This window comes from Bifidobacterium platyrrhinorum, assembly GCF_010667645.1.
Taxonomy (GTDB): domain Bacteria; phylum Actinomycetota; class Actinomycetes; order Actinomycetales; family Bifidobacteriaceae; genus Bifidobacterium; species Bifidobacterium platyrrhinorum.
Genome location: NZ_WHZV01000001.1, coordinates 265,254 through 322,924 on the forward strand (window position 1 = coordinate 265,254; position 57,671 = coordinate 322,924).

At 68.7% G+C, this 57,671-nt stretch carries 44 protein-coding genes (1 of these 44 only partly in view); 24 read left to right on the forward strand and 20 right to left on the reverse strand.

What is annotated here, in order from left to right; all coding sequences use genetic code 11:
• The first annotated feature begins 133 nt into the window (after positions 1-133).
• The 7 genes from GFD21_RS01040 to GFD21_RS01070 all read left to right on the forward strand — a co-directional run bounded on the left by GFD21_RS01040 (position 134) and on the right by GFD21_RS01070 (position 11,793).
• Positions 134-3,286, forward strand: a complete 3,153-nt coding sequence (locus GFD21_RS01040) for an alpha-mannosidase (RefSeq protein ID WP_163196062.1) — start codon at positions 134-136, stop codon at positions 3,284-3,286.
• Between the two features lie 342 nt (positions 3,287-3,628).
• Positions 3,629-4,918 (forward strand): ABC transporter substrate-binding protein, encoded by a 1,290-nt coding sequence (locus GFD21_RS01045; protein WP_163196063.1) that lies wholly within the window; start codon positions 3,629-3,631, stop codon positions 4,916-4,918.
• On the forward strand, positions 4,915-5,886 hold the full coding sequence (locus tag GFD21_RS01050) for a carbohydrate ABC transporter permease (RefSeq protein WP_163196064.1): 972 nt from the start codon (positions 4,915-4,917) through the stop codon (positions 5,884-5,886). Before GFD21_RS01045 ends, GFD21_RS01050 begins: the two co-directional genes overlap by 4 nt.
• Positions 5,886-6,743: a carbohydrate ABC transporter permease gene (locus GFD21_RS01055; protein ID WP_163196065.1), complete on the forward strand. Its 858-nt coding sequence runs from the start codon at positions 5,886-5,888 to the stop codon at positions 6,741-6,743. Before GFD21_RS01050 ends, GFD21_RS01055 begins: the two co-directional genes overlap by 1 nt.
• Positions 6,744-6,762: 19 nt before the next feature.
• Positions 6,763-8,040 (forward strand): glycoside hydrolase 5 family protein, encoded by a 1,278-nt coding sequence (locus GFD21_RS01060; protein ID WP_163196512.1) that lies wholly within the window; start codon positions 6,763-6,765, stop codon positions 8,038-8,040.
• Between the two features lie 172 nt (positions 8,041-8,212).
• The gene (locus tag GFD21_RS01065; RefSeq protein ID WP_163196066.1) at positions 8,213-10,567 is read left to right on the forward strand and encodes a glycoside hydrolase family 3 protein; all 2,355 of its coding nucleotides are present in this window, start codon (positions 8,213-8,215) and stop codon (positions 10,565-10,567) included.
• A 125-nt stretch (positions 10,568-10,692) separates the two neighbouring features.
• On the forward strand, positions 10,693-11,793 hold the full coding sequence (locus GFD21_RS01070) for a LacI family DNA-binding transcriptional regulator (protein WP_163196067.1): 1,101 nt from the start codon (positions 10,693-10,695) through the stop codon (positions 11,791-11,793).
• A 96-nt stretch (positions 11,794-11,889) separates the two neighbouring features.
• Here the strand turns inward: GFD21_RS01070 and GFD21_RS01075 are convergent, their stop codons facing one another.
• From GFD21_RS01075 to GFD21_RS01100, 6 genes are all read right to left on the reverse strand, one after another.
• Positions 11,890-13,125: an AGE family epimerase/isomerase gene (locus tag GFD21_RS01075; protein ID WP_163196068.1), complete on the reverse strand. Its 1,236-nt coding sequence runs from the start codon at positions 13,123-13,125 to the stop codon at positions 11,890-11,892.
• A gap of 97 nt (positions 13,126-13,222) precedes the next feature.
• Entirely contained in the window at positions 13,223-14,533 is a 1,311-nt protein-coding gene (locus GFD21_RS01080) for a glycoside hydrolase family 125 protein (protein WP_163196069.1), read from the reverse strand.
• Positions 14,534-14,739: 206 nt separating this feature from the next.
• Positions 14,740-16,116 (reverse strand): L-fucose:H+ symporter permease, encoded by a 1,377-nt coding sequence (gene fucP / locus GFD21_RS01085; protein ID WP_163196070.1) that lies wholly within the window; start codon positions 16,114-16,116, stop codon positions 14,740-14,742.
• An 84-nt stretch (positions 16,117-16,200) separates the two neighbouring features.
• Entirely contained in the window at positions 16,201-16,590 is a 390-nt protein-coding gene (locus GFD21_RS01090) for a VOC family protein (RefSeq protein WP_163196071.1), read from the reverse strand.
• A gap of 281 nt (positions 16,591-16,871) precedes the next feature.
• Positions 16,872-17,768 (reverse strand): carbohydrate kinase family protein, encoded by an 897-nt coding sequence (locus GFD21_RS01095; RefSeq protein WP_163196072.1) that lies wholly within the window; start codon positions 17,766-17,768, stop codon positions 16,872-16,874.
• A gap of 64 nt (positions 17,769-17,832) precedes the next feature.
• On the reverse strand, positions 17,833-19,053 hold the full coding sequence (locus tag GFD21_RS01100) for an ROK family transcriptional regulator (protein ID WP_163196073.1): 1,221 nt from the start codon (positions 19,051-19,053) through the stop codon (positions 17,833-17,835).
• A 182-nt stretch (positions 19,054-19,235) separates the two neighbouring features.
• Between GFD21_RS01100 and GFD21_RS01105 the strand changes: the two genes are divergently transcribed.
• A complete protein-coding gene (locus GFD21_RS01105; protein WP_163196074.1) occupies positions 19,236-19,976 on the forward strand; it encodes a copper homeostasis protein CutC in 741 nt (246 codons plus the stop codon).
• 40 nt (positions 19,977-20,016) lie between these two features.
• On the opposite strand, the gene GFD21_RS01110 is transcribed toward GFD21_RS01105, so the two are convergent.
• Positions 20,017-21,180, reverse strand: coding sequence for an ROK family transcriptional regulator (locus GFD21_RS01110; protein ID WP_163196075.1), 1,164 nt, complete (start codon positions 21,178-21,180; stop codon positions 20,017-20,019).
• A gap of 298 nt (positions 21,181-21,478) precedes the next feature.
• Between GFD21_RS01110 and nagB the strand changes: the two genes are divergently transcribed.
• Entirely contained in the window at positions 21,479-22,291 is an 813-nt protein-coding gene (nagB, locus tag GFD21_RS01115; RefSeq protein ID WP_163196076.1) for a glucosamine-6-phosphate deaminase, read from the forward strand.
• Positions 22,292-22,345: 54 nt separating this feature from the next.
• Entirely contained in the window at positions 22,346-23,632 is a 1,287-nt protein-coding gene (nagA, locus tag GFD21_RS01120; RefSeq protein ID WP_163196077.1) for an N-acetylglucosamine-6-phosphate deacetylase, read from the forward strand.
• Between the two features lie 130 nt (positions 23,633-23,762).
• Here the strand turns inward: nagA and GFD21_RS01125 are convergent, their stop codons facing one another.
• The 3 genes from GFD21_RS01125 to GFD21_RS01135 form a co-directional block, all read right to left on the reverse strand.
• Positions 23,763-24,281 carry an NUDIX hydrolase gene (locus GFD21_RS01125; protein WP_163196078.1) on the reverse strand — a complete coding sequence of 173 codons (519 nt, stop codon included), beginning with the start codon at positions 24,279-24,281 and terminating at the stop codon, positions 23,763-23,765.
• A gap of 78 nt (positions 24,282-24,359) precedes the next feature.
• Positions 24,360-25,961 carry an aminopeptidase P family protein gene (locus GFD21_RS01130; protein ID WP_163196079.1) on the reverse strand — a complete coding sequence of 534 codons (1,602 nt, stop codon included), beginning with the start codon at positions 25,959-25,961 and terminating at the stop codon, positions 24,360-24,362.
• Between the two features lie 84 nt (positions 25,962-26,045).
• Positions 26,046-26,894 (reverse strand): aldo/keto reductase, encoded by an 849-nt coding sequence (locus GFD21_RS01135; RefSeq protein WP_191996824.1) that lies wholly within the window; start codon positions 26,892-26,894, stop codon positions 26,046-26,048.
• Between the two features lie 195 nt (positions 26,895-27,089).
• Here GFD21_RS01135 and GFD21_RS01140 point away from each other — a divergent pair, with 195 nt between their 5' ends.
• Together GFD21_RS01140 and GFD21_RS01145 are read left to right on the forward strand one after the other, a co-directional pair.
• Positions 27,090-28,280, forward strand: coding sequence for an SWIM zinc finger family protein (locus GFD21_RS01140; protein WP_163196081.1), 1,191 nt, complete (start codon positions 27,090-27,092; stop codon positions 28,278-28,280).
• Between the two features lie 91 nt (positions 28,281-28,371).
• On the forward strand, positions 28,372-29,205 hold the full coding sequence (locus tag GFD21_RS01145; RefSeq protein ID WP_318643710.1) for a nitrilase-related carbon-nitrogen hydrolase: 834 nt from the start codon (positions 28,372-28,374) through the stop codon (positions 29,203-29,205).
• Between the two features lie 127 nt (positions 29,206-29,332).
• On the opposite strand, the gene GFD21_RS01150 is transcribed toward GFD21_RS01145, so the two are convergent.
• Entirely contained in the window at positions 29,333-29,578 is a 246-nt protein-coding gene (locus tag GFD21_RS01150; protein WP_404801540.1) for a hypothetical protein, read from the reverse strand.
• Between the two features lie 513 nt (positions 29,579-30,091).
• Here GFD21_RS01150 and GFD21_RS01155 point away from each other — a divergent pair.
• Both GFD21_RS01155 and smc read left to right on the forward strand, forming a co-directional pair.
• Complete coding sequence (locus tag GFD21_RS01155) at positions 30,092-31,648, forward strand: bifunctional folylpolyglutamate synthase/dihydrofolate synthase (RefSeq protein ID WP_163196083.1); 1,557 nt, start codon at positions 30,092-30,094, stop codon at positions 31,646-31,648.
• Between the two features lie 14 nt (positions 31,649-31,662).
• Entirely contained in the window at positions 31,663-35,364 is a 3,702-nt protein-coding gene (gene smc, locus GFD21_RS01160) for a chromosome segregation protein SMC (protein WP_163196084.1), read from the forward strand.
• Positions 35,365-35,500: 136 nt separating this feature from the next.
• Here the strand turns inward: smc and GFD21_RS01165 are convergent, their stop codons facing one another.
• The 4 genes from GFD21_RS01165 to GFD21_RS01180 form a co-directional block, all read right to left on the reverse strand.
• Positions 35,501-36,238, reverse strand: a complete 738-nt coding sequence (locus GFD21_RS01165) for an aspartate/glutamate racemase family protein (RefSeq protein ID WP_163196085.1) — start codon at positions 36,236-36,238, stop codon at positions 35,501-35,503.
• Positions 36,235-37,479, reverse strand: a complete 1,245-nt coding sequence (locus tag GFD21_RS01170) for a carboxylate--amine ligase (protein WP_163196086.1) — start codon at positions 37,477-37,479, stop codon at positions 36,235-36,237. Before GFD21_RS01170 ends, GFD21_RS01165 begins: the two co-directional genes overlap by 4 nt.
• Positions 37,480-37,594: 115 nt before the next feature.
• Positions 37,595-39,169 carry a UDP-N-acetylmuramoyl-L-alanyl-D-glutamate--2,6-diaminopimelate ligase gene (locus GFD21_RS01175; protein ID WP_163196087.1) on the reverse strand — a complete coding sequence of 525 codons (1,575 nt, stop codon included), beginning with the start codon at positions 39,167-39,169 and terminating at the stop codon, positions 37,595-37,597.
• Positions 39,170-39,303: 134 nt separating this feature from the next.
• Positions 39,304-40,884, reverse strand: coding sequence for a UDP-N-acetylmuramoyl-L-alanyl-D-glutamate--2,6-diaminopimelate ligase (locus GFD21_RS01180; RefSeq protein WP_163196088.1), 1,581 nt, complete (start codon positions 40,882-40,884; stop codon positions 39,304-39,306).
• A gap of 276 nt (positions 40,885-41,160) precedes the next feature.
• Between GFD21_RS01180 and GFD21_RS01185 the strand changes: the two genes are divergently transcribed.
• Together GFD21_RS01185 and GFD21_RS01190 are read left to right on the forward strand one after the other, a co-directional pair.
• On the forward strand, positions 41,161-41,883 hold the full coding sequence (locus tag GFD21_RS01185; protein ID WP_163196513.1) for a sigma-70 family RNA polymerase sigma factor: 723 nt from the start codon (positions 41,161-41,163) through the stop codon (positions 41,881-41,883).
• Positions 41,880-42,176, forward strand: a complete 297-nt coding sequence (locus tag GFD21_RS01190) for a hypothetical protein (protein ID WP_163196089.1) — start codon at positions 41,880-41,882, stop codon at positions 42,174-42,176. Before GFD21_RS01185 ends, GFD21_RS01190 begins: the two co-directional genes overlap by 4 nt.
• 129 nt (positions 42,177-42,305) lie before the next feature.
• Here the strand turns inward: GFD21_RS01190 and GFD21_RS11375 are convergent, their stop codons facing one another.
• The gene (locus tag GFD21_RS11375) at positions 42,306-42,380 is read right to left on the reverse strand and encodes a 50S ribosomal protein bL37 (RefSeq protein ID WP_003817083.1); all 75 of its coding nucleotides are present in this window, start codon (positions 42,378-42,380) and stop codon (positions 42,306-42,308) included.
• A 128-nt stretch (positions 42,381-42,508) separates the two neighbouring features.
• The gene (locus GFD21_RS01195; protein WP_163196090.1) at positions 42,509-43,459 is read right to left on the reverse strand and encodes an aldose 1-epimerase family protein; all 951 of its coding nucleotides are present in this window, start codon (positions 43,457-43,459) and stop codon (positions 42,509-42,511) included.
• Positions 43,460-43,660: 201 nt separating this feature from the next.
• Here GFD21_RS01195 and GFD21_RS01200 point away from each other — a divergent pair, with 201 nt between their 5' ends.
• The 5 genes from GFD21_RS01200 (at position 43,661) to GFD21_RS01220 (ending at position 49,725) form a co-directional block, all read left to right on the forward strand.
• Positions 43,661-44,662 carry a 4-hydroxy-3-methylbut-2-enyl diphosphate reductase gene (locus tag GFD21_RS01200; protein WP_163196091.1) on the forward strand — a complete coding sequence of 334 codons (1,002 nt, stop codon included), beginning with the start codon at positions 43,661-43,663 and terminating at the stop codon, positions 44,660-44,662.
• 246 nt (positions 44,663-44,908) lie between these two features.
• Positions 44,909-46,837, forward strand: a complete 1,929-nt coding sequence (gene typA / locus GFD21_RS01205) for a translational GTPase TypA (protein ID WP_163196092.1) — start codon at positions 44,909-44,911, stop codon at positions 46,835-46,837.
• A 131-nt stretch (positions 46,838-46,968) separates the two neighbouring features.
• Positions 46,969-47,502: an alcohol dehydrogenase gene (locus tag GFD21_RS01210; protein ID WP_404801541.1), complete on the forward strand. Its 534-nt coding sequence runs from the start codon at positions 46,969-46,971 to the stop codon at positions 47,500-47,502.
• 91 nt (positions 47,503-47,593) lie between these two features.
• Positions 47,594-48,610 carry a prephenate dehydratase gene (locus GFD21_RS01215; RefSeq protein WP_163196093.1) on the forward strand — a complete coding sequence of 339 codons (1,017 nt, stop codon included), beginning with the start codon at positions 47,594-47,596 and terminating at the stop codon, positions 48,608-48,610.
• Entirely contained in the window at positions 48,604-49,725 is a 1,122-nt protein-coding gene (locus tag GFD21_RS01220) for a prephenate dehydrogenase (protein ID WP_163196094.1), read from the forward strand. The genes GFD21_RS01215 and GFD21_RS01220 overlap by 7 nt, the downstream gene beginning before the upstream one ends.
• Positions 49,726-49,781: 56 nt before the next feature.
• Here GFD21_RS01220 and GFD21_RS01225 read toward each other — a convergent pair whose 3' ends face one another.
• The 3 genes from GFD21_RS01225 to GFD21_RS01235 all read right to left on the reverse strand — a co-directional run bounded on the left by GFD21_RS01225 (position 49,782) and on the right by GFD21_RS01235 (position 53,859).
• Positions 49,782-50,033, reverse strand: a complete 252-nt coding sequence (locus tag GFD21_RS01225) for a DUF6725 family protein (protein ID WP_163196095.1) — start codon at positions 50,031-50,033, stop codon at positions 49,782-49,784.
• A gap of 83 nt (positions 50,034-50,116) precedes the next feature.
• Positions 50,117-53,008 carry an ABC transporter permease gene (locus tag GFD21_RS01230; protein ID WP_163196096.1) on the reverse strand — a complete coding sequence of 964 codons (2,892 nt, stop codon included), beginning with the start codon at positions 53,006-53,008 and terminating at the stop codon, positions 50,117-50,119.
• Positions 53,005-53,859 (reverse strand): ABC transporter ATP-binding protein, encoded by an 855-nt coding sequence (locus tag GFD21_RS01235; RefSeq protein ID WP_163196097.1) that lies wholly within the window; start codon positions 53,857-53,859, stop codon positions 53,005-53,007. The genes GFD21_RS01230 and GFD21_RS01235 overlap by 4 nt, the downstream gene beginning before the upstream one ends.
• A 104-nt stretch (positions 53,860-53,963) precedes the next feature.
• On the opposite strand from GFD21_RS01235, the gene GFD21_RS01240 reads away from it, so the two are divergent.
• From GFD21_RS01240 to GFD21_RS01250, 3 genes are all read left to right on the forward strand, one after another.
• A complete protein-coding gene (locus tag GFD21_RS01240; protein WP_163196098.1) occupies positions 53,964-54,974 on the forward strand; it encodes a tyrosine recombinase XerC in 1,011 nt (336 codons plus the stop codon).
• Between the two features lie 307 nt (positions 54,975-55,281).
• On the forward strand, positions 55,282-56,913 hold the full coding sequence (locus GFD21_RS01245) for a peptide ABC transporter substrate-binding protein (RefSeq protein ID WP_163196099.1): 1,632 nt from the start codon (positions 55,282-55,284) through the stop codon (positions 56,911-56,913).
• A 290-nt stretch (positions 56,914-57,203) separates the two neighbouring features.
• A protein-coding gene (locus tag GFD21_RS01250; protein ID WP_163196100.1) for an ABC transporter permease crosses the window boundary here: on the forward strand, positions 57,204-57,671 show its 5' portion. Its footprint extends 459 nt past the window's final position; 468 of the gene's 927 nt are visible here — the first part of the coding sequence; its start codon is at positions 57,204-57,206; the stop codon falls past the right edge of the window.

The following is a 57,671-nucleotide window of genomic DNA, read 5'->3' on the forward strand; positions in this document are numbered from 1 at the left end:
CCATCAAGACCGCGAACCCGCGCAACCACTGGATCCCGCTCGTGTACCCCGACGGCACGCCACGGCCATACGCACGACATACCCACATCCATACATAGGACACCATCGTCCAGCAAAGGAGACCACAACCCGCATGTTCCTTCTGCCAGACCAGCAGCTGAGCCGCTGCGACCGCGTCATGCAGCAGCGCATCGAGCCGCACATCCACACCACGCTCTCGGCATGCACGCTGCGGGCGTTCGCCAACCCCGGCGAGCCCGTGCCCTCCGGCGAGTTCCTCGCCAAGGTGCGTGCCGGCGACATCGACTTCACCCCGTTCGAGGTGCCCGGCGTCTGGGGCACCACCTGGGGCACCACCTGGTTCGAGGTGACCGGCCGCATCGACCTCGAGGCCGTCAGGGGGCGCAAGGTCGAACTCGAGGTGAACCTCGGCTGGCTCGACCACCGCGGGCCGGGATTCCAGGCCGAAGGCCTCGTCTACCGCGCCGACGGCACCGCCATCAAGACCGCGAACCCGCGCAACCACTGGATCCCGCTCGTGTACCCCGACGGCACGGCCACGGTCGACCTCGACGCCGACGGCTCCTTCACCGTGTACATCGAGGCCGCCGCCAACCCGTTCGTCGAAGGGCCCACGCCGTTCTCGCCCACCGAACTGGGCGAGGGGCCGACCGGCAGGCCCGACTTCCCGTACACGCTCAGCCGCATGGACGTCACCGTGTTCGACCGGGAGCTGTTCGCCTACTACATGGACCTCGAGACCGTCTCGTCGCTCATGCGTGAGCTCAAGGACGACGACCCGCGCTACTGGCAGCTCGCCAAGGCCCTGCAGCGCTCGCTCAACGTGTACGACGAGCGCGACATCGCCGGCACGCTCGCCGGCGCCCGCGCCGAACTGGCCGGCGTGCTCGCCGAGCCGGCGGCCTCCAGCGCCATCGAGCACATCGCCATCGGCCACGCGCACATCGACTCGGCGTGGCTGTGGCCGGTGCGCGAGACCCGCCGCAAGGTGGCCCGCACCGTCGCCAACGTCCTCGCCCTGATGGACGAGGACCCCGACTTCACGTACGCGATGAGCTCCGCCCAGCAGTACGAATGGCTCGAGGCCGAGCATCCGGACCTGTTCGCCCGCATGCGCAGGCGCATCGACGAGGGCCGGTTCATCCCCGTGGGCGGCATGTGGGTCGAATCCGACAACATGGTGCCCGCCGGCGAATCGCTCGTGCGCCAGATCACCTTCGGCAGGCGCTACTTCAAGGAGCATCTCGGCGTGACCCCGCGCGGCGTGTGGCTGCCGGACAGCTTCGGCTACACCGGGTCGTGGCCGCAGATCGCCCGTCGCGCCGGGTTCGACTGGTTCCTCACGCAGAAGATCTCGTGGAACGACACCACGAAGTTCCCGCACCACTCGTTCATGTGGGAGGGCGTCGACGGCACCCGCATCCTCACGCACTTCCCGCCGTCCGACACGTACTGCTCGTCGATGAGCATGCACGAGCTCGTGTACTCGCAGCGCAACTTCCTCGACAAGGACCTGTCGCGCAACGCGATCCTGCTGTACGGCTACGGTGACGGCGGCGGCGGCCCCACCCGCGAGATGACCGCGCGCATCCGCCGCGACCACGACCTCGCCGGCGCGCCGAAGATCGGCTTCGGCACGCCCGACCAGCTGTTCGACCGCGTCCGCAGGGACATCGTCGACGACGCCCGCGGCGAGACCCCCGTGTTCCACGGCGAGCTGTACCTCGAACTGCACCGCGGCACGCTCACCGCGCAGCAGGACATGAAGCGCGGTTGCCGCGACGAGGAGTCCATGCTGCGCATGGCCGAATACCTGTGCGCCGCGGCATGCGTCAAGGACCCGTCGTACGTCTATCCGCGCGAGGAGATGGACCGCATCTGGAAGACGCTGTTGCTCAACCAGTTCCACGACATCCTGCCCGGCTCCGCCATCGCCTGGGTGCACCGCCAGGCCCGCGAGGAATACGCGCGCGACATCGCCAGGCTGCGCGAGATCGCCTGCGAGGCCGGCCGCGCCATCGCCGCCGCCGACCCGGGCCTCGGCGGCGTCGCCGACGCGGCGATCACGCCGTACGCCGCCGATCCGGGCGACGCGTGGACCGTGCGCCCCGCCGCCACGCTCGGCATGACGTCCGGCGCCGCGCCGGTCGCGACGACGCGCGACGGCGACGCCGTGACGCTCGACAACGGCCTGCTGCGCGTGCGCGTCGAGGCCGATGGCACCGTGTCCTCGCTGCGCGACCTGCGCGCCGGGCGCGAACTCGTGCCCGCCGGCACGCGACTGGGCCGCTACGAGCTGCTCAGGGACGAACCGTTCCACTGGGACGCCTGGGACATCCAGCGCGACGCCTTCCTCACGGCCGCCGGACTCGACGACGCGCGCATCGAGAAGGTCGAGGCCGCCGAGGGCGGCGCCGCGGTCGTGCACGTGTCCACCACGGCGCGGGGCGTCGGCATCGCCACGCGCATCACGCTGCGCCCCGGCGCCTCCTCGCTCGACTTCGACGCCGACGTGGACTGGCACGCCGTCGAGAAGTTCCTCAAGGTGGACCTGCCGCTCGGCGTGCAGACGGTCGACGCGCAGTACGAATGCCAGTACGGCATGGTCGAACGCCCCGTCAACAAGAACACCAGGTCCGACGACGCCAAGTTCGAAAGCTGCACGCACCGCTTCGTGCGCATCGCCGACGCCGGCTACGCGGCCGCCGTCGTCAACGCGTCCACCTACGGCTCCGACGTGAGCCCCATCCACACCGACACCGCGCAGGGCAAGGCGCGCGGCACGATGGTGCGCCTGTCGCTGCTGTCAGCGCCGCTGTACCCCGACCCGCGCACCGACCAGGGGCGCCACCGCTTCGCCTGGTCCGTGGTGGCCGGCGCCGACATGGACTCCACGCTCGCCGAGGCGTCGCGCCTCAACGCGCCGGTCGTGGGGGAGCTGCCCGCGTTCGCGCCGCTGGTCTCGCTCGCGGACCGACGCGGATCCATCGTGCTCGACTGGGTGAAGACGGCCGACGACGGCTCCGGCGACCTCGTCGTGCGCCTGTACGAGGCCGCCGGCGGCGAGGCGTCCGCCACGCTCGTGCCCGACGCGGCGCTCGCCGGCGCCGAGGTGCGTGAGGTGAGCCTCATGGAGGAGCCGGACCTGCCCGACGACCTGCCCCGGGCGCTCGCCGGTGACGGTCCGATGTCCGCCGACGGCGCCGTGATCTCGCTCGCGCCGTTCCAGCTGGCCACGCTGCGCATCTCGCGTCGCCGGGCGTGACGGCGCCGGCCCGCGGGCCGTGCGACGAGGGGTCTCTCCCGATGGGGGAGGCCCCTCGTCGTATGCGGGGCGGGGCCGGCGTGCGGACGTTCCCGGCCGCGACACGCGCGGGGGATCGGTGTTGCGGCATCCTCGGGCGGGTGTTATTCTCTAACTAAATCGCTTTAGTAACCAGCCAAGCAGTGCGACGGGTTACTAAATCGCTTTAGTCTCAGCGGAGAGAGTAAGGAGTTCGCCCGCCGGCCAGCACCGGACGGGGCCGCCGGGGCTCGAAGAAGTCACTTCTCCCGTCCATCGCCGGACGGGGTGGGGAACAAAGGAAAAGAAAGAAAGGAAAACATCATGTTTTCTCTGAAGAAGGCCGTCGCCATCGTCGGTGCCGGCGCCATGCTCGTCTCGGTGGCCGCCTGCGGTTCGAGCACCTCGAGCGACAGCGGCAAGAAGGAGATCTCCTTCCAGACCTGGAACCTCAAGAACGACAAGTACACCCCGTACTTCAAGAGCCTCATCGCCGCCTATGAGAAGGACCACCCGGACGTGAGCATCAAGTGGCTCGACGCCCCGTCCGACGGCTACGAGGACAAGCTGTCCACCCAGGCGGCGGCCGGCGAGCTGCCCGACATCGTCGACGGCGGCAACTCCATCCTCTACGGCCTGGCCAAGGCCGGCGCCCTGCTGGACATCTCCAAGCAGGCCCCGGACGCGCAGAAGGACTACTACGAGGGCGCGTGGAAGGCCGTGACCATGACCGGCAACGGCATCGAGGAAGGCGCCTACGGCCTGCCGTGGTACGTCAACGACGGCCCGACCTACTGGAACACCGAGCTCATGCAGCAGTGCGGCCTCGACCCGAACAAGATCCCGACCACCTGGGACGAGTACTTCGCCGCCGGCGACACCATCGTGCAGAACTGCAAGGACGTCTACCTGGGCACCACGATGGGCTACAACGCCGAGGACCTGCTGACCGCCGGCGTCAAGTCCTTCATGAACAAGGACCACAGCAAGTACACGTTCAACGACGCGGCCGGCGTCAAGCAGCTCACCCGCTTCGTCGAGCTGTACAAGAAGGGCGGCATCCCGCCGGAGGCCCTCGACTCCTCCTGGAGCCAGGCCGCCGATCTCTTCCAGCGCGGCAACCTGGTCTCCATGGCCGGCTCCGCCTACTCCGCCGACGGCTTCAAGCAGAACGCCCCCGACCTGTACAAGAAGCTGGCCGTGGGTCCGCGCATCACCAACGACGGCCGTTCCGCCTCCGTCGCCTACGAGATGCTCGGCATCTCCGCCCAGTCCAAGAACCCGGACGTCGCCATCGACTTCGCCCGCTACGTGACCAACGAGAAGAACCAGATCGAGTTCGACAAGAAGGCCGCCGTCTTCCCGTCCGCCAAGGGAGGCCTTGACGACGACTACTACAAGAACCTCGACGAGTCCACCCTCGAGGGCAAGGCCCTGAAGATCACGCTCGACCAGGTCAAGGACGGCTACGGCTCCCGCCCGGCCGAGTTCACCGACAACAACGGCTACAAGAACTTCCAGCAGCAGATCGCGCTCGCCATGCAGGGCAAGCAGACGCCGAAGGAAGCCCTGGACAAGGCCGTCGAGTTCGCCAACGAGAAGCTGGCCCAGTGAGCAACGCGGCATTCGCCGCCGACAGGTCGGAGGCCCGCAAGGCCTCCGACCGGCCTGAACCGATGAATCGCACCCACGGCAAGAAGCAGGACCGCAGCCTCGGCACCATCCTCGCCCCCTATCTGTTCGTCCTGCCGGCGTTCGTGATCGTGTTCGTCTTCATCGTCCTCGCGGCACTCAACACCTTCAGGCTCGCCTTCACCGACTCCACCCTGCTCCGCCCGGGCAAGTTCGTCGGCATCGACAACTTCGTCAAGCTGTTCCATGACGAATACTTCCTCACGGCGCTGCTCAACTCCACGCTCTACGTGATCTGCGTCGTCCCGTTCATGGTCATCCTGCCGCTCATCCTGGCCTACCTGGTCAAGGGCAACTCGAGGATCATGGGCTTCTTCCGCACCGCCTTCTACATGCCGGTGGTCATGTCCGCCGTCGTCGTGGGCATGATCTGGACCAACCTGCTCGACTCCGCCGGCCTGGTCAACTCCGTGCTCAAGGCGATGAAGGTCATCTCCAAGCCGATCCCGTTCCTCACCGACCGCTGGGGCGTGCTGTTCAGCTCGATGTTCGTCACCATCTGGCTCGGCCTGGGCTACTACATGGTCATCTACCTGACCGCCCTCGCCAACATCGACGAATCCCTCTACGAGGCCGCCGCACTCGACGGCGCCGGCCCCGTGCGCCAGTTCTTCTACGTGACCATGCCCGGCGTGCGCTCCACGATGATGCTCATCATGATGCTGTCCACCATCGCCGCGTTCCGAGTCTTCAACGAGATCTACGTGTTGACCAACGGCTCCGCCGGCCCGGGCGGCATGGACATGACCATGTCGATGCTCATCAAGCGCGAAGGCACCGGCATCATGGCACGCACCGGCTACGCGAGCGCCATCTCGCTCGTCGTGCTCGTCATCGTCGGCACGCTGCTCATCATCCAGCAGATCGTCCAGAAGCGAGGTGAGGACTGATGTCCGCCGAAACCGTGAGCCCCAACCGCAGGCGGAAGGTCACCGTCGGCAAGGTGGTCCAGTACCTCATCCTGATGCTGGTCTTCCTGCTGCTCGTCGGCCCGTTCGTCTGGGAACTGTCCCTGTCGTTCAAGGGCAAGGGCGACAACGTGTACGCCATCCCGCCGTACCTCATCCCCAAGACCCCGACGCTCGACAACTACATCTCGGTGTTCAGGCAGGTCCCGGTGTTCCACTACATGTTCAACACCCTGATCGTGTGCCTGATCTCCATCGCCGGCAACGTCATCTTCTCCACGATGGCCGGATACGCGCTGGGACGCCTCAAGTGGCGCGGACGCAGCCTGCTGTTCGCGCTGTTCATGGGCACCATGGTCATCCCGCTCGAAGGCGTCATGATCTCCCAGTTCCTCATCATCCGCTCCATCCACCTGCAGAACACGCTGCTCGCGGTCGCCCTGCCCGGTCTGTGCGGCGCCATCAACATCCTGCTGATGACCAACGCCTTCAAATCCATCCCGATGGAGCTCGAGGAGGCCGCCATGGTCGACGGCGCCAGCCTGTGGCAGCGCTTCTTCCACATCTGCGTGCCCCAGGTCAAGGGCACGATGACCGTGGTGGGCATCTTCTCCTTCGTGGGCGCGTGGAACGACTTCCTGTGGCCGCTCATCGCGATCTCCGACGAGGAGAAGTACACGCTGACCCTCGGCATGAACCGCCTCAAGGGCATGTTCATCCAGGATCCGCGACTCATCGCCGCCGGCGCCCTCGTCTCGCTCATCCCCATCATCGTCTTCTTCTGCTGCTTCCAGCGCTACTTCTTCCGCGGCCTGGAACAGGGCGGCCTGAAGGGATGACGACCAGAAAGGCTCAATGATGAAATTCGGTGTGGACTACACGCCATCCCACGGATGGTTCCATTCGTGGCTCGACCCCGATTGGACGAGCATCGACCGCGACCTGAAGCAGATCGCCGACCTCGGTCTGGACCACGTGCGCATCTTCCCGGTCTGGCCCTACCTGCAGCCGAACCGCACGTGGATCAACCGCAAGGGCGTCGACGACGTGCGCCGCATGGTGCGCCTCGCCGGCGACCACGGCCTGGACGCCTACGTGGACGTCTTCCAGGGGCACCTGTCGAGCTTCGACTTCATCCCCTCCTGGCTGGTCACCTGGCACGCGGGCAACATGTTCACCGACCCGGACGCCGTCGCCGCCGAACGCGAGCTCGTCTCCGTCATGAACGACGCGCTGTCCGGCGAGGCGAACTTCAGGGGGATCACGCTCGGCAACGAGGTCAACCAGCTGTCCGACCGCCCCCACCCGACGAAGATGACCGCCACCCCCGCCCAGATCGACGCATGGCTCGACGAGCTGCTCCCGGCCGCGGGCGGCGACGGCCGCAGCGCCCTGTACAGCGTGAACGACGGCGTCTGGTTCATCGACGGCCACCCGTTCACCCCGGTGCAGTCCGCCACCAAGGGCGACATGACCACTATCCACTCGTGGGTGTTCAACGGCATCGCCCAGGGGTACGGCGCCCGCAGCGAGGAATGCCACTCCTACGCGCTCTACCTCGCCGAGCTCTCCAAGGCGTTCGGCCCGCAGGACCGCCCCGTGTGGCTGCAGGAGGTCGGCGCCCCCGAGAACGTGCTCGACGTGGCCGACACCCCCGAGTTCTGCCGCCGCACCGTCGAGAAGGCCCTCGACTGCACGAACCTGTGGGGCGTGACCTGGTGGTGCTCGCATGACGTGCCGGCCTCGATGAGCGATTTCCCGTTCTTCGAGCATTCCCTCGGCCTGTTCGACGAACGCGGCGAACTCAAGCCTATCGGCCGCGTGTACGGTGAACTCGCGCGGCGCTACCGCGACATGGAACGCCCGGCCGCGAAGCACGTGGCCGTGGTGGTCGACGTGGACGCGGACGGCAACCCGCGCGACCGCGCGACGCTCGGCCCCGGCGGTTCGGTGTGCGACCTGTGGATGGATCTCGAGACGGCGGGCAAACGCCCGACCATCGTCACCTCCGCCGTCGCGGCCGATCCGGCGGAGCTCGCCCGACGCGGCGTGACCGAGCTGCACGTCGACGAGCATCCGCATCCGGCCCGCTTCTACACGGCGGTGTCCGACCCGTCGTTCGACACGGCGGACTGACGAATGCGCGCATCCGGTCGCGGACCCGCCTCACGGGCCCGCGACCGGATGTTTCATATCCGCGCGTTTCGTATATACACATATATACACATATCTACACATATCTACACATATCTTTTCTTTCTTTCGTATCGATCCGCGCCGCGGCGCGTGAAGGGAACGGCGAACGACAATGACGGGCAATGACGCGACGACCGCGACGACGCGGTCCGACGCGATCGGGAAGCTGATCGCCTCGATGAGCCTGACCGAGAAGATCGGCCAGCTCAACCAGCGGCTGCTGGGCTGGAAGGCCGTGGAGCACGACGGTTCGGGGCGCCTCGTGGCCACGGACGAGCTCAAGCGCGAGATCGACCGTTGGGGCGGGCTGGGCGTGCTGTACGGCCTGCTGCGCGCCGACCCCTGGTCCGGCCGGCATTGGGGCAACGGCATCCGCCCCGAGGAACGGTCCGAGGCCGTCGCGCTGGTGCAGCGCACCGTCATCGAACGCGGGGCGCACGGCATCGGCGCGCTGCTGAGCGAGGAGGCCCCGCACGGCCATCAGGCGCTCGGGGGCAGCGTATTGCCGACGAACCTCGCGCTCGGGGCCACCTTCGACCCCGACGCCGTACGCGAGGCCGAGGCCGCCGTGGCCGGCGAACTGGCGGCCAGCGGCGTGCACATCGCCCTCGTGTCCGGGCTGGACATCGCCCGCGACCCCAGGTGGGGCCGTTGCGAGGAATGCTTCGGCGAGGACCCGCTCATGGCCGCGCGCATGTGCGAGGCCGTCGTCCTCGGCATGCAGGGCGAGCACCGGAGCAAGGTGGGCCGCGGGGGAGTGGCCGTCGTGCTCAAGCACCTCGCCGCGCAGGGCGAGGCGGTCGGCGGGCGCAACGGCCAGTCCGCCGTGATCGGCCCGCACGACCTCGCCGACATCCATCTGCCCCCGGTCGCCGCCGGGGTGCGCGCCGGCGCATGGGGGTTCATGGCCGCATACAACGACATCGATTCGATCCCCTGCTGCGCGAACCCGTGGCTGCTGAAGGACCATCTGCGCGCCCGGCTCGGCTTCGACGGCATCGTCATGGCCGACGGCCTGGCCGTCGACCGCCTCGAGGGCATGGCCGGGTCCATCCCCGCCGCCGGACGCGCGGCCCTGCTCGCCGGCGTCGACGTCTCGCTGTGGGACGAGGGGTTCACGCGCCTGGGCGAATACGCCGACGACGAGGCCGTGGTCGCGGCCGTGGACGCCTCGCTGCGCCGCGTGCTCGAGCTCAAGGCCGCGTTCGGCCTGCTGCCGGGCGTCGACGGGACGCCCGCCGAGGTGCCCGCGCCCGCCGCCGGACGCATCGCGCGGGCGATGGACGAGGGGCGCCGCCACGCCGATCGCCTGGCCCGCGCCTCGCTGACGCTGCTCGACGAGGGGGGCGACGATCCCGCATCCGATGGGGCCGCCGGCGGGCGCGCCGCGTCCCGCCGCCCCGTTTCGCTCGCCGACGTGCGCGGCATCCTCGCCGGCGTGCGGGACGGCGCCCGCGGCGGCGAGGTGGTCGTCACCGGTCCGTTCGCCGACGATTTCGGATGCTTCCTGGGCGACTACACCGCGCCGCTGCCCGCCGGCGAACGCACCGGCGTGGCCGGCGAACTGGCCGCCCGGCTGGGGGAGGGCCGCGTCCTTGCGGCCGCGGACCCGGCCGACGTGCCGTCCGACGTCTGGCGGCGCGCGGCGCTGGTCGTGTTCGTCTGCGGCGGCACCAGCGAACGCAGCTACGACAGCTCGTTCGACGACAACGGCGCCGCCAAGGCCGTCGACGAGTACGGCGCCACCTGCGGCGAGGGCGTGGATCTGTCCGACATCCGTCTGCCGTGGGGGCAGGACGGCATGCTCGACGCCGTCGGGGACCGCACCGACGCCCCGGTGGTCTCGGTGGTGGTCTCCGGCCGCGCGCACGTGCTCACGCATGTGCTGGACGCCTCCGACGTGACGATATGGGCCGGATATGCCGGCCAGTATGGCCCGGCCGCCGTGGCCGACGCCCTGACGGACGCTTCGGCGGCGCTGCCCGGCCGCCTTCCGGTGACGCTGCCCGCGTACCCCGCGGCCATCCCGGTGCGCTACAACGACCGTCAGGACGCCGCGCACGTCTACAAGGACGCGCCCGAACCGGTGCTGCGCGGGTTCGGGTACGGCCTCGGCGCCCTGCGTGGCGTCACGGTGGGGGAGGTGCGCGTCTCGGCCCCGGCCGGCGACGGCCCGGTGACGGTGACGGCGCGCGTCTCGGCCCCGGCCGCGGCGGACGCCGTCGGGGCGCTCGACCTGTTCGCCCACCGCACGGGCGGCCGGCGCATCCCGCGCCTGAGCGTGCTGGTCGGCTCCGTGCCCCTGCGGCTCGCCGCGGGGGAGAGCCGCAGGGTCTCGTTCGCCGTGCCGCGGGATTCGCTCATGGACGCCGGCGACGAAACGGTCCGCATCGACTGGACGTTCGGCGGAGACGGGGCCGGACCGGTCTCGGCCATCCCCCCGACCGTCCTGAAGCGTCGCGGATGACGGCGGAATATGCCCCGTCGGGACGGGCCGCGGGGCATTATCATGGGAACAACGAACGCCGATGATGCGATGCGGCTGTGTCCGCCCTCGTATTGTGAACGTTCACGAAGTGGTAAGGAGTGACGATGAAGCCCGCACGTGAAACGACGACGACGTCGGCCCCGGGCCAGACACGGGTGAGTCTCAAGGACATCGCCGACGAGCTCGGCATCTCGCAGACCGCCGTGTCGTTCGCCATCAACGACCGTCCCGGCGTCTCCGCCGAGACGAAACGGCGCGTCAAGCAGGCCGCCGCCAAACTCGGCTGGCAGCCCGTCTACGCCGCCCAGGCCCTGGGCTCGTCGAAGACGATGACGGTCGGCTTCGCCCCCGCCCGCTCGGCGGAGGGGCTCAAGGACGAGACCTTCATGCTGCATTTCATGGCCGGAGTGCACACCTCGCTGAGCCACAAGGGCTACGGCCTGCTGTACCGGCCGTGCCAGTCGCTGCGCGAGGAATGCGCCGTCTACAAGGACTGGGCAGCCCGCAAACGCGTGGACGGCGTGATTCTCGTCGACCTGCGCGACGGCGACCCGCGCCCCGGGATGCTCAAGGACCTCGGCGTGCCCACCGTGCTCGCCGGAGGCCCGGACCCGGAGAACCTCGTGCCGTCCCTGTCCATCGACGACTCGCGCACCATGGGGACCATCCTCGAGCATCTCGCCGCGCAGGGGCACCGCCGCATCGCCTACCTTTCGGGCGACCCCAGCCTCGACTACTCGCGCGGGCGCGAGGCCGCGTTCCGCGCCTTCGCCCGGCGCAACGCGCTCGAATCCATCCGCATCGAATTCACGGACTTCGACGCCGAGCGCGCCGCCCGCCTGACGATGGAGATGCTCGACGGCGACCTGCCGCCCACCGCGTTCATCTACGAGACCGAACTGCTCGCCGCCTCCAGCCTGCACGCCATGGCCGCGCGCATGCTCGGCGACGGCCCCGGCGACGGGGGCGGCCCGCCGCGCGGGGTCTACCCGGACGATCTCCCCGCCATCGTCAGCTTCGAGGACAGCTTCGTGTGTGAGGTGTCCTATCCGTCGATCACCTCGGTGCACCGCGACGCCGGCGAATACGGCGCGAAGGTGGCCAAACTGCTGCTCAAGGCGCTCGCCGGCGAGAAGGTGGGCGGCAACCGCAGGATCCTCACGCCCAGGCTCGTCGTTAGGGACAGCACCGGGCGGCGCGTGTGACGACGCCGTCCGGCCATGATGAAGGCCGCCCCCGGATGTTCTCCGGCGGCGGCCTTCATCATGCGGTCCGCGGCACGTCGGTCCGCGACGTGCCCGTCAGGCCTCGTTCCTCACGGCGGTGGCGATGGACACGGACGGGTCCAGGAACGGGATCAGCGTGGACTGGAACGCGTGGTACAGGTCGGACTTGCCCGGCCACACGGTGCCGATCACGTGGTTGTCCTTGTCGAGCTGGTGGAACCACGAGCCGCCCTTGTGGTCGATGACGTGCTCGTCGACGTACTGCGCGAACGTGGCGTACCACTGCGCGTACTCCTCCTTGCCGGTCGCCGCGTACAGCGAGGCGGAGGTGTTGAGCGACTCGGCCAGCGTCCAGTGCATGCGGTCGGTGACCACCGGGTGGCCCTCCCAGTCGGTGGTGTACGCGAGGCCCACGGTGCCGTCGGCGTTCCAGGCGTCGGCCACGGCGCGCGCGAACAGGTTCTCGGCGGCCTCGATGTACGGCGCGGCGTTGTCGCCGTTCGTGAACGAGCTCAGCGCCCACTGGGTGATCAGGCGCGCCCACTCGATGCCGTGGCCCGGGGTGGCGCCGTACGGCTTGAACTGGTCGTCCTTCTTGTCCGCGTTGAACTCGAGCTCGACGGTCCAGTCGGAGGCGAAGTGCTCGGGGATGCGCCACTCGTTGTCCTTCGCCCAGCCGATGACATGGTCGATGACGCGGCCGGCGCGCACGCGGTACGAGTTGTCGCCGGTGGCGTCGGCCACGGCGAGGAACGCCTCGACGGAGTGCATGTTGGCGTTGAGGCCGCGGTACGGGTCGAGCTCGGTGAATTCGGTGTTCCATGTGTCCACCGCGAGACCGGTCCTCTCGTCCCAGAAGTGCTCGTCGTAGGTCTTCAGCGCCTCGTCGAGCAGTTCCTTGGCGCCCGGGCGTCCGGCGAGCAGCGCGGAGGAGGCGGCGAGGATGACGAAGGCGTGCGCGTAGCAGACCTTGCCGGGCTCGTGGCTGCCGTCCTCGTGGACCTGCGGGTACCAGCCGCCGTTCACGTCGTCGTGCAGCACGCCGGTCAGGCCCTTGAGCGCGGCGTCGGCCAGCTCGCCCGCGCCGGGGTAGCCGAGCATCGAACCGATGGAGTAGACGTGCGCCATGCGGCTGGTGATCCAGGTCTCCTCGCCGTGCGACGGGTCGATGGTGCCGTCGGCGTTCAGCCAGCCGGAGCCTCCGACCGGGGCCGGGAATCCCTTGCCGAAATCGAGCAGCTCATAGGTCTCGGACGCCATGAAGATGCGGTTGGCCTCGGTGCCGAGCGTGTACTTGGGGTTGGTGGTCATTGTCGTTCCTGTATTCCTTCCTTGGATGCGGTGGATGGCCGCACTGTCATGGAAAACGCTTTCCATCATAGCGCGGCCGGTGGTCGGCTGCGTCCGGTCAGCGCTTGACCCGGATGCCGAAATAGTCCATGACCAGTTCGCAGAACATCATATTGGACCAGCTGAACCATTCGCGCGTGTACTTGGTCGGGTCGTCCACGTCGATGCCCTCGTGCATGAGGTGCGTGCCGGCGTCGGTGGCGACCAGGCGGTCGAGGATGCGTTCCTTGGTCTCCCGGTCGCCGCTGGTCATGGCCTCGATGGCGAGGGCGATCGGCCACACGTAGCGCGGCGGCGTGTGCGGCGAGCCGATGCCCTTGAGGTATTCGCCCTCGTAGTAGTACGGGTTCTCGTCGCTCAGCAGCGTGCGGCGCGTGGCGAGGTAGGTCGGGTCGTCCGGCTCGCAGTAGCCGAGGTAGGGGGCGGCCATGAGGCTCGGCACGTTGCTGTCGTCCATGACGTTGTAGTGCCCCAGGCCGTCGGTCTCGAAGGCGTAGATGGTCTCGCCGTCGCGGTTGACGGTCTTCGCGTGGGTCTCGATGCCCTCCGTGATGGATTCGCGCAGCGCCTTCGCGCGTGCGGCGACGGACGGGTCGTCGAGGATGTCGCCGCCGAAGATGCGCTCGAGATAGCCCATCACCACCGAGGCGAACATGTTCGACGGCACCAGGTAGTGGTAGGTGCAGGCGTCGTCGCTCGGGCGGAAGCCGGACCAGGTCATGCCGGTGTGGGCCACGGGCGATCCCTTGCCGTCGTTCGCGAGCGTCTCCGTGGGGATGTCCGTGTCGCGGATGAAGAAGTAGGGGGAGTCCTCATGGTGCTGTTCGGTCTCGAACACGTCGAGGATGCGGTGCGTTCCGGAGACGAATTCGTCGTCGAAGTGGTCGGTGCGTCCGGTGTTCGCGTACAGCAGCCAGGCGAGCTGGATCGGGAAGCACAGCGAATCCACCTCGTACTTGCGCTCCCACAGCCAGGGGCTGGAGGAGTCCGAGCGGTCGTCCTTGTCCCAGGAGGCGCCGCTTGGGGTCTCGTTGAACGCGTTCGCGTACGGGTCGATGGTGATGTAGCGGAACTGCTGGCGCACGAGACCGGCGATCAGGTCGGACAGTCCGTCGTCCTCGCCGGCGAGCGCCAGGTAGGGGCGCAGCTGGGTGGTCGAGTCGCGCAGCCACATCGCCGGGATGTCGCCGGTGAGCAGGAACGTGGTGCCGTCGTCGTGCCGGCGGACGGTGGTGAGCAGCGTGTCGGCGAAGCAGGCGCGGAAGTTCTCGGCCCAGCCGGCGTGCTCCTCGCCGCACAGGTCCGCGATGCGCTCGATGAACGTCGCGACCGATTCGGGGATCGCGTTGGCGGTGTCGGTGGTGGTCATATGGCAACTTCTTCGTTGGTGGTGGCGGTCATTGTCTGTCACCGGGTATTCTAAACCGCTTTAGTGACCGACACGCGAAAAGCCGTGCGTCGCGTCCCGTCGTGGGGTGCGGCGCACGGCCGGATACGGCGATGGCGCCCGGGCGGACAATCCGGACGGGCGCCATCGTGGGGTTCGCGCGGGGTTTCATCCCCATGCGTGTCGCATCACGCCTCGGAGCCCTCGGCCATGGCCTTGAGCTGCTTCGGCGTGTACTTGTCGCGCTTGAACTCGCTCATGAAGTAGAGGCCCACGATGAGCAGTTCGATGGCGGGCAGGATGAAGGAGAACTGCATCGTGGTCGCGTCGGAGAGCGCGCCCTGCGCCATCGGCAGGAGGGCGCCGCCGACCAGGGCCATCACGATGATGGCGCCGGCGGTCTCGGTGTGGCGGCGGTCCTCGACGGTCTTGAGCGTGCGCGAGTAGATCGTCGGCCAGCCGGGGCCGAGGAACAGGCTGGCGATGACGGCGAGCCAGACCGCGGTCATGCCCGGGATGAACGCCGTGCCGACCAGGATGAGGAAGCCGATGACCATGTAGGCCGCCAGCACTCGCGTCTCGCGGAACTTCGACAGCAGGTAGCTGGCGGAGATACGTCCGACGAAGAAGATGATGTAGCTGATGATCATGTAGTTCGCGGCCGCGCGGTCGGAGATCGGGGCCCCCGCCTTCTCCGAGATGTTCAGCGCCAGGCGGATGGTGAACGACCAGATGCCGGTCTGCGCGCCGATGTAGATGAACTGGATGGCGATGCCCCTCCAGAAGCGGCCGTTGTGCGCCAGATAGGTCATGGTCTCGCCGAGCGTGGCCTTGGCGACGTCGCCCTCCTTGGTCTGCGGGCGGCACTTCGGGAACTTCACGATGGCGAACAGCACGATGAACAGCAGCATGATGGCCATGACCACCATGTACGGCTGCAGCGTGCGGCTCAGCTGCTCGGAGCCGAACTCGATGGCCTTCTGCGGGTCGGTGGCGCGCAGCTTCTGCATCTCCGTGTGCAGGTTGGAGTCCTGGAACACGAGGTACTTGCCGAGCATGATGCCGGTGAGCAGGCCGAGGGCGTTCATGGTCTGCGCCACGTTGAGGCGCAGCGTGCTCAGTCGCTTGGGGCCGAGCAGCGTGGCGTAGGTGTCCGCCGAGGTCTCGAGGAAGCTCAGGCCGATGGCCTCCACGAAGATGGCGAACAGGAAGATCTCATAGGTCACCAGCCTGGAGGCGGGGAAGAAGATGAAGCAGCCGAGCGCGAAGAACGCGAGGCCGGTCATGATGCCCACCTTGTAGCTGGTCTTCTTGATGAACAGCGAGGCCGGGATGGCCACGATGAAGTATCCCGCGTAGAACGCGCTCTGCACGAACGCGGTCTGCATGTCGCTCAGGTCGAAGACGGCCTTGAACTGTGTGATGAGGATGTCGTTGAGGCTGGAGGCGATGGCCCAGAACGCGAAGAGCACGGAGGTCATCGCGAACTGGAGCACGGGCGTACGATCCAGGTACCCGTCCGGGCTTTCCACCCAGGGCAGCTTCTTGGCTGCGGTCTTGTCCATTGTTGTTTTCCCCTTTTTGCGTTTCGTTGTTCGGGTCGGCGCGACCGGCGCGGCGCCGGAGCCGTGCCGGTCGCATCGGCTCGGTCACATGATCTGGCAGAACTCGATGACCTCGTGGTTCGGTCCGAGCACGTTGAAGTAGCGGATGCCGTTGTCCCAGAAGGTGTCGATGTGCTGGATGGAGCCCTCCACGAAGTTCAGGCCCAGCTTCTGCGCCTCCTCGAAGGACTTCTCGATGTCCACGGAGTCGAGCGCCACGTGGTTGATGGCGCCGTTCTCCATCGGGGTGGGATCCATCGTCCACACCTCGAGCGTGAGGTTGTTCAGGCGCAGGAAGGTGCAGCGGTCCTCGCCGTTGGGGTAGATGCCGAGGCATTCGAAGCCGAGCTTCTCGTAGTAGGCGATCGTGCCCTCCAGGTCGGTGGTCGGGATGCCGACGTGCTGGACCCCGGTGACGGTGTCGCGGATGCTCATGGTTTTGCTCCTTTGCGGTTGGTGTTGGTTGTGTTGTGTTTGGTTGTGCGCCTGCCCGGCCGCGGCAGGGCGTCGCGGCCGGGCATGGCGAAAGGCACGGCTCCGCGTCGTCGGGGGCGTGGGGCTTGGATGTCTTCGGCCGCGGCGCGTCGCCGGCTTGCGTCGCCGTGCGCGCGGAACGCGGTCGTTGCGGGGGAGGGGAGGAATGAACCGCCGGGCGGGGAGTCGTCGTTGACGGCCCGCCCGGGTTCGGTTGCGGGTGCGGCCGGGGCCGCGCCGGATCACTTGCCGATGGCGGCCAGGTAGTCCGGGATCTGGGCCGGGTAGGTCGGCCACGCGCCGTTCTGCGTGCACACGAACGCCGCGGTGTTCACGGCCTTGCGGTGCGCCTCGGCGAGCGTGTCGCCGAGCAGGATGCGCGCGGTGAACGTGCCGGAGAAGGAATCGCCGGCGCCGACGGTGTCGACGACCTCGACGCGCGGGGTGTCGACGGTGGAGATCTCGCCGTTCTTCGACATGATCGTGGAGTAGGCGGAGCCGGCGGTCAGGATCACGTAGTCGAGGTCGAACTGGTCGAGGAACCAGCGGGAGGCGTCCTCGCCGGAGGTGCCGCGGATGTCGAACATGTCGCGCAGGAGCAGCAGCTCCTCGTCGTTGATCTTGAACACGGTGGCCGCCTTGAGCAGCTCCTCGATGAGCTCCTTGGAGTAGTGGTCGCCGCGCAGGTTGATGTCGAAGAACTTCATCGCGCCCGGCTTGGTGTGCTTGAGCAGCTCGGTGATGGTGGCGTGGGATTCGGGGGAGCGCAGGGCCAGGGTGCCGTAGCACACGGCGTCGGCCTGCTCGACGACCTCGATGAGCTGCTTGGTGTACAGGATGTGGTCCCAGGCGACGTTCTTGACGATGGTGTACTCGGGGATGCCGTTGCGCAGCTCGACCTCGACGGTGGAGGTCGGCCAGGCGTTGCGCTGGATGACGGCGTGGATGCCGGCCTTGGCGGTTTCGGCGAGCAGCTCGTCGCCGAGCTCGTCCTCGCCGACGGCGGAGATGGAGTAGCCGTCGGCGCCGTTCATCATCGAGTGGTACGCGAAGTTCACCGGGGCGCCGCCGGCGCGCTTGCCGGTGGGCAGCATATCCCACAGGAGCTCGCCGAGGGAGAGAACGATGGGCTTGGACATGGTGGTTCCTTTCACTGGTTGGTTGGTTCGGTTTTCCGTTTGGAAATCTTGGGGGTCGGACGGTCTAGCTCAGGTCGAAGAACATGGACGGCCGGTCGAGGAACTGGGTGACCGCCACCGCCGCCGCGCCGCAGACGATGGCGTCCGTGGGCATGGTGGACAGGGTGATCTCGGTGGAGTCGTAGATCTCGGCGATGGACCGGCTGCGCACGGTGGCGCGCACCTCGTCGAGCAGGGCCTCGCCGGCCTCGGAGACGATGTCGCCGATGATGATGCGATGCGGGTTGAACGTGTTGAAGACGTTGACGCAGCCGTAGCCGACGTACCGGGCGATGCACCGCACGAGTTCGACGGCGCGCTCCTCGCCGTGCGAGGCGAGGGAGAACAGGCGCCGCGTCGCGCAGGTGTTGCTCATGCCCGCGGCCCCGGGGACGGCTTCGCCCTCCTCGATGAGCATCGAGCGGATGGCGGGGGTGGAGCAGTAGCGTTCGAGGCAGCCGAAGTTGCCGCAGTCGCAGGGCCTGCCGTTGACGTCGATGGAGACGTGGCCGATCTCCGCCGCGGCGCCGAGCGCCCCGTTGACGAGACGGCCGTTGTCGATGACCCCGAGGCCGACGCCTTCGCCGACCAGATAGTAGGCCAGGTTGTCCTCGCCGTGGGAGTCGGGGTCGAACAGGTAGTGGGAGAGCGCCCCGGCGCGGGCGTCCTGCTCGATGAACACGGGCACGCTGAAGGCGTGCGAGAACTCGTCGATGAAGTTGATGTCGCGCCAGCCCTGCATCGACGAGACCACGGCCGTGCGCCCCTTGGCGTGCATGTACGGGCCGGGGACGGCCATGCCGACGGCGACGATGGAGGAATCCGCCTTGATGAGCCGGGCGATGCGCTCATGGATGGCGGAGACGGTGGAGGCGATGGTGTCGTTGGTGACGGGCGGGAGCTCCTCGAGGCCCAGCGTCTCGCCGCACAGGTCGAACAGGCCGATCTGCACGAGGGAGCGGGCGAACTTCACGCCGACGACGTGGAAGCGGGAGGTATCGAGTTTGAGGCCGATGGAGCGGCGGTTCTTCTCGCCCTCCATATCGCCGGTCTCCTCGATGGCGCCCGCCTCGATGAGCTGGGCGGTGATCTTGGAGATGGCCGCGGGGGTGAGGTTCAGGGCCTTGGCGATCTGCGCGCGGGAGCTGACGCCCTCGTGGTACAGGTGCTGCAGGATGCGGGAGCGGTTCGACTCGGCCACGGTCGCCTGGGTCGCCGTGGTGTTGGCTGCGATGCTGCCGTTCATCTCGACACCTCCTTGCGCCGCGGTTGTCCGCTCCTCGTTGAATCTGAACTTGGTTGAGATATTAACGCGGTTAATCAATCAACGCAATTACGACATGTCGGCGTGTCGTGCGGCGTCCCCGCGCATGCGGCGGCCGGCGCTAGGATGGGTCGCGACATCGCAACGCCGTCGAGGAGGACGACATGACCATGATCGAAATCGCCGTGCAGGACGTCGCCGGGGCGCGTATCGCCGCCCGGGAGGGCGCCGACCGCATCGAACTGTGCGCGGCGCTGGGGGCCACCGGCGGGCTCACCCCCAGCGCGGGGATGATCGCCGCGTGCGCCGCCGTCGGCGTGCCCCGCGGCGTGCAGGCGCTCGTCAGGCCGCGCGCCGGATCCTTCGTGTTCGACGACGACGAGAAGGCGGTGCAGCTCGCCGACGTGCGCGGCGCCGTGCTCGCCGGGGCCTCGGGCGTCGTCGTCGGCGGTCTCGACGCCGACGGGAACGTCGACGCGCCGTTCGCCGCCGCGCTCGCCGACGCGGCGCGCCGCGTCGGCCTGGAGTCCGGGCGGGACGTCGAGGTCACGTTCCACCGCGCCTTCGACATGGTGCCGGACCGTACGGCCGCGTTGGAGACGCTGATCGGATTGGGGTACACGCGCGTGCTCACCTCGGGCGGCGCGCCTGACGTGATCGCCGGCCTGCCCGAACTGCGCGCGCTCGTCGCGCTTGCCGGCGGGCGCATCCAGATCGAGGCGGGAGGCGGGCTGACGGTGGCCGCCATCCCGTCCGTGGCCGGCGTCGGGGTGGACGCGCTGCACATGTCGGCCCGGCGACTCGTGCCGTCGCATGGAGGGCCGGGCGGCGGCGGGGACGCGCCCGTGGAACGCACCGATGCGGATGTGGTGCGCGCGGCCGTGGCCGCCGCCCACGGCGTGTGAGGGAAGGGGCGGCGTGCGTCGGGCGCACGCCCCGCGCTCGTCACTCTTCGGGGCGGGCCCCGGGTCGGTCCTCCAGATGGCGCAGCACCGCCGCGATCGCGGCGCCGCGCATCACCAGGCCCGGTCCGCATTGGCAGCGGCGGATGCGGGTGCGGCCGCGGAACGTCGAGGCGGTCATGGCGTCGAACCGCTCCTGCGCCGCGTCCAGGAAGGTGCTGTTGACGATGTCCGCGGGGCCGTACACGCAGACGTCCTCCAGGTCGAGCAGTCCCACCGGCATGGCCAGGGCCGAGGCCAGGTACGAGCCCGCCTCGGCGATGAGCGGTCGTCTGTCGCGCAGGCCGGAGGCCTTCATGCGCGCGCGCAGGGCCGGGGCGGCGATGATCGTCTCCATGCAGCCGCGCTTGCCGCACGGGCACGGCTCGCCCCGGTCCGGATCGAGCGAGATGTGGCCTATCTCGCCGCCGGCGTGATGCACGCCGACCACCGGCACGTCGTCGATGAGCGTGGCCGAGGCGATGCCCCTGTCGAGCTTGACGAACAGCAGATTCGGGCCGGCCTCGCCGAAGAAGCGTTCCGTGAACATCGATCCGACCACGTCGTTGACCACGGTGACGGGAATGGTGAACCGGGATTCGATGGCGCCCTTCAGGTCGACGTCGTGCCAGTCCAGGGCCGTGGACGTGCGGACCACCCCGTCGCTGATGACGCCGGGCGCGGCCACGCCGATGCCGATGACGGTCCCGTCGTCCACGTCGGCGCGCAGCTGGTCGACGAGCTGCACGATGGCGTCGGCGTCGATGCGCCGGCCGGGTTCAAGGGTGACCTCCATGTGATCCTGCGGGATGCCCAGCAGGTCGGTGACGGCGCCCTGGATGAGGTTGTCCTGCGACAGGTCGACGACGATGACGTGCAGGCGCATCGGATCGATGGTGAGCAGCGTGGCGCGCTTGCCCTTGCCGCTCGGATTCATCTCATGGCCGCTTTCGCGGATGAGCCCCTCGTCGAGCATGTCGTTGACCACGTCGGAGACGGCGACGCGCGACAGCCCGGTCAGACGGCTCAGTTCGGCGCGGGAGCGCGGCGTCGAGGGGAACAGCAGGTCGAAGATGAGCGAGCGGTTCATGCGGCGCACGTCCGAGGGGCTCGCCTTCGTCTGCCTGCCGGTCGCCTGCCGCGGTCCGAGGTGGGTCAATGGGGCCATGTCGGTTCCTGCTTCCTTCCGGTTGCCGTGTTCGTCGTGTGACATGATGGGCGAATGACGCCCCGGTGACGGGGCGGTGAATAAGCAACGTTCTTTTCATTATATCGGCGACAATGTGCCCATACTACGAAGAAACCCGAAGAACTGGCGCTTTTTGAATTATGTAACTATCATTAACAAATGACGGCTTCACGCTGTCATACAACATCGGATAATGCAGGGTCGGCCAGCGGGTCCATCCCGGCGCACGGAGGCGTCGGGGGCTGGCGCGACCGGGTTCCCCGGAAAGGTGGTTGTGATGGTTGAGGTGATCGTGGTCCGCGACGAGGACGAGGCCGGCGAGATCTATGCGGGATGCGTGGCCTCGCTGATCCGGCGCAAGCCGGACGCGGTGCTGGGTCTGGCGACGGGGTCGAGCCCGTTGGCGGCGTACCGCCATCTGGCGGCGCGCGTGCGCGCCGAGTCGATCGACGTGTCGCAGGTGCGCGGGTTCGCGCTGGACGAGTACATCGGCCTGCCGCTGGACCATCCGGAGTCGTACCATTCGGTGATCCACCGCACGGTGGTTGAGCCGCTGGGGCTGGACCCGGCCAAGGTGCATGTGCCGGGTGACGTGCTGGACGGCGCGCCCCTGTCCGACGGGGAGCGTGTGGCCAAGGCCGGCGCGGCGTACGACGAGGCGATCGCCGAGGCGGGAGGCATCGACGTGCAGATCCTGGGCATCGGCACGGACGGCCACGTCGGGTTCAACGAGCCCGGCTCGTCCCTGGCGTCGGGCACGCGCGTGAAGACGCTGGCGCAGCAGACGCGCATCGACAACGCGCGCTTCTTCGACGGCGACGTGGACAAGGTGCCGACGCACTGCATCACGCAGGGCATCGGCACGATCATGCGCGCCCGCCACCTGGTGCTGCTGGCGTTCGGTTCGGGCAAGGCCGAGGCCGTCGCCGAGACGGTGGAGGGCGGCGTGAGCGCGTTCTGCCCCGCCTCGGCGCTGCAGCTGCACCCGCACGCGACGATCATCGTGGACGAGGAGGCCGCCTCCCGCCTGCGCCACAAGGACTACTACCGGTACGCGTACACGCACAAGCCCGCCTGGCAGGGCATCTGAGGCCCTCGGGGAACGGTGATCGGCGGAATCGGCGAATCGACAAGGAGCGGACACATGGTCGAATCGGATAGGAACACGGTCGCGGCGCGCGTGACTGCCGCGATGGAGGGGCCGGCGGCCCCGGTCGCGGTGCGCGGCGCCCGCAAGGTGGACGCCGCCGGCGTGCGCGACGGCTGGTGGACGGTGTCGGACGCGCGCGGCGTGATCGTCGCGTCGGGCACCGGCGACGAGGCGTTCGAACACGCCTGCCGCACCGTCGGCATCGACCCCGCCTCGCGCGGGTCGGTCATCGACGCGGACGGGATGATCCTCACGCCCGGCTACGTGGACATCCACGCGCACGGCGCATGGCAGGCCAGCTTCGACGACGGGCCCGAGGGGATCGACATGGCGCGCGCCGGGCACGCGGTGCACGGTACCACCCGCCAGGTGCTGTCCCTGATCACGAACCCCCTGGACGTGATGTGCCGCAACATCCGCGTGGTGCGTGAACGGATGAAGAGCCGTCCGGACATCCTCGGATGCCATCTGGAGGGGCCGTTCCTCGCGCTCAAGCGCAAGGGCGCGCACGACCCGAACTGCCTCAGGGACCCGGTGGACGAGATCGTGGACGACATGCTCGACGCGTCCGGCGCCGACCCGGCGACGGGGCGGCCCGGATGCATCCGCCAGATCACCATCGCCCCGGAGCTGGAGCACGGCGTGTCCGCCATCCGCCGGTTCGCGGCCGCGGGCGTCGTGCCGGCTGTGGGCCACTGCGACGCCGACTACGCGACGGCGCGCGCCGGTTTCGACGCGGGCGCCGGCATCATGACGCACATGTTCAACGCGATGAACGGCCTGCACCACCGCGAGCCCGGCCCGATCCCCGCCGCCGTGGAGGACCCGCGCGTCACCATCGAACTCATCAACGACGGGTTCCATGTGCAGGACCCGATGGTCAGGCTCGGCTTCAACCTGGCGCCGCACCGCATCGCGTTCGTCACGGACGCGATGGCCGCGACCGGTTGCCCGGACGGTCCGTACAAGCTGGGCGAGCTGGACGTGAACGTGGTCGACGGCCACGCGCGCCTCGTGTCGAACGGGGCGATTGCCGGATCCACGCTCACCCTCGAGACCGCGGTGCGCCGCGCCGTGCTCGACCTGGGATTCGCCCCGGCCGACGCGGTCGAGGCCGCCACCCTGGTCCCGGCCCGCGCGCTCGGCCTCGACCGGCCGAACCCGGTCACCGGCGCGCCGTTGGGCCTCATCGCCCCGGGCCGCGCTGCCGATCTCAACCTCATCGCCCCGGCCGACTGGACCGTCGCGCACTCCTGGTGCGCCGGCCGCCGCATCCGGTAGGAGGTTCGCCCCGGCCGCGCGCAAGGCCGGGGCGATACGCGAAGGACCGTATGTCCCGTGATCCGAATCACGGGACATACGGTCCTTTTTCGCACCCGGCCGGAAGACCGCCCCTCCGGCGGGAGCCGGCTCAGCGGCGCTCGCCGTCGAAGACGAACAGCGCGTGGGCGTCCCCCTTCGCCTTGTTCGCCATATACGTGCGGAACAAGGCCAGACGCTCCACGGTGCTCCGCGCCAGCGGCTCGGGCAGGTCGTCCAGGCCGAACCAGCCGACGGCCAGGCTTTCGTCGTCGCCGACGAACGGTTCGGCGTTGCCTCCCGGCTTCAACGCGCACAGGAACGAATGGTCCATGTACTGCGCGTTGTCGCCGTTCGCGTAGGTGATGACGCGCGTGTCCGAGGTGACCGCCACCAGATCGGTGACGACCGCGTCCACGCCCGTCTCCTCCTTGATCTCGCGCACCACCGTGTCGGCCGGCTGCTCGCCCGGTTCGTTGATGCCGTACACCATCGCCCATTCGCCGGTGTCCGAGCGGCGGCCGAGCAGCACGCGGCCATCGCCGTCCAGCAAGCAACCGGTCACGCCGATCAGCCACAGCGGATCGTGGCCGATCTTCTTCCTCAGGTCGAGGATGAACTGCGGGGTCATATGTGCTCCTTCACTAACTGAGCGCTTCGCGCGCTGCCATGTCTCCTCACGGCTGTCGCCGTTCGGCGTCGCCTACGGTCAGTCCACCGGACTGGCCGCTTCACGGCTCCGCATCCATTCCTCGACGTCGTCGATCTGCTTCGGGATGCCGGCGGAGATCCATTCGGGGCCGTCCTCGGTCATGAGCACGTCGTCCTCGATGCGGATGCCGATGCCGCGGTACTCCGGCGGGATGAGCAGGTCGTCCTCGCGGAAGTACAGGCCCGGCTCGATCGTGAAGATCATGCCCGGGCGGATCGGCGCTCCCTGGTAGGACTCGAAACGGGCCTGCGCGCAGTCGTGCACGTCGAGGCCCAGATGGTGCGCCACGCCGCAGGCGAGCCAGCGGCGGTGCTGCTGGCCTTCGGGGGAGAGGGACTCCTCCACGTCCACCGGCAGCAGCCCCCACTCATGCAAGCGCTCGGCGATCACGCGCATGCAGGCGTGGTGGATGTCCGAATACGTGGCGCCCGGCTTCGCCGCCTCGAACCCGGCCTGCTGGGAGTCCAGCACCGCCTGGTAGAGGCGCTTCTGCAGGTCGGTGAACCTGCCGTTCGTCGGGAAGGTGCGGGTGATGTCCGCCGTGTACAGCGAATCGACCTCGACGCCGGCGTCGACGAGCAGCATGTCGCCGCTCCTCACCACGCCCGTGTTGCGCATCCAATGCAGGATCGGGGCGTGCGGGCCGGAGGCGACGATCGAGTCGTAGCCGACCGTGTTGCCCAGTTCGCGCGACACCGCGTTGAACGCGCCTTCGAGGATGCGCTCCGAACGCGGCTTGTCGAGCGCCTTCGGCAGCGAGGAGAGCAGACGGTCGAAGCCCGCCTTCGTGGCCGCCACCGCCTTGCGCATCTCGCCGATCTCGTACGCGTCCTTGACCATGCGCGCCTCGGACGTGAACTCGTAAAGCTTGTCGTCCGCGGCGGCGTCGCGGTCCGGGTCGGCCGCGCCGTTCGCCTCGCGCACGGATTCGACGAGCGCGGTGACCTGCGGGTCGGTCCCGCGCATGACGCGCACGCGCACCGCGCCCGCCTCGCCGCCGACGTCCTTGGATAGGGCGTCGGCCAGCTGGGCGATGTCATGGGTCTCGATGCCGGTCATCGCCGCCATCTCCTTGAGGCCGGCGCGCGGCCCCACCCAGTATTCGCCGTAATGGGCGTTCATGAAGAAATCGGTGGTGGAGTTGTCGGCGCGCGGGGCGACGAACAGCTCCGGCACGTGCGTCTCGCCGGCCTTCGCCTCCGGCGAATCCGGGTCGACCGGGTTGAGCACGAGCACCGCGCCCGCCTCGTAGTCCACGCCGAGGCCCGTGTAGTAGGCGAACGCCGTGTCCGGGCGGAACATGTAGTCGCAGTCGTTGTTGCGCACCTTGGGCTGCCCGGCCGGGATCACCAGACGTTCGCCGGGGAACGCCGCGCCCAGGGCCTTCAGGCGCGCGGGCGTGAACTTCGAGGATTCCAGCGGCTCGATGTCGGGCTCGTCGCCCGCCCAGCCGGAGCGCATGAACTCCTTGAACGCCTCGGACCGCGGGCGCAGCGAACGGTTGTTCACACGGTCGCTCATCGCCTGGTCCGGGCCCGGCGCGCTCGCGCGTTCCTCGGCCTCGTACTCCCTGTCCTTGTCGGTGACCACTTCACCCATGTATGCACTCCTTGACGGATGGTCCTGTTACCGCTCCCATCCTAGTCGCCCCCCCGGCGTGAACCCGGGGGGCGACGGATCGGGTCAGTCCTCCTCGTGCCAGCGCGGGTTCTGGCCGAACGTGTAGCCTTCCGGATTGTCCATCGCGGCGATGTCGCGCATGTCCTGCTCGTCGAGCGCGAATCCGGTCAGGTCGAGGTTCGCGCGCTGGCGTTCGCGGTGCATCGACTTCGGGATCGCCACGTCGCCCAGCTGGATGTGCCAGCGCAGGATCGCGGCGACGGGGGAGACGCCGTGCTTGGCGGCGATGCGTGTGACCGTCGGGTCCTTGAGCATCTGGTTGGCGCGTCCCAGCGGGCTCCACGCCTCGGTGATGATGCCGTGCGCCTCGTCGTAGGCGCGCTGCTCGTCCTGCTGGAAGAACGGGTGCAGCTCCACTTGGTTGACCGCGGGCGTCACGCCGGTGGCGCGGATGAGCAGGTCGATGTGGCCCGGCAGGAAGTTGCTCACGCCGATGTGCCTGACGACGCCCTGCTTCTGTGCGTCGACGAGCGCCTGCCATGCTTCGACGAACTGCCCCTGCGACGGGTTCGGCCAGTGGATGAGATAGAGGTCGATGTAGTCGAGGCCCATGCGCGCCACCGACTCCTCGATGGTCGCGCGCGCCTGGTCGTACCGGTGGTGGCGCCCGGGCAGCTTCGAGGCGACGATGATGTCCTCGCGGGGCACGTCGGATTCGCGGATCGCCTTGCCGACCACGCCCTCGTTCTCGTAGTTGAACGCCGAATCGACGAGACGGTAGCCGACCTCGAGCGCCGACCTGATCGCCTCCACGCCGGCGAAGCCGTTCACCTTGTACGTGCCGAAGCCGATGGCCGGCAGTTCCAGCCCGTCATGCGCGCGGCGCACGGGGATGGCCGGAGGATCGAGCAATGTTGCCATGATGGTTCCCTTCGTTGGTCATATGGTCGTATGGTGCGGGCGGATCCGCCGCATCCCCACCAACTCTACGCGCGTCCGGCCGTCCGCGCCCCGGGATTCACGACACGCCCAATCGCTGCGATTTCCGGTAGATATCTACCGGTTCCCGTCGCCTGCGGTGATGATGGTCGCCAAGGAGGTGCCGCGATGTGCCATATGGATGATGATTTCCACTCCCTGTTCGAGCCCAGGATGCTTGATCGGGGCGAAGCGTATTACGATGCCGGCAGGGTCGACCGGCCCGAGGAGGTCGCGGGCGGGCTCTGGCACGCCGTGGTGCGAGGATCCGAGGACTACCAGGTCGATGTGAGGCTGCGCCACGGCAGGTTGGTCTCGGCCGCATGCACCTGCCCGTACGCCCGCCGGAACACGTCCTACTGCAAGCATGTCGCCGGCGTCATGTTCGCGATGGACGCGGGGTCGCGCCATGCGGGGGAACCGGAGGGGATCTTCCCGGGGGAGGCGTCGCGGTGCGTTGAGGAATATCTCGGGAACGAATTCCCGGGCCGCGGAAGGATGAAGGAGATGGACTGGAGAACGGTCCGGATTCTCCTGGAGAAGATGTACCGTCTGCCGGATCTGGACGGCATGCTGGCCCATTCCTTCATGACCGCTTCGAGGGAGAAGGGCCCCGGCCGCGGCGGTCCGGCATCGGGGGCCATGCGGTCCATGTCGCCGGGCATGTCGCCGACGCGTCTGGACGAACTGCCCCATGCGTGGCTGACCCTGCTGGAGGCCGCGTACGAGCACCTCCACGACGAAAAGGGCCTGCGCCGGCTGTACGCGTATTACATCCTCATCGCCCGTACCGATCCGGAATCCACATACGTGGGGAGGCTGCGGCGTCTCAGCGGGGACCATTGGCGCGAGGACCGGGACATGATCGTGGCGTTGTATGAGCGGCACGGGTGCGACCTGCCCGAAGGCTTGGAAAACCCCGCGTACGAACGGCTGCTGCGCGAGGAGCGCCTGCCCGAAGCGGCGTTCCTGTACGCCGACGACAACTCCAGAGACGTGATGATGCGCATGCTGGACGTCATCGCGTGGGACCCCGAATGCGCGTGGATGGCGAAACACCGGCTGCTGGAGACCCTGCATGATTCGGATTCGGACATCTACGCGGACGACGGCACGCGATCCGTCGGCCGCGTGGGCCGGTGGATCCGTCGAATCGAATCCGCGTACGGCTATGACGAGGCCCGGGCGATCTGTACGTCGATCATCGGCATGTTCCCGCGGCGCATGAATCTGCGTCACGAACTGTCCGAATATCTCGTCGACGAACACGATGCCTGCGCACGCATGAACGGTGCCGTCGGGGCCGTATCGAGGCCCTGACGGCACCGCTTCCCACGGCCGGCACCGGCATCGTGGACGGGAAGCCGTGGAATAATGCCGTGGTATGGAACGTCCAGGCAGGAACGGCGCAGTGAACGACGTGCTCAGGATCGCGGTCGCGCAGTTCGCGGTGGTGAAGGATCCGGCGTCGAATCTCACGGCCATCGAGGGATATGCGCGGCGTGCGGCGGAAGGCGGCGCACGGCTGCTGCTCCTGCCGGAGGGGCTGGTCGCGCGCGACGACGGGGACCCGTCGTATACGGCGCGCATGGCGCAGCCGTTGGACGGGCCGTTCGTCACGGGGCTGCGCCGTATCGGTGAACGGCATGGCATCACGTTGATGGGCACCGTGCACGTGCCGGGGGCGGGTGGAGCTGGCGCGGACGGGCCGAAGGCCGCGGGACGGCGGGTGTCCAACGTGTTCGTCGTCATCCGCGGCGGCGGGATCGCCGCGACCTACCGCAAACTCCACCTGTACGACGCGTTCGCGGAACGCGAATCCGACACGGTCGAACCGGGCGACATGCTTCCCCCGATCGTGGACGTCGACGGGTGGCGCATCGGCGTGATGACCTGCTACGACCTGCGGTTCCCCGAGACGGCGCGCTCGCTGGCCGTGCGCGGCGCCGACGCGATCGCGGTCTCGGCCGCATGGGTGCGTGGCCCGCGCAAGGAACGCCACTGGGAGGTCATGGCCGCCGCCCGCGCGTTGGAGAACACCTGCTATGTGCTCGCATGCAGCGGAACAGGGGCGAGGACCATCGGCCTGAGCCGCGTCATCGACCCGCTCGGCGAAGTCGTCGCCGCGGCGGGCCCGCAGCCGGCGCTCATCACCGCCGGACTCCGACGCGATACGCTTGCCGCCGCACGGCGTGAGCTTCCCGTCCTCGCCAACCGCCGTTTCGCCGACCCGGCCCTGGCCTAGTCCCCGGTCCGTTCCACGTCCGGCATCCGGTCTTTTCGGTCCCTTCCGTCCGTCGGCATATCGAGATGGGTGGTACGGGGCGTGGCGCCGTCATGCCCGTGGAACCAGTCGGCGACCCGGATTTCGCTCACCGGTTCGAGACCCCACGCGTCGAGACCCACGTTGAGCGCCTCCGGGCGTGCGCCGTCGGGCGTGAGCTGATGCGTGTGCCCGTAGAGGAGCCGACGCCCTTCGCCCAATCCTCGGTGGCCTTGCGCCCCTGATCGGCGAGCAGCGCGGCATAGCGCGTGCGGCCGGGGTCGAACCTCGCGAATCCGCGCAGCACGCTCACCAGCGGATGCCCGAAATGCGTGTCGGTGGTGAAATACCTCATATCGTCGCTCCTTGCCCGGAATGGAATGTGCCGCATGCCTCCTCGGATCTCCAATCTAGTGGCGGGGATGTCAATGATCGCCGGCATCGGGTTGGTTGGTGCTGTCGTTGGCGAGTATGTCTTTCCCCGTCGTTTCCATGCCAAGGTTGGCACGGTTCCTCCGTTTGAGGGCCGCCCCGCGTCGTTTCCATGCCATGGTTGGAGGAACGGTGACGCCAGGAGGGGGTTGAGCGTCGGTTGCGTGCCGTCCTTGGCGCGGTGCCGACGGTGATGAGCGGCCGGCGAACGGATGGCATATGACGACAGGGGGTCGGCTATCATTGTGGGGTTTGGGCATGTGAAGGCCATACGGCCGGACCGGACGGGGAACCCACCCGGATGGGGAGATCACCCGAATGGGAACCGCCGTCGGGAGGATTCCCGTCCGGGAGCCCCGGCCGCAGGCGGAACCCCGCCGGAATACCGGCCGTGGCACGGCAACGGCACAGAAGAACAAGCAGGAGCACAGGAACCATGTCATTCGAGCATCCGAACAGGAACAACGAGACCATCAGGGACGTCGAGCTGGACATCATGAGCCGCCCGCCGGAGCACAACACCACGAACCTCGACCTGGACCGCATGAACCTGATGCTCGACGTGCTGGGCCACCCGGAGGAGTCCTTCCGCGTGATCCACGTGACCGGCACCAACGGCAAGGGGTCCACCGCGCGCATGGCCGAGGCCATCTGCCGCGCCTACGGCATGCGCACCGGCCTGTACACCTCCCCGCATCTGGAGAAGGTCAACGAGCGCATCGCCATCGACGGCCAGCAGCTCTCCGACGACGACTTCATCGACGCATGGGACCAGATCAAGGACCTCGTCGCGCTCGTCGACCGGAAGATGGAGGAGCAGGGCAAGCCGCGCATGAGCTTCTTCGAGGTGCTCACCGCCATGGCCATCTGGAAGTTCGCCGACGCCCCGGTCGACGTGGCCATCGTCGAGGTCGGCATGGGCGGCGCCTGGGACGCCACCAACGTGCTCGACGCGGACGCCGCGATCATCGGCCCGGTCGACATGGACCACATGAAGTGGCTGGGCAATACCGTAGAGGAGATCGCCACCGAGAAGGCCGGCATCATCAAGCCCGACTGCACGGCCGTCATCGGCCCCCAGCCGCACGAGGAGGCCGTCATGCCGATCATCGAGGCGGCCGCCGAACGCAACCATGCGAAGCTCGTGCGCGACGGCTACGAGATGGAGGTCGTCAGCCGCATGCCCGCCGTCGGCGGCCAGGTCGCCACCCTGTCCACGCCGCTCGGCACGTACACCGAGGTGCCGATCGCCAAGTTCGGCGAGCACCAGGCGCACAACGCGCTCTCCGCGCTCGCCGCCTGCGAGGCCGTGATCCCCGTCTCCGGCGCGTTGGACGGCGACATCGTCGCCGAGGCGCTCTCCAGCGTGAGGATCCCGGGCCGCATCGAGCAGATCCGCACCTCGCCGACGATCATCGTGGACGGAGGCCACAACGTGAACGCCGCCGAATCGCTGCGCGCCGCCATCGAGGAGAACTACCACTTCGAACAGCTGGTCGGCGTGATCGCCATGATGGAGGACAAGCAGGTCGAGGAATACCTCGGCGTGCTCGAACCGGTCCTGAGCCAGGTGGTCGTCACCGAGAACTCGTGGCGCGACCGCGTCATGTCCGCCGACGACCTCGAGAGGATCGCCGTGGGCGTGTTCGGGCGCGACCGCGTCATCAAGGAGCCGGAACTGCCGGACGCGATCCAGACCGCCGTCAACCTCGTCGACGAGGCGGACGAGCTGGGCGTCGGCTACGGGCACGGCGTGCTCATCTGCGGCAGCTTCGTCACCGCGGGCGACGCCCGCGAGATGCTCAAGGAGCATGCGAGCCCGGTCATGGCCAAGGCGATGAGCATCCACCAGCCGGTCGTCGAGCCGGACGACGGCGACGCCGACGAGGATGGCGACGCCGACGTGCTCGGAGGTCTGTTCGGCGGCGAGGAGCGGCCCTCCGCCGGCACCGACGCAAGCGCCGGCACCGACACCGCCGACAAGGCCGAGTAAAGGACGACCAAGGGGTGTATCTCAAGGAACTGACGCTGCGCGGCTTCAAATCGTTCGCCTCGGCGACCACGCTGCGCTTCGAACCGGGCATCACCGCCGTGGTCGGTCCGAACGGCTCCGGCAAATCGAACATCGTGGACGCGCTCACCTGGGTGATGGGCGAGCAGGGCGCGAGGAACCTGCGCGGCGCGTCCATGGAGGACGTGATCTTCGCCGGCACTTCGACGCGACCCGCCCTCGGCCGCGCGCAGGTGAGCCTGACCATCGACAACGCCGACCATGCGCTGGACATCGACTACGCCGAGGTCACGATCTCGCGCACGATCTTCCGCAACGGCGGCTCCGAATACGCGATCAACGGCACGCCATGCCGCCTGCTCGACATCCAGGAGCTGCTTTCCGACACCGGTCTCGGCCAGCAGATGCACGTGATCGTCGGCCAGGGGCGTCTCGACCGGATCCTCCGGGCGGATCCGTCCGGCCACCGCGCGTTCATCGAGGAGGCCGCCGGCATCCTCAAGCACCGCAAGCGCAAGGAGCGTGCGCTGCGCAAGCTCGCCAACACGGAATCCAACCTGAACAGGCTCGACGACCTGCTCGGCGAGATCCACCGGCAGTTGGGGCCGCTGGGCCGTCAGGCCCGCATCTCGCGCCGAGCCGAGGCCATCCGGATATCGTTGCGCGACGCGCAGGCGCGACTGTACGCGGACGATGCGGCCCAGGCGATGCGCGCCCGCGCCGAGGTGCATGCGGATCTGACGAGGGTGCGCGGCGAACTGTCCGCCGCGCGGCGCGAGCTCGCGCAGGTCAAGGTGCGCATCGACCAGGTGGAGGCCCAGGCGAGCAAGGGCACCCCGGCGATGGACCGGGCCGACCGTTCGTGGCGCGACCTCACGCAGCTCGGCGAACGCTTCGCCTCGCTCGCCTCGATCGCCGAGGAACGCGGCCGTTCGCTGCTGAGCCAGGTCGTGGAGCATCCCGGCGAGGACCCGGACATCCTCGACCGTCGCGCCGGCGAGCTGGAGTCGCAGGCGAAGGCGCAGTCGGCCGCCGTGGACGACGCGCGCATCGCGCTCGACAAGGCCACGGAGGCGCGCGCCGGAGACGAGCGCAGGCTCGCCGCCATACGCCAGACCCTCACCGAACTGCGCCGGACCGCGCAGGAGCGCGACGCCCGCGTCGCCCGTCTGCGCGAGCTCGTCGCCCGCGAGGAGTCCGCCGTCGAACTGTGCGAAAGCCGCGCCAGGGATTTCGCCGCGCAACGCGTGTCGCTGGCCGCCCAGCATGACGAGACGAAGGCCCAACTGGACCGTCTGCGCGGCGAGGCCGACGCCGTGGACGGCGACGACGGCGCGCTGGACGAGGCCCGGGCCCTGCTCGCCGAACGCCGCGCCGCGCTCGATGCCCTGCTCGAGGAGCGGCGCGGCACGCAGTCGAGGATCATCTCGCTCGAGGCCAAGGCCGAGGCGCTGAAGGACACGTTGGACTCCCGCAACGCGTCCGGCTCGCTCGAATCCGATGCGGGCGTGGAGGCATTGGGCCGTCTCGCCGATTTCATCCACGTGGCCGAAGGCTGGGAGGACGCCGTCGCCCACGCGCTCGGCCGGTACGCCGGCGCCCTCGTCGTGCCCGGCGAGGACAACATGCTGCATGCGCTCGAACGCGCCCGGGAGGACCGTCTCGGCAGGGCCACGGTCATCAGGGCCCTGGACACGGCCGCCGACGTGCGTGATGACGTGCCCGGCGCGGGCATCGGCGCGGATGACGGCGCCGTTCCCGCCGACGACGGCACACCGACGCCGCTTGCGTCGATGGTCGGCGCGAACCCGTCCGCGCCGGACGCCGCGCTGGCCCGCCGCGTCGTCGGCGCGGTGCGTGTCCTGCTCGCCGACGCCGTCGCCGTCGCGACGGCCTTGCAGGCCCAGCGCATCGTCTCCGGCGACGCGTCCCGGGCGCCCTTCCGCGCCGTGACCAAGGCCGGCGAGGTGTTCTCGGCCGGCGTGGCCGCCGCGGGGGACTCGGCGCCCTCGCGAAGCGACCTGTCGTTGGCGGCGCGCCGCGACAAGGCCCTGCATGAGGCCGCCTCGCTCACGGAACGGCTCGGACGGATCGCCCACCGCGTCGAGGAGGTGACGCGGTCGCATGACGAGGCGTCGCGCGCGGTGGAGGCCATCACGCGCCGACGCACGGAGACACGCCTCAAGGCGGAACAGGCCGAACGCTCGACGCAGGCCGCCGTGAAGCGTCTCGCCGACCTCGACCGCCAACTCACCATGCTCGATGAACGCATGGCGGCGATCGGGGAGGAACGGTCCTCGCACCGTTCCCGACTCGACGACCTGCACGCGGCGTTGAAGGCGTCGGAGGACGCAGGCCATGGACGCGCCGATTCCGACGAGCTGTCCGCGCGCGAACGGGATCTCGAATCCGCGTTGGGCATGGCCCGCGATCAGGAGGTCGCCACGAAGATCGCGTGGACGGAGGCGAGCAGAAGGGCCGAGTCGCTGACGCGCCAGGCCGTGCTGCTGCGCGGCAACGCGAAGGAGGCGCGTGAACGGCGCGCCCGCATCGAGGAGCTGAACACGTCCAGACGCGAGCAGGCCGCGCATGCGAATCGCATCGCCGCCGACGCGCGCGAGGCGGCCGCGATGGTCGATGCGGCGGTCTCACGGGTGGTCGCCCGGCGCGAACGCCTGCAGGCCGAGGCGTCCGACCACAGCGCCGAACTGAAGGCGCTGCGCGAGCGGCGCAACGGCATCGAACCGAAGACCGGCGAACTGACGGCGCGCGAGCATGCGCTCGACGTGGACCGCGAGCGGCTCGCCGCCGCATGCGAACAGATCACGCGCAGGGTGAGCGACGACCTCGGCATGACCCTGGAGGAGCTCGCCGAACAGTACGGTCCGGACCTGCCGGTGCCGGTGCTCGACGCCTCCGGCAACCCGATCCCCCTGGACGGCGGCGACGATTGTCCGGCGGATGGGCCGGGGGAGACGCACGGCGGGGCCGCGACCGCCTACCGGACCGTGCCGTACGTGCGCGACGAGCAGCGCCAGCGCCTCGAGAAGGCGAAGCGCGACCTCGCGGCGCTCGGCAAGGTCAACCCTTTGGCCACCGAGGAATACGACGCGCTCGAGGCGCGCAACCGCTACCTCAACGAGCAGCGCAACGACGTGGCCAAGTCGCGAGACGACCTTATGGGGCTCATCGGAGACCTCGACTCCACGATGGTCGAGGTGTTCCGGTCCGCGTTCGAGGACACGGCCAAGGCGTTCGAGTCGATGTTCGCCACGCTGTTCCCCGGCGGCACCGGGCGCCTGCGCCTCGAGAACCCGTCCGACATGCTCTCCACCGGGGTGATCGTGGAGGCGAGCCCCGCGGGCAAGCGCGTGCGCCAGCTGAGCCTGCTGTCCGGCGGCGAACGGTCGCTGACCGCGCTGGCGCTGCTGTTCGCCATCTTCACCGCGCGTCCCAGCCCGTTCTATGTGATGGACGAGGTGGAGGCCGCGCTGGACGACGTGAACCTCACGAGGCTCATCAATGCGTTGGAGCGGTTGCGTGAACGCGCCCAGCTCATCGTCATCACGCATCAGCAGCGCACGATGGCCATCGCCGACGCGCTCTACGGCGTGACGATGCGCGACGACGGCGTCACCGCCGTGGTGAGCCAGCGGATGGAACGGCCCGGGGCCGCGGACCGTGACACGACCACCTGACCGGTTGCGCGGCCTTCGTCATCGGGCCGTGCCGCGCATGGACGGGATGACGAAGGGGCGACGGTACGACGAGGGGGTGCGGTTCATTCCAATGAAATGAACCGCACCCCCTCGTCATATGCGCATGGGCGGGACCCTACGCCCCGCGCAGCGCCTTGGCGCGTGCGATGGTGTCGTCGACCAGCACGGCCTGCGCGTCCACCAGCGGCAGCTGCGGCATCGGGAACGCCTCGTTGAGCACGGAGAGCTCCGTGCAACCGAGGATCAGCGCGTCGGCGCGCACCGGGCCGGACGGGTCGAGCATGTCGCGCAGCACCGACTCGTAGCGTTCCAGGTTCAATCCGCCGGTGCCCTTCACGTCGTCGTAGATGAGCGACGTGATGCGCTCCTGCAGCGCGTCGTCCGGCTCGACGAACTCGTATCCCGCCTCCTCGACCGCCTGACGGTACACGCCCGCGGCGCGCGAGCCGAGCGTGCCGAGGAATCCGACGCGCTCGCACGTGCCCGAAGGCGCATGCGGATACAACTCGGCGAGGCGCACGACCGCCCCGCGCGGCATATGCAGGATCGGCACGGGGGTGAGCGCCTGGAAGTGGTCGTAGAAGTAGTGGGCCGTGTTGCAGGTGAGCACGATGAAGCTCGCGCCCATCGCGGTCGCCTTCTCGATGTCGTCGGCGATCACCGGGAACGGGTCGTCGTCCGACTGGCCGGTGATGAACGCGGTGCGGTCCGGCACGGCGGCGTCGTTGAACACGACGTAGTCGAGGTATTCTTGGTCGCAATGCGCGTGCGTGCCCTCGTTGACGAGACGCACGTAGCTTTCCGTGGCCAGCGAACCCATGCCTCCCAGCACGGCGAAGAACGGTCGTCTCACTTCAGGGCGCCCTTCTGCTTGAAATACTTGGCGTAGCTCTTCTTGTAGATCGAGAACATGTGGCGGATCATGAGCCAGCGCAGCGGGTTCATGTCCTTCGAGTACTCGAGCGTGGTGCCCCAGTCGCCGGCCTTGAGCATCGCCGTGCCGCGGGCCTTGTCCTCGCCTTCGGCGACGTAGTCGGTGAAGATGGAGCGCGGGATCTCGAGCCACAGCTTCGAGCCGCGGCCGAACACGGTGTTCCCGTCGAACGGCGTGTCCTCGACGAGGTCGTCGACGAAGTATTTCGCCAGGTTGAAGCCGTTGAGCGTCACGAAGTAGCTGGAGCGGCCCTGGCGCAGGTTGATCTCGAAGAGTTTGTACTCGCCGTCGCGCTCGTCGTACTTCATGTCGAAGTTCGCGACGCCCTCGTAGCCGATGTCCTCGAGGAACGCCTTGATGCGGTCGAACACGCCTTGGTTGAAGTCGGGGATGATGGCCGCGTAGTTGCCGGCGGCCACGGGGGAGGGGTCCTCGAGCAGCGGGTGGCCGAGGAACATCATGCGCACGCGATGGTGCTGGTCCACGTACGCGTTGAGCACGCGCATGCGCGAGTCGTCGCCGGGGATGAAGTCCTGGATGATCATCTCGGACTTGTAGCCGGCGTCGTAGGCGCGGCGGATCATCGTGTCCAGCTCCTCCGGGCGTTCGAAGATGTACGCCTTGCGGCGGCCCTCGAAGTCGATGTCGAGCCATTCGACCGAGTTCGCGGGCTTCATGGCCACCGGGTAGTCGAACGGCAGGTCCTTGTACGCGCCGAGTTTCACGTCCTCGGCGGTCACGGTCTTCGTCTTCGGATGCGGCAGACCGTACTTCTCGCACAGCTTGTAGAACGTGGCCTTGTAGGCGAGCTCGCGCGACAGGCGGATGTCGAGCGTGTTGTACACGAAGTATTTGCGCAGGTCGTCGCCGCACTGGCTGAGCAGGTTCGCGTACACGTCGCCGCAGGGGATGAGCAGCAGCGTGCGCCCCGGGTCCTCGGCCTTCATGCGCTTGCCGAGATGCAGCATGAAGTCGCGGAAGGTCACGAAATTGTCGAAGTCGGGCACGATGTGCACGTTCACGATCTTGCTGAACTTGGTGGGGCTCAGCTGGAAGTAGGCGTAGGCGTCGGAGACGATGCCGTACTCCTCGTGGAACGCGCGGGCCATGCCGTACACGTTGATGTCGCTGCCGAGCAGGATCGGTTGGAATCGGGTCATGGATGCCACCTTACTCCGCGGGTGCCCGCGGTCGGATGATTGCGGTGATTGCGATGGATGCGACGGTCCGGGACGGCGTGCGGCGCGTCCCGGACCGGCCTTCGGGCCCCAGGCCTCAGCCGAGGCCCAGTTCGCGGCGCACGACGGCCGCGTCGCCGGGCCAGGCCACGGCCTTGCCGTCGATGATGTTGCGCGTCTCGTGCCCCTTGCCGATGACGAGCACGATGTTGAACCTGCCGTCGCGGGCGATGCTCTCCCTCGCCTCGCCGATGGCCGTGGCGATCGCCTGCACGCGGTCGACGACGACCTTCGCCTCGGCCTTCGGGTCGGTCACGTAGGAGGCCATCTCCTCGGCGATGGCGTGCGGATCCTCGAAGTTCGGGTCGTCGGTCGTGAGGATGAATGATTCCGCCCGTCCCAGCGCGCCGTCGACGATGCCCTTGCGCCGGTCGATGGCCTTGCCGCCCGTCGATCCGGCCACCACCGTGATGCGCGGGGCCTTCTCGCCGTACACGCGCATCATCTCGTCGACGAGCGCCTTGGTGGACATGTAGTTGTGGGCGAAGTCGACGTAGACGTGCAGGCCGTCCGCCCCGACGAAGCGCTCCATGCGCCCCGGCACCTGCACGCGTTCGACGGCGCCCATCGCGGGGTCCCCGAACGGCACGCCTGCGGCGTGCGCGATGGCGATTGCCGCGTCAGCGTTGAGGAAGTTGAACTCGCCGAGCATGTCCAGTGTGAAGTCGCGGGTCTCGCCGTCGCAGGAGACACGGATGCCGGTCTTGCTTGACGGATCCGGCGCGACGGTCACGTCGGCGGGCGTCGTATGGCCGGATTCCGGGTCGTGCAGGGCGAAGGTCCCCACCGGCGTGCCGGCGGCCTTCGCGTCCTGCAGCAGCAGGTCCGCATGGTCGCAGTCGGCGCCGAGCACGAGCCTGCGCGAGTTGGCGACGATGCGGCGCTTGCAGCGGAAATAGTCCTCGAAGGTGGGGTGTTCGATGGGGCTGATGTGGTCGGGGGAGATGTTGAGGAACGCGCCCACGTCGAAGGTGAGGCCATAGACGCGGTTCACCTTGTAGGCCTGCGAGCTGACCTCCATGACCATGTATTCCATGCCGTTGTCGACCGCCTCGCGCATCATGCGGAACGCGTCGAGCGACTCCGGCGTGGTGAGCGCGGACGGCGTCCACGTGCGCCCGTCGAGGCACACGGCGATCGAGCTCATCATCGCGGCGTGGCCGTGGGAGTAGGCGTTGAGGATGGCGTGCGTGAAGTAGTCGGTGGTGGTCTTGCCCTTGGTGCCGGTGATGCCGACCATCGTCAGGGAATCCTGCGGGCGGCCGAAGAATTCGGCGGACAGCAGGCTCATCGCCTTGTGCACGTCCTCCACGATGAGGCCCGGCGCCTTCGTGCGGTCGGCGTAGGGGGTTTCGGCCACATACGCGCCCAGACCGCGCCCGTCGATGCCGTCGAGGAATTCGGGCTTGAAGCGGCCCTTGACGAACAGCAGCGTGCCTTCCCGCACCTGACGGGTGTCGTACGTGATGGCCGGGATCGGCGCGTCGGCGCCGGGCAACGCCGTGGCGTCCATGGTCCAGACGTCCCCGGCGATGATCTCGCGCAGCAGATGATGGTCTTCCAACAGCTTGGCCGCGGAGGCGAGGCTCAGCGGCGAAGTCGTGGTGGGCATAGCTTCTCTCCCTAGTATCGTGTGGCGACGCGGGTCTCGCGGGCGTCACCGCACGATACTACTCCACCATCGCCCGCCGCGTGCGCCCGTGGCAGGGCCCCCGGCCGGGGCGCGGGCGCGTGGCGGGGGAGGGCTCAGCGCGCCGCCAGAAGCCGTTCGACCACCTGGTCGTCGCCCTCGTACGGCACGTGCCTGTTGCGGTCCTTGATCCAGCGTTCGTGGCCCTTGCCGATGACGAGCACCACGTCCGTGCGCCCCGGATGCGCGCGGGCGTCCTCCAACGCGTCGGTGATGGCGGCGACGCGGTCGATGATCGTGTCGGTGGCGACGTTCCCGTTCGTCACGTGGGAGAGCATGTCGCGGCAGATGTCCTCGTACGGTTCGGTGTCGGTGTCCTCGGCGGTGAACACGAACCGGGCGATGCGGTCCTGCGCCGCCTCGACGATCTCCTGACGGCGGTCGAACGCCTTGTTGCCGGCCGATCCCGCCACCAGTGTGATGAACGGGTTCCTGCCGGCGTACCGTGCGTCGACGAAGTCGAGCAGCGCCGTGACGGAGGTGTGGTTGTGCGCGTAGTCGACGATGACGTCGGTGTCGCTCGCCGCGTCGCGGTAGCGTTCCATGCGGCCGGACACGCGCGTGGCCTCCATCGCGTGCAGCGCGCCCGCCTCGTCGGCCGGCACCCCGGCGGCGTGCGCGATGGCCACGGCGGCCAGCGCGTTCTCGTAGTTGAAATCCCCGGCCAGGCTCAGGCGGTAGCCGCCTAGGTCCCGCCCGTCGAGCCGCATCGCATAGGCGTCGTGCGTCGCGTCGGCGGGCCATGCCACCGCGGCGGTCGCCGGTCCTTCGCCGGTCGTCGGCGCGGCCGCGTCGGGGGCGGCGCCCAGCAACGCGAATTCGGTCACGGGCACGCCGGCGGCGGCCGCGTCCTCGCGCAGCAGATCCACGTGGTCCGTGCGCGCGTTGAGCACCAGGGCGCGGCTGTTGTCCACGATGAGGCGCTTGCAACGCAGGTAGTCCTCGAGCGTGGGGTGTTCGATGGGGCTGATGTGGTCGGGGGAGATGTTGAGGAACGCGCCCACGTCGAAGGTGAGGCCATAGACGCGGTTCACCTTGTAGGCCTGGGAGCTGACCTCCATGACCAGATAGCGCATGCCGTTGTCGACCGCCTCGCGCATCATGCGGAACGCGTCGAGCGACTCCGGCGTGGTGAGGTCCGATTCGACGTAGGTGCGTCCGTCCAGGCAGTTGTCCACCGAGGAGAACAGCGCGCAACGGTCGCCGGAATGCGCGTTGAGCACCGCCTGCGTGAAGTAGGCGGTGGTGGTCTTGCCCTTGGTGCCGGTGATGCCGATCACGGTGAGCCCGTCCTGCGGACGGCCGTAGAACTCGGCGGCGAGCAGGCTCAGCGCCTTGCGGGCGTCGTCCACGATGAGACCCGGCGCCCGCGTATGGCCGGACATGTCCGTTTCGGCCACGTAGGCGGCCAGTCCCCGTTCGTCGCATCCGTCGAGGAACTCGGCGCGGAAGCGTCCCTTGCACACCAGCATGGCGCCCGGGCCGACCCTGCGGGTGTCGTAGGTGAGCTCGCGGACCGGTTCGTCCGCGCCGGCCACGTGGGCCGCGGACCTCGACCAGCGTCCGTCGTGGATCACCTCGCGCAGCAGGTGGTGGCGTTCGAGCAGTGCCGCCGCGGCATTCAGCGTCAGGGACATCGGTGGTGCTTCCTTTCATCGGCGCTTCCCGCGCCTGTGGGTCGGGGTTCCCGCGCCTCCTGGCGCCGGCGGGAGCCTTCGTTGCGATGCGCGTCCCACTGTGGGCGACGAATCTGGACGTCTTCTGGAAGGTTCCTTGGGCTTGCCCGCGATGCATTCAGTATATATACGCGGTGCGTACACGCGGATGCGGTGCATGCACGCGGATTCCCTCGCGTGACGCCCGCGTGCGGGAGATTACAATGGGCAACCGTGACCAGCGAGACGAAAGAGACCATGGCGGGGCGTCGGGCGCGCTTCGAGAAGCTCGCCATGCCCGCGCTCGACGCGTTGTACCGCCAGGCCATGAGACTGACCAACGATCCGGACGACGCCCAGGACCTGGTGCAGGACACCTTCGAGAAGGGGTTCAAGGCGTTCGATTCGTTCACGCCCGGCACGAACTTCGAGGCGTGGATGACCACCATCGAACGCAACGCCTACTTCAACCAGTACGCCAAGGCGAAGCGCCGCCCGCAGCGGGCGAACGACACCAGCGGCGAATACGACGACTGGGACCTGTACGAGGCCTCCGAGCATTCCTCCGACGGGCTCAAATCCGCCGAGGACGAATATCTGGACGCGTTCGCCCCCGAGGAGATCATGCGGGCGCTGGCGAAACTGTCGCCCGAACGCAGGCAGGTGTTCATCGACACGGCGATCGACGGCAAGACCTACCGGCAGGTGGCCGACGAGCAGGGGGTGAAGATCGGCACGGTGATGAGCCGTCTGAACCGCGCCCGCACGCAGCTCAAGCACGAACTCGCCGAATACGCCCGGGAGCACGGCTACGGTCCGAGGCCGCCGGCGCCGCGGGACGGCCCGGGTTCACCCACGGCGAAGTCCGTCGGAGGGCGTCGCGCCGCCGGCGTTTCCGGCGATAATGGAGACGATGGTCCCTCCGGCCGCGGCGCGTCGCCGCGTCGCGCCGCCGGGGGGCGGGGAAAGGAGATGTCATGAACGAGCGATCCGTGGGGCGCGTCAGCCGCATCTCCATCACCCGGGCGTCGTCGGACGGGACGGTCAGCCGCACCGAGGTGCGCATCGCCGAGACGCGTGTCGTCGGCGCGGAGCCGGCCGATCGGGCGCAGGAACCCACGGCGGGGGAGTGCTTCGACCCCTCCACCTGCTGTTCGGAACGCGAACGGGCGATGATCGCCGCGCTGCGCGCCTACCTCAGGCCCGAAACGGCTCCCGAATGCCTCAGGGAGCGGCTCAGGGAATGCCTTGACCACTGCTGCGGCGAACGGTGACGCGTCGTCGGCCGGGCGTCCCCGGGCCTTGCGGTCCGGGGACGCCCGGCCGACGACGGCCCGGATATGTGAAAACCCGCCCGGCCGAACGGCTCAGGCGGGTTTTCCGCGTCTTTGAGAAGACAAGAATCAGGCGTTGGGGCGCTTGCCGTGGTTGGCGGCCTTCTTACGACGATCCTTGCGCTTACGTCCGCGCATGCCCATGATGGACTCCTTTACTGGAAAGATAAATAAGCCTCCGGCATTATGCCACAGGACAAGGACGCGCCGCAAACCGCGTTTCGGGCGGATGCCCCCGCGCGGTTCGCGGCGCGTGCCGTGGAACCCGGGAATCAGTCGATTTCGGCCCTGATGAACAGCTTGGTGACGCTGGTCTCGCCGGGCTTGATCGCGATGAGGTCCTTGCCGGTGTTGAACGCGTTCGCGTAGGCGGTCTGCGGTTCGACCGCGGTGCCCGCCGGGTGCTGGAACGCCGGGAAGCCGGTGCCGGTGCACACCTGGAAGGAGGTGACCGTCTCGTCGCCGCCCACGTGGACGGTCAGGCCGTCGGGGCGGTGGAAGACGGCGGTGGCGGTGCCGTCGGCGGCGTGCTCGACGTCGGTCCACGCGTCGTCGTACGGCTGCTCGGTGAGCAGGCGCGGTTCGCGGAAGTCGTACTTTGTGCCGTCCACCGGCTCGGTGCCGGTCGGGATGAGGTTCCCGTCGACGGTGACGTGCGTGCGCGCGGGCACGGTGAGCGTGCACTGCGCGTTGTGGCCGTCGATCTCGTCGCCGTAGCCGTTGAAGCCGTTGTCGAGCCACGGGTGGATGGCGAGGGCCCACGGGGCGTCCACGTCGCCGTTGTTGTAGGCCTCGACGGTGATCTTCAGCCCGTCGTCGGTGAGCTCGTGGGTCGCGGTGACGACCACGTCGAACGGGTAGCCGAGCAGGAACGGCACGCGCCACGACTGGGTGACGGAGCTTTCGGTGAGGGACTCGAGCTTCCAGTAGGCGCGGTAGCCGTAGCCGTGGATGGCGGTGTTGCGGTCGTGCTCGTCGATCGGCAGGGTGTACTCCTTGCCCTCGAAGGTGTAGACGCCGCCGGCGATGCGGTTCGGGAACGGCACGAGCAGCTGCCCGTGGCAGCAGGTGACCGGGTCGTCCGGTCCGAGCGGCACGATGACGTTCCTGCCCTTGTAGGTGACCTTGCGCATCGTCGCGCCCAGCTCGGTGATGACCGCCTCGTAGTCGCCGTGGCTGATAGTGTACTGCTGCCCCGTGCGCGGGGGAAGGTTCTTTGCCATATATCTCACTCCAGAGTGAATATGTTGTGTGGTGTCCGATAACGTGCGTTATCGCTAACATCCACCAGTCTAGCCCCTTGCCGCCGTTTTTGCGGGGCGCACATGGCCGATGTGCGCCTTGTGGGCCGGTGGCCGCCGTGCGGTAGAGTCGGGCGTGGCATGGCGACGCGACCGGCGCCGCCGGAAAGGACGACGGACGACATGGCGAAACGCATCGTATTGGCCGATCCACGCGGGTTCTGCGCGGGCGTGGACCGGGCGATCCTCACCGTGCGCACGATCCTCGGCGCATCCCGCGGCACCGCGGGCGCGCGGGGCGACGGCGCATCGGCGGGAGGACTGCCGCCGGTGTACGTGCGGCGCCAGATCGTCCACAACAAGCATGTCGTCGAGGACCTCGCCTCGCAGGGCGCGGTGTTCGTCGAGGAGCTCTCGCAGATCCCGGACGAGGCCGCCGCCGCCGGCGTGCCGGTCGTGTTCTCGGCGCACGGGGTCTCGCCGGCCGTCAAGGCGGAGGCGGAGGCGCGGGGGCTCAACGTGGTGGACGCCACCTGCCCGCTGGTCGCCAAGGTGCACCGCGAGGTGCTGCGGTTCATGCGCGCCGGATACGAGATCGTCTACATCGGCCACGAGGGGCACGACGAGGCCGTCGGCGTGGTGGGGGAGGCCCCGGACCACGTGCACCTCATCGAACACGAGGGAGACGTGGCCACGCTCGCGTTCGAACCGGGGACGAAGCTCGTGCTGCTCACCCAGACCACGCTGAGCGTCGACGAGACCGCCGGCACCATCGCGGCGCTCAAGGGGCGCTTCCCGTGGATCGAGATGCCGCCCAGCTCGGACATCTGCTACGCGACCTCCAACCGCCAGGCGGCCGTCAAGCTCGTCGCCGAACGCTCGGACTGCGTGGTGATCGTCGGGTCGGCGAACTCCTCGAACTCGGTGCGCCTGGTCGAAGTGGCCCAGGAGGGGCTCGGCGCGCGGGGCCGCGCCCACCGCGTCGACGACGCCGGGGACCTCGACCGCTCGTGGTTCGAGGGCGTCGAGGCCGTGGGCGTCTCCTCGGGGGCTTCCGTGCCGGAGGAATACGTCGACGGGGTGGTCGCCTCCCTGAGGGACATGGGCTACACCGGCATGGATTCGGTGGAGACCACCAAGGAGAACATGCACTTCGTATTACCGGCGGAGCTTCGCCGCCGGTAACTTCGCAGCAAGCTGCTCACTTCGCCTACGGAAAGCCCACTGGGCTTTCCGTTATACGGCTCAGTCTGCGGAACTCCGCAGGCGGTGACCCCGCGGGCGGGCACGGTCAAGCCGTCTGGCTATCATCGTGTCGGTTTGTGTATCAGTGCAGGCAAGCACCAATTTGAGGCAAGCAAGCCGGCGGCGGGCGAGGCCCGGCGCCGTGCGGTTACGCGACAAAACAACAATCGATTAAGAGAGGTTTCGATGGCGGTTCGCGGTGATATCCGTAATGTGGCGATTGTGGCTCACGTCGACCACGGCAAGACCACGCTGGTGAACGCGATGCTCCAGCAGTCCCACGTGTTCTCCGAGCGCGAGGAGGTTCCGGATCGCGTGATGGACTCCAACGACCTGGAGCGCGAGAAGGGCATCACCATCCTCGCCAAGAACACGGCCGTGGAGTACACCGGCCCGCTGGCCGCCAAGTACGGCCACCCGGAGGGCATCACCCTCAACATCATCGACACCCCCGGCCACGCCGACTTCGGCGGCGAGGTCGAGCGCGGCATCTCCATGGTCGACGGCGTCGTCCTGCTCGTCGACGCCTCCGAGGGCCCGCTGCCGCAGACCCGCTTCGTGCTGCGCAAGGCGCTCGAGGCCAAGCTGCCGGTCATCCTGTGCGTGAACAAGGTCGACCGTCCGGACGCCCGCATCGAGGAGGTCGTCGGCGAGACCTCCGACCTGCTGCTCGGCCTGGCCGACGACGTGCAGCACGAGGGCATCGACCTCGACCTCGACCAGCTGCTCGACATGCCGGTCATCTACTGCGCCGCCAAGGCCGGCTACGCCTCCGTGAACCAGCCCCAGGACGGCGGCCTGCCGGACAACGACAACCTCGAGCCGCTGTTCGAGGCCATCATCTCCAACATCCCCGCCCCGGAGTACGAGGAGGGCGCGCCGCTGCAGGCCCACGTCGCCAACATCGACTCCTCCGACTTCCTCGGCCGTCTCGGCCTCGTGCGCATCTACAACGGCACGCTGGAGAAGGGCAAGACCTACGGCCTGAGCCGTGTGGACGGCTCCATCGAGAACTTCCGCGTCGCCGAGCTCCTGCGCACGCAGGGCCTCGAGCGCACGCCCGTCGAATCCGCGGGTCCCGGCGACATCGTCGCCGTCGCCGGCGTCAACGACATCATGATCGGCGAGACCATCGTCGACCCGAACGACCCGAAGCCGCTGCCGCTCATCCACGTCGACGACCCGGCCATCTCCATGACCTTCGGCGTCAACGACTCCCCGCTGGCCGGCACCGAGGGCAAGGACCACAAGCTCACCGCCCGCATGATCAAGGACCGCCTCGACCGCGAGCTCATCGGCAACGTGTCCATCAAGGTGCTGCCCACCGACCGTCCGGACGCCTGGGAGGTCCAGGGCCGCGGCGAGCTCGCCCTGGCCGTGCTCGCCGAGCAGATGCGCCGCGAGGGCTACGAGCTGACCGTCGGCCGCCCGCAGGTCGTCACCAAGAAGATCGACGGCGTGGTCAACGAGCCGATGGAGAACACCACCATCGACGTGCCCGAGGAGTACATGGGCACCGTCACCCAGCTCATGGCCGACCGCAAGGGCCGCATGGACGGCATGACCAACCACGGCTCCGGCTGGGTGCGTCTGCAGTTCACCGTCCCGTCCCGCGGCCTCATCGGCTTCCGCACCGCGCTGCTGAGCGCCACCCGCGGCACCGGCATCTCCTCCTCCATCTCCGCCGGCTACGCGCCGTGGGCCGGCCAGATCACCATCCGCCAGAACGGCTCGATGGTCTCCGACCGCCAGGGCGTCGCCACCCCGTACGCCATGCAGCGCCTCCAGGCGCGCGGCAACTTCTTCGTCGAGCCGCAGTCCCCGGTGTACGAGGGCCAGGTCGTGGGCGTGAACAACAAGCCCGACGAGCTGGACGTGAACATCACGCTCGCCAAGCACATGACCAACATGCGCTCCTCCACCGCCGACGTGCTCGAGACGCTCACCCCGCCGATCAAGATGAGCCTCGAGGAGTCCCTCGACTTCGCGAACGAGGACGAGTGCGTCGAGGTCACCCCGGAGTCCATCCGCGTGCGCAAGATCATCCTCGGCCGCGAGGACTGGTACAAGTGGCGCGCCAAGCAGCGCCGCCAGAACGCCGCCAACAACAAGTGACGGCCGGCCTGCGGCCCTGACGGCCCTCACGGACGTCCCGGCCGCGTCCGCCCGTCCCCGACGACGAAGGTCCTTCCCGCATGGGGAGGACCTTCCCGTATCCCCGGCATCCACGTACTAAGGTGAGGTCCATGAGCAAGAAGCGCAACCGCAACACGGCATCCGGCCGCAACACCGCGTCCGGCCGCGCCGCCGCGCGCCGGCATGACGACCCGTCGTCGCTCATGCCGTGGTCCCATCGTCTGCCGGCCGCGGGCAGGACCGCCGTCACGCTGCTCGCCGGACTCGGCGTCGCGCTCGTCGGCACGCTCGCGCACCGCATGGGCGCCTCGATGAACATCCCCTACGGCCTCGCCCTCGCCTACGCCATCACGGCGCTGTCCACCTACTGCGCCCGCGCGCGCCAGGGCGTGACCGGCCTCGCCCTGCACCTCATCGCCTCCTCCGCCGGCGCATGGGGGATCGCCCTGTTCGGCGGCCCGGGCGGGGACGCGCTCGTCGTCGCCGGGTTCAGCACGGCGGCGCCGTTCTTCAGCCAGCACGCCGGCTACGCATGGCTGTACGGCGTGATCCTTGTCCAGGTCGTCATGCTGGCCATGCCCTCCTCCTGGTTCCGCATCCCGCCGCGACGGGACGCCGCAGGGGAGGACCCCTCCGGCAGGTGAGGCCGGTCCCGGCGTCGCCGGCGACGGAACGGCGTTTCCGATGACGGACACCATCGGGCCCGCCGTCCCCCATTCGCTACAGTAGGGACCTATGACACGCAAACGGTTGTTCTATCTCGGGCCGGAAGGCACGTTCACGCATCAGGCGGCGATGGACGCCGCCGCGCAGCTCGCGGGCGGGACGTCGGGCGGGCCGACGGGCTTCGACCTCGTCGCGCTGCCGGACGTGCCCGCCATCATGGAGGCGGTCCGTTCGGGTCGGGGCTGGGGGGTCATCGCCTGGGAGAACAACGTCGAAGGCTACGTGGTGCCGAACCTCGACGCGCTCATCGACGCGACCGACGTCGCCGGCCTCGCACGCGTGCGCGTCGACGTCGCGTTCGACGCGTTCACGCGCCGCGGCGACGATCCCCTCGCCGCACGCGACGCCGCCGGTCCCGGCCCCGTCGCGATCCCCGTCAGCGCGCACCCGCACGGGCTCGCCCAATGCAAACGCTTCATCGCCGACCATCGGCTCACGCCCACGCCCGCCTCGTCCAACGCGGCCGCCTGCCGCGACCTCGAACCGGGCGGCGTCGCCCTGGGACCGCACATCTGCGGCGAACTCTACGGGCTCGACACCCTCGCCCCGCGTGTGCAGGACTTCGAAGGCGCGCACACCGACTTCCTCGTCCTCGGCACGCGCGACGACGTGCGTGCGTCCAACGCCCGCGCCCGCGTGCACGAGACCGATTTCGAGACCATCATCACGTTCATCCCGCTGGTCACCGGACCGGGCGTCATCGCCAACGTGCTCGACATCCTGCGCGATGCCGGCCTGAACATGACCAGCTTCATGTCCCGCCCCATCAAAGGCGACGACGGCACCTACAGCTTCATCGACACGCTCGACGCCGCGCCCTGGGAGCCCCGTTTCCGCGACGTGCTCGCCACGCTCGCCACGCACGGCATCTGGCTCAAGACGCTTGCCGTGTACCCGCGGCGCGACCGCCCGGCGCCGCCCGTCGACGCCTGGCGCCTGCCCCGGGGCGGCGTGCACCTGGACGCCACACGCATCGACAACGATTGGAAGGACACGGAGACGACGGAAAGGGAACTGCTGTGGTAGGGGAGAGGAACGCCGCTTGGGACGCGCGGCCGCTCGTCGGCGTCGTCGGGCTCGGGTTGATCGGCGGATCGCTGGCGCGCCGCCTCGTCGGACGCGGCGCCGGCGTCGTCGCATGGAACCACCGCCCGCACCCGTACGCGCAGGCCGAGGCGGACGGCATCCGCTGCGCCGCAACGCTCGCCGACCTCGTCGCCGCGGGCCCGGACGTCATCGTCCTGTGCAACCCGCTCAAGGCCATGCCCGACATCCTCGCCGCGCTCGGACCGCTGCTCGACGCGCATCCCGCCGTCACGCTCACCGACGTGGGCAGCGTCAAGGGCATGGTGCGCGACCAGGTGGAGGCCGCGGGACTCGCGGACCGCTACGTCGGCGCACACCCGATGGCAGGCAACGAACTGTCCGGATGGGGCGCCGCCGACCCGCATCTCTACGACGACGCCCTATGGGCCGTGACCGTCACCCCCTCCACCGCGTACGAACGGTTCCTCGCCGTGGCGCGGCTCATCACCGAAGACGTCGGGAACCATGTCATCGTCCTCGACGACGACACGCACGACCGCGCCGCCGCGCTCATCAGCCACATGCCGCACGTCGTGGCGACCGCGATGATCGACACGCTCGTCGCCGACCCGGACCGCAACATCGCCGCGGCGCTCGCCGCCGGCAGCTGGCGCGACATGACGCGCGTGGCCCTCACCGATCCGGACCGCACGCGCGCGATGGTCGAGGAGGACGCCGAAAACGTGGAACGGCTGCTGCGCGACATGGCCTCGCGGCTGCTCGCCGCCGCCGACCTGCTGCGCGACGAACGGTCGCGCGACGGCGCCGTGCGCGGCCGCGCGCAGGCGGACATGCTCGGATTCTTCTCGCAGGGACAGCCGTTCCGCGACTACAAGGCCCGCCAGCGCGCCATCGCGCGGACGGAACGGGACGGCGCCCCTGGCGCCCCCGGCGCCGCTTCCGCGGCATCCGCAGCCGCATACGAGGAGCGGGACCTGCGCTACGACATGCGCGACTGGCAGGCCGGCCTGCTCGCCTCCGCCCGCCGCGGCGAACACGTGATCGCGTTCACGGGACCGGGCGAGGCGCGTGTGCAGCTGCGTTCCGCGGTGTAGGACCGTCGGTTCCCGCGTGCCGGGACGTGTGCGGGCGGCGACGGTCCTACACGGCTTCAGGGCCGCACACGGGGGCGTTCCGGCACCGGCTTGAGCGTGGCGATGGTGTCCGCGTCGATGCTCACGCGCTGCTGCGGCCGCGAGCCGTTCGCGGCCGCGTCGCGCGACAGCTCCAGCGTGCGGCCGTCCCAGGCGAGCACGTGCCCCACGAAGTCACGGAACTTGGTGCGCCCGTCCGCCGGGTCCACGCCCTCGATGACGCGCACGACGACCCGTGCGCCCGACGGGATCTGCCTTGGCAATGCCATGATGTGTCCTTCCCCCGAACCACGATGTTTCGGATGACCTTCCACTGTACCCCGTGAACGGCGCATCGCGCGGACGACCCGGCCTATTCGGCGGACACGGCGTCGAGCACGGGCACCTTCAGCGCGCGGCGGGCCGGCGGCAGTGCGGCGACGACGCCCACGAGGACGGCCAGGACGAGGAACGCGCCCAGCTGGTCCCACGGGACCGACAGCCGCTCCAATCCGTCCGACTCGTAGACGACGCGGATCACCGCGCCCGCCGCCACGCCCACGACCACGCCGAGCAGCGTGCCGAGCACGGCGATCAGCGACGCCTCGATGGCCAGCATGCCGCGCACCTGGCCGCGCGACGTGCCCACCGCGCGCAGCAGGCCGATCTCGCGCGTGCGCTCCGACACGCTCAGGGCGAGCGTGTTCACGATGCCGAACACGGCGATGACGATGGACAGGGCGAGCAGCGCGTACAGGATGATGAGGATCTGGTCGACCATCGTGGACATCGAGGATTTGAACTCGTCGCGGTCCTGCACGTTGATCACGTAGAAAGGCTTGACCGCCTTGACGAGGCGCTTCTTCACAGTGGCCGTGTCGGCGCCGTCGCGCGCGTTGACGAACAGCATGATGGTGAACATCGTGTTCTCGTTGTTCACCCGTTCGGCGAGGTCGTCGTTCATCAGCACCATCGACCGGTAGACGGAATTCTCGATGATCGCGCCGACCCTCACCTTCACATGCGTGGTCTCGGTCGTCGTGCGCACCAGCGTGGACGGGTCCACGTTCGCGGCGTCCTCGGCCGCCCGCCGCGCCTCGTCGGCCTTGGCCTGCGCGCCGTCCGCGTCGCCCGCTGCGGCGAGCCGCTGCGCCTGGGCCGTGAGGTCGGCGGTTTTCGCCTCCACCTGCGCCCGGTAATCGGCCTGCGCCTTCGCGGTGGCCTCCTCGTCGACGACGACGCGTCTGCCGTTGACACGCACCGTGTCGCCGACCTTCCAGCCGTTGTCCTGCGCGACGGTGAGGCCGACGACGAGCTCCCCGCTTTTAAGCGCCCTGTCCGCGTCGCCCGCATTGGTCACGGGGGCGAACACCTTGGAGAACAGGGACGGCTGCTCGGCGAACGTCATCGCCTGTGCCGCGTCCTTGCCCGAACCGTAGGTGACGCCCATGAGCATGCGGCTTTGCGACACGGAGGCCACGCCCTTCGTCTTCCTGATCGCCGAGACCGCATCGTCGGGGATGCGCCCCGAGGACGCGGACATGGCGGTGAAATCGGATTTGAGCCCCGTGTCGACGATGCCGGCGACCGAGGCCTTCGCCGAGGAGGCGACCACCGCCAGGCAGCTCACGATCGCCACGCCGACGAACAGGGCGGCCGCCGTGTTCGCGGTGCGTCGTTTCTGCCGTGCGAGATTGCGCGTGGCGAGGCGTCCGGTCACCGGGAACACGTGCGCGGGCAGCCAGCCGAGCACCGTGCCCGCGGGGGCGACCAGCGCGGGGGAGAGCACGATCACGCCCACGACGATCAACGCCGCGCCCGCGCCGAGCGGCCAGCCCGCACCCACGCGTTCCGCCAGCGCGTTGAGCGGCGCGAACGGCGTGGGATCGCCCGTATCGCCGGCGCGTGCGACCGCCACGCAGTACGCCCAGCACGCCGCGCCGAGCACGACCATCGCGACGCCGGCGACGCCACGCGGCAGGACCGGCTTCTCCGGGTTCACGGTCTCGTTCATCGCCTGGATGGGCGGCGCGGTCGCGGCGCGGCGTGCGGGAAGCGCCGCCCCGACGAGCGTGACGGCCAATCCGACGGCGAGGCCGACGAGCATGTCCGTGGGGCCCGGCGTCGCGGCGCCGGTCATCGGCGTGCCCGCCTGCGCGAGGCCGAAGACGATGAGGCGCACCATGCCCCAGCCGAGCGCGATGCCCGCGCCCGAACCGACCAGGCCGAGCAGCAGCGCCTGCACGACGACCGTGGAGAACACCTGGGCGGGGGAGGCGCCCACCGAGCGCAGCAGCGCATAGCCGCGCATCGATTCGCGCACGATCATCGAGAACGTGTTCGCGATGATGAACGAGCCGACGAACAGCGCGATGACGCCGAAGATGAGGATGAGCGGCTGGATGAAGCCCAGCTGGTCCTTGATGGACCGCGAGTATTCGTCGCGCAGCCGGTCGCCGGTGATCGCCGTGGCCTTCGACCCCTTCGGCAGCGCCTTCCTCACGCGCGCGGCGAGTTCGCGCTGCTGCGCGTCGTTCAGCGGGCCGCCGCCGTCGGCCGAACCGTACACGGTGATGTACTGCGTGACCCCGATCTCGCCGGTCTTCTCCTGGACGACCTCCCTGGCCACCGACGGGGCGAGCCCGATGATGATCGCGCCCGCCTGGGAGACGTCGGTGTCGAACACGCCGACCACCTTCACGTCCTCGGGTCCGGACGGGTAGACGAGCTTCGTCGTGTCGCCCACCCCGAGGCCCGCCGTCTTGGCGGCGAACGCGTGCAGGGCGATTTCATGCCGGTTCCTCGCCCACCGGCCGTGCTCCAGCCGGGCCGACCTCCACGTCCCCTTTTCCAGACCGATGCCCATCGTCGGCGAGCCCATCGAGGAGACCGCGTTGCCGTCCTTCGCGACGAGCACGAGCGTGCCGGACGTCGAATAAGTGACCCCGGCCCTCGCGACGCCCGCGACCTTGGCGACGTCGTCCACGAGCGAGACGTCGATGTCGTTGTAGGTCTTCAGGGACGAGGACGAGCCGTCCGAGCCGGTCGCCGTCGCCGCGGAGGCGTCGTCCTTCCTCTCCGCGACGCCGCGCACGTACACGTCGGCGTCGGTGTTCGAGCCGAGCATCTGGTCCACCTGGTCGTTCATCATCTCGCGGAAGCAGAACGAGCCGACCACGAAGGACACGCCGAGGGCGATGGCGATGATCGACATCACGAAGCGCGGCAGGTGCGCGCGGGCGTCGCGCAGGCCGATGCGGATCATGCGCCGGCCCCCGCGCCATGCGCGTCCGCCGCCTGCGCGGGACCGTTTTCCCGGTCCTCGTCGCCTTCGGTGGCGAACACGTCGAGGATCTCCTCGTAGGAGGGGTGCCTCAGGTCGCGGGTGATGCGCCCGTCGGCGAGCACGAGCACGCGGTCCGCGTACGAGGCGGCGCGCGGGTCGTGCGTCACCATCACGATGGTCTGGCCGTACTCGTGCACCGAATCCTTGAGGAAACCGAGCACCTCGCGGCTGGAACGCGAGTCGAGGTTGCCGGTCGGCTCGTCGGCGAAGATGACCGACGGCCTGGCCATGATGGCGCGGGCGCAGGCGACGCGCTGCTGCTGTCCGCCGGACAGTTGGCTGGGACGGTGCGTCAGGCGCGGGCGCAGGCCCGTGACGTCGACGACCTTGTCGAACCAGACGCGGTCGATGGGCCGTTTCGCGATCTGCAGCGGCAGCAGGATGTTCTCCTCGGCGCTCAGCGTGGGCACCAGGTTGAACGATTGGAAGATGAACCCGATCCGCGTGCGGCGCAGTTTCGTGAGCTGCCGCTGGTTCATCGACGAGACCTCGAGCCCTTCGACCACCACGCGGCCCGAGGTGGGCGTGTCGAGGCCGGCCATGCAGTGCATGAGCGTGGACTTGCCCGATCCGGACGGGCCCATGATGGCGGTCATCTCGCCACGCGTGAACGAGACGTTCACATGGTCGAGCGCCACCACCCGCGCGTCGGCGTCCCCGTAGGCCTTCGTCAGGTCGATGGCCCGCGCGACCGCGTCCGGCGCCGTCCCCGGCCCGTCGTCGACCCTGTCCTTCAGCGCCGCCACCGATGCGGCCGAATGTCGTGCCATCTTGCCCCGTTTCCCCGTGTTGCGAACGGTTATAGTCTATCCGAAGGCGGCCGTCGGGCCGCCGGCCGCCGCGGGCGGCCCGGGAGACAGGGAAAGGGGACCCCATGCGGTTCGACGGTCAGCTGCGCGCGTTCCTGGCGTTCCTCGGCGCGAACCGCGGCCTGAGCGCGAATACGCTCAAGGCGTACGGCACGGATGTGGGGGAGTGTCTGCGTCTGCTCGAGACGCTCGGCGTCGAGGACCTCAACGAGGTGACGCTCGAGGACCTGCGTGCGTGGATGGCCCGCGAATCACGCTCGCACGCCCGTTCCAGCATGGCGCGCAAGACCGTGTCCGTACGCCGTTTCTTCTCGTGGGCGCGTGATCACGGGGTGACGGCCTCGGACCCGGCGGCGATGCTGATGACGCCGAAGATCCCCGACACGCTGCCGGCCGTGCTCACCGAGTCGCAGGCCGAGAAGCTGATGGACACGGCCGACGACGATGCGCGCGCCGGCGGTCCCGGCGCGGGCGCGGACGATGGCGCCGGGGGAATGGCCGGGGCAACGGCCGTCGGGGCCCCGGACGTCCGTGCGCGGGCGCCGCGCCGGGACGACCCGCGTCGCGCCGCACTGCGGCTGCGCGACGCGGCGGTGCTCGAACTGCTCTACGCCACCGGCATCCGCGTGGCCGAGCTCGTCGGCCTCGACGTGGCCGACGTGGACTTCTCCTCGCGCACCGTCAGGGTCACCGGCAAGGGGAACAGGCAGCGGGTCGTGCCGTTCGGTCTGCCCGCGCAGCGCGCGCTGCTGGCGTGGCTGGACGGGGGCAGACCCGTGCTGCTGCACGGCGACGGGTCGTGCCGGGCGTTGTTCCTCGGTTCGCGCGGCGGCAGGCTCAACCAGCGCATCGCGCGCGACGTCGTGCACGAGGAGTCGCGCAGGGCAGGCGTGCCGGACATCTCGCCGCACGCGCTGCGGCACTCGGCGGCCACGCACCTGCTCGACGGCGGGGCGGACCTGCGCGAGGTGCAGGAGATGCTCGGCCACTCCTCGCTGAAGACCACGCAGCGGTACACGCACGTGTCCATCGAACAGCTCAAGTCACGCTACGCGCAGGCGTTCCCCCGGGCGTAGCCCCGTGGCGCCCCGGCGCCGCATGCCGGGGAAGGGGAGCCACGGGTCCCGTGCGCCGGCGGAACCCGGTGATTGTCCGCAATATGAGATTTTCGGAAATCTTCACGAAAGCCATGGAAAACCGAAGCGTTTCCCCAGACTCCCGCAAGCCCATTCACCGAATATTCGCAAACAAGTAACATGGTGTCTCCAATCTGGGGCACAATGGGATGCGATCAGCAAAGGGGTTGGGCCGGCCGTAAGCCGCCCGCCCCTTTCGCTTGGGACGGACGCGAACCACGCGTCCGGATGACATAGGAGAAATCACATGAAGAAGAAAGCTCTGGCTATCGCCGCGGCCGTGTGCGCCGTCGCGACCATGCTGGGCGGCTGCGGTTCTTCCAGCAGCTCCAGCAGCTCCGCTTCGAGCAACATCATCACCGCGTACGCTTCCGAGCCGCAGAACCCGCTGATCCCGGGCAACACCAACGAGACCGGCGGCGGCAAGCCGGGCGACCTGCTGTTCGCCCGCCTCGTCTCCTTCGAAGCCAAGGGCAACGCCTCCAACGAAGTGGCCGAGTCCATCACCCCGAACGACGACGCCACCCAGTACACCATCAAGATCAAGGACGGCTGGAAGTTCACCGACGGCACCCCGGTGACCGCCGAGTCCTTCACCAAGGCCTGGAGCTACGTCGCCAACGCGAAGAACGCCCAGAAGTGCTCCTCCTTCTTCTCCACCATCAAGGGCTTCACCGATCTGCAGGACGCCAAGAACCTGAAGGGCGACGAGCAGCTCTCCGGCCTCAAGGTCGTCGACGACCACACCTTCACCGTGGACATGTCCCAGCCGGACGCCACCTTCCCGATCAAGGTCGGCTACCTGGCGTTCGCCCCGCTGCCGGAGTCCTTCTACAAGGACCCGAAGGCCTTCGGCGAGGCCCCGGTCGGCAACGGCCCGTACAAGTTCTCCAAGTGGGACCACAACAAGGAGATCGACCTCGTCAAGAACCCCGACTACAAGGGCAATGACGTGCCGAAGAACGACGGCGTGACCTTCAAGATCTACACCGACGACAAGGCCGCCTACGCCGACATCCAGGCCGGCAACCTCGACGTGATGGAGTCCGTCCCGGCCTCCGCCACCAAGACCTTCCAGAAGGATCCGAAGGTCCAGGCCTACAACAAGGCCGGCTCCGTGTCCCAGACCTTCACCATCCCGTCCAACCTCGAGCACTTCCAGACCAACACCGAGGAAGGCCAGCTGCGCCGCCAGGCCATCTCCATGGCCATCAACCGCGAGCAGCTGACGGACAAGGTCCTCGGCGGCATCGCCACCCCGGCCACCGAGTTCACCTCCCCGCTCACCCCGGGCTACTCCAGCTCCCTCAAGGGCGCCGACAACCTCAAGTTCAACGCCGCCAAGGCCAAGGAGCTGTGGGCCAAGGCCGACGCCATCTCCAAGTACGACGGCCAGCTGACCTTCGCCTACAACGCCGACGGCGGCGCCAAGCCGATCTACGACGCCATCGTCAACCAGCTCAAGAACAACCTGGGCATCGACGCGGCCACCAACCCGATGCCGACCTTCCAGGAGTTCCGCGACGCGGTCACCAACCGCCAGATCAAGGGCGCCTTCCGCACCGGCTGGCAGCCGGACTACCCGTCCGCCGAGAACTACCTGTTCCAGCTGTACGCCTCCTCCGCCGCCGACGGCAACGGCTCCAACGACGGCGACTACAAGAACGCCGAGTTCGACAAGCTGATGGACGAGGCCTACGCCGCCAAGTCCACCGAGGACGCCAACAAGATCTACCAGCAGGCCCAGGAGATCCTCCTCAACGACCTGCCGGCCATCCCGCTGTACTACTCCAACGCCGCCGGCGTCGCGAGCACCAGCGTCAAGGGCTTCGAGATGAACTGGCAGAACCTGCCGGTCTACGAGGAGCTGACCAAGTGAGCCTGACGCTCGCCTGATCCGGTTCCCCGCGAACCGCGACCATGGAGGGGTCGGAACCCGCAACGGGTTCCGACCCCTTTTTGCGCATACCGGCGCGCATCCCGCCCGTTCCCATCCGTGCGCGTCGAACGGATGGAAACGGAATCAACCCCCGATTCACCTTCGTGAAACATTGGTGTCAACCCGTAGGGTAAACTTACGGGGTACTTAGCGACCGGCTGGGCGCTTTGGCGCGCCCACGGGCCGCGCCGGGGGCGACGGGGCCGGTCCGTGAATCCAAGGAGAAACCGATGGGCAAATATCTTCTGCGCCGTATCCTGCAGATGATCCCCGTGGTTCTCGGTGCGACGCTGCTGGTCTATGCCCTCGTCTTCGCGCTGCCGGGTGATCCGGTCAAGGCGATGTTCGGTGACAAGCCGGTCAATGAAGCGGTCGCCGCCCAGATCCGCGCCGAATACAACCTCGACAAGCCGTTCATCATCCAGTACCTGCTGTTCCTCAAGAACGCGTTCACGCTGGACTTCGGCAACACCTTCGCCGGCCAGCCGGTCATCGACGAGATCGGGCGCGCGTTCCCGGTCACCATCAAGCTGGCGGTCATGGCGTTCTGCTTCGAAGCGATCTTCGGCGTGGTGTTCGGCATCATCTCCGGCCTCAAGAAGGGCAAGTGGTACGACTCGGTGATCCTCATCGTCTCCCTGCTGCTCATCTCCGTGCCGACGTTCGTCACCGGCTTCGCCGGCCAGTACTTCCTCGGC

Bases quoted from the DNA above. Each gene is read 5' to 3' on its own strand.
- GFD21_RS01130 (WP_163196079.1), bottom strand. From the start codon at position 25,961: ATGGGTGAAGTGGTCACCGACAAGGACAGGGAGTACGAGGCCGAGGAA.
- typA (WP_163196092.1), top strand. From the start codon at position 44,909: ATGGCGGTTCGCGGTGATATCCGTAATGTGGCGATTGTGGCTCACGTC.
- GFD21_RS01075 (WP_163196068.1), bottom strand. From the start codon at position 13,125: ATGACCACCAACCCCAAGTACACGCTCGGCACCGAGGCCAACCGCATC.
- GFD21_RS01190 (WP_163196089.1), top strand. From the start codon at position 41,880: ATGAACGAGCGATCCGTGGGGCGCGTCAGCCGCATCTCCATCACCCGG.
- GFD21_RS01060 (WP_163196512.1), top strand. From the start codon at position 6,763: ATGAAATTCGGTGTGGACTACACGCCATCCCACGGATGGTTCCATTCG.
- GFD21_RS01070 (WP_163196067.1), top strand. From the start codon at position 10,693: ATGAAGCCCGCACGTGAAACGACGACGACGTCGGCCCCGGGCCAGACA.
- GFD21_RS01210 (WP_404801541.1), top strand. From the start codon at position 46,969: ATGAGCAAGAAGCGCAACCGCAACACGGCATCCGGCCGCAACACCGCG.
- GFD21_RS01185 (WP_163196513.1), top strand. From the start codon at position 41,161: ATGGCGGGGCGTCGGGCGCGCTTCGAGAAGCTCGCCATGCCCGCGCTC.
- nagB (WP_163196076.1), top strand. From the start codon at position 21,479: ATGGTTGAGGTGATCGTGGTCCGCGACGAGGACGAGGCCGGCGAGATC.
- GFD21_RS01080 (WP_163196069.1), bottom strand. From the start codon at position 14,533: ATGACCACCACCGACACCGCCAACGCGATCCCCGAATCGGTCGCGACG.
- GFD21_RS01045 (WP_163196063.1), top strand. From the start codon at position 3,629: ATGTTTTCTCTGAAGAAGGCCGTCGCCATCGTCGGTGCCGGCGCCATG.
- GFD21_RS01155 (WP_163196083.1), top strand. From the start codon at position 30,092: ATGTCATTCGAGCATCCGAACAGGAACAACGAGACCATCAGGGACGTC.
- GFD21_RS01215 (WP_163196093.1), top strand. From the start codon at position 47,594: ATGACACGCAAACGGTTGTTCTATCTCGGGCCGGAAGGCACGTTCACG.
- GFD21_RS01225 (WP_163196095.1), bottom strand. From the start codon at position 50,033: ATGGCATTGCCAAGGCAGATCCCGTCGGGCGCACGGGTCGTCGTGCGC.
- GFD21_RS01110 (WP_163196075.1), bottom strand. From the start codon at position 21,180: ATGGCCCCATTGACCCACCTCGGACCGCGGCAGGCGACCGGCAGGCAG.
- GFD21_RS01055 (WP_163196065.1), top strand. From the start codon at position 5,886: ATGTCCGCCGAAACCGTGAGCCCCAACCGCAGGCGGAAGGTCACCGTC.
- GFD21_RS01105 (WP_163196074.1), top strand. From the start codon at position 19,236: ATGACCATGATCGAAATCGCCGTGCAGGACGTCGCCGGGGCGCGTATC.
- GFD21_RS01195 (WP_163196090.1), bottom strand. From the start codon at position 43,459: ATGGCAAAGAACCTTCCCCCGCGCACGGGGCAGCAGTACACTATCAGC.
- GFD21_RS01240 (WP_163196098.1), top strand. From the start codon at position 53,964: ATGCGGTTCGACGGTCAGCTGCGCGCGTTCCTGGCGTTCCTCGGCGCG.
- GFD21_RS01175 (WP_163196087.1), bottom strand. From the start codon at position 39,169: ATGCCCACCACGACTTCGCCGCTGAGCCTCGCCTCCGCGGCCAAGCTG.
- fucP (WP_163196070.1), bottom strand. From the start codon at position 16,116: ATGGACAAGACCGCAGCCAAGAAGCTGCCCTGGGTGGAAAGCCCGGAC.
- GFD21_RS01140 (WP_163196081.1), top strand. From the start codon at position 27,090: ATGTGCCATATGGATGATGATTTCCACTCCCTGTTCGAGCCCAGGATG.
- GFD21_RS01230 (WP_163196096.1), bottom strand. From the start codon at position 53,008: ATGATCCGCATCGGCCTGCGCGACGCCCGCGCGCACCTGCCGCGCTTC.
- GFD21_RS01150 (WP_404801540.1), bottom strand. From the start codon at position 29,578: ATGAGGTATTTCACCACCGACACGCATTTCGGGCATCCGCTGGTGAGC.
- GFD21_RS01065 (WP_163196066.1), top strand. From the start codon at position 8,213: ATGACGGGCAATGACGCGACGACCGCGACGACGCGGTCCGACGCGATC.
- GFD21_RS01090 (WP_163196071.1), bottom strand. From the start codon at position 16,590: ATGAGCATCCGCGACACCGTCACCGGGGTCCAGCACGTCGGCATCCCG.
- GFD21_RS01170 (WP_163196086.1), bottom strand. From the start codon at position 37,479: ATGACCCGATTCCAACCGATCCTGCTCGGCAGCGACATCAACGTGTAC.
- GFD21_RS01095 (WP_163196072.1), bottom strand. From the start codon at position 17,768: ATGTCCAAGCCCATCGTTCTCTCCCTCGGCGAGCTCCTGTGGGATATG.
- GFD21_RS01125 (WP_163196078.1), bottom strand. From the start codon at position 24,281: ATGACCCCGCAGTTCATCCTCGACCTGAGGAAGAAGATCGGCCACGAT.
- nagA (WP_163196077.1), top strand. From the start codon at position 22,346: ATGGTCGAATCGGATAGGAACACGGTCGCGGCGCGCGTGACTGCCGCG.
- GFD21_RS01040 (WP_163196062.1), top strand. From the start codon at position 134: ATGTTCCTTCTGCCAGACCAGCAGCTGAGCCGCTGCGACCGCGTCATG.
- GFD21_RS01100 (WP_163196073.1), bottom strand. From the start codon at position 19,053: ATGAACGGCAGCATCGCAGCCAACACCACGGCGACCCAGGCGACCGTG.
- GFD21_RS01200 (WP_163196091.1), top strand. From the start codon at position 43,661: ATGGCGAAACGCATCGTATTGGCCGATCCACGCGGGTTCTGCGCGGGC.
- GFD21_RS01180 (WP_163196088.1), bottom strand. From the start codon at position 40,884: ATGTCCCTGACGCTGAATGCCGCGGCGGCACTGCTCGAACGCCACCAC.
- GFD21_RS01245 (WP_163196099.1), top strand. From the start codon at position 55,282: ATGAAGAAGAAAGCTCTGGCTATCGCCGCGGCCGTGTGCGCCGTCGCG.
- GFD21_RS01235 (WP_163196097.1), bottom strand. From the start codon at position 53,859: ATGGCACGACATTCGGCCGCATCGGTGGCGGCGCTGAAGGACAGGGTC.